Below are 53110 nucleotides of genomic sequence, written 5' to 3'. Positions count from 1 at the left end.
GGTGAGTGTGAAGCCTTCGACAAGCCACACCCCAACCGGAGGTTCTCCTCACGTCAACCCCAACTCACCTGCCACCAACGTCTTGTCCCGGTACACCTAGAGCATCAGCTTCGCTACGTCGAGGTTGCCGCCGCTGACCACGCTGGCGGTGACCCCGACCGGCTGGATGCTGCCCTCGATCATCGCGGCGAACGGCGCCGCGGCGGCGGGCTCCAGCGCGAGCTTGGTCCGCGACATGACGAGCCGGGTCGCCTCGAGCAGCGCGTCCTCGCTGACGCGGACGACCTCGTCGACGTACTGCTGGATGAGCGGGAAGTTGCGTGTGCCACAGACCGGCGCGGCGAGGCCGTCGGCGATCGAGCGCGCGGTCGGGAGCTTCTGGGGTTCACCGGCGGCGAGGCTGCGGCTGACCACGTCAGCCTGCTCGGGCTCGATGCCGATCACGCGGATCTCCGGCTTGACCAGCTTGACCGCCAGCGCGACACCCGAGATCAGGCCGCCGCCTCCCACCGGGACCAGGACCGCATCGAGGTCCGGGCGGTCGTCGAGGAGCTCGAGGCCGAGGCTGCCGTGGCCGGTGATCACGTCCTCGTCGTCGAACGGGTGTACGCCGGTGAGCTTCCGCTCGTCGCGGATCCGCTCGTACTGACCCATCAGGTCACCCTCGACAAGCTCGACCGTGGCACCGTACCCGCGGGCCGCGTCGATCTTGGCCTGTACGGCGGTGGTCGCCATCACCACGGTGGCCGGTACGCCGGCGTCCCGGGCGGCCCAGGCGAGCGCGCCGGCGGCGTTACCGGCCGAGACCGTGATGACGCCGCGCTCGCGCTCCTCGGGGCTCAGCCGCAGCAGCTTGGTGAGCAGTCCGCGGACCTTGAAGCTGCCCGTCTTCTGGAACAGCTCGGCCTTCAGCACCAGATCTGCGCCGAAGCGCTCGTTCAGCGCGGTCGAGGTGACCATCGGCGTGCGGTGAATGCGACCTCGCAGTTGCTGCGCGGCCACACGGATATCGTCGAGCGTCGGCATGGTCCCGACCTTATCCGCCTCGGATTTCTACAAGCGGGCGGCGACGGTGGCGGCGAGTTTGTGGGTTGCTTCGGGGGACTGGGTGAGGTACAGGTTGGGCTCGATGAGCTCGAGCTCCATCAGGAGGAAGCGGCCGTTGACGACGACGCCGTCGACGCGGGCGTAGGCCGGTCGGGGACCGGCGGTGGCGAGTGCTCGCTGCGCGTTCTCGAGGATGTCCGGCGACGGCTCGGTGACCGTCGCGTGGCCGCCGTACTCCTCCTGGACTCGGTAGTCGCGGGCCGCCGGGCGCTTCACGACGGCGTGAGTGAACTCGCCGTCGATGAACATCAGCGACCACTCGCCGTCGGTCTGGATCTCGGGCAGGAACGGCTGGACCAGGTACACGATGTCGGGGAGTTCGTCGATGGCCTGAGTGAGTTCAGGCGAGCCGGCCACGCCGCGGACGGTGAGGCGGGCGGTCTCGCTCACGGTCGGCTTGATCACGATCTCCTCGCCGTCGAGCCCGGCGACGACCTCGCGCAGGCACGCGCCGGCCGCGATCTGCGACGGCACGATCGCGACGCCGCGCTCGCGCAGTTCCAGCAGGTACCGCTTGTCGCCGTTCCAGCGGACCAGACCACTGTCGTTGAAGACCGGTACGCCGCCCTTGTCGACGAGCGCGAGCCATTCGGTGAACTCGTCGTACCGCAGGTGGTAGTCCCACACCGAGCGGAGCAGGACCCCGTCGTAGGCGGACCAGTCGACCGACGGGTCGGTCCAGACCTTGGCAACCGGGTCGAGGCCGGCGGCGCGGAGGGCGTCGACGAGCGGGAGGTCATGCGCGTGCAGCTCAGCGTGATCCGCCGAGGTTGCGAGGGCGATGCGTTTCGTCACGCCGATCAGTGTTGGTTGGTGGTCGCGATCGCGTCAAACCGCTTTGGCGTAACGGATCTGTGACGCAGCGTGAGTCCGGTGAGGATGACGACAGCCGCGGTGAGGTGGATCAGGCCCTGCCGGGTCTCGTGCCCGAAGCTCGCGTAGGCCAGGTACGACGCCAGCGGTACGGCGAGCCATTCAGGTCGGTGGGCGAGGGCCGCGAGGGCGATCAGGGGGAGGCCGTACCACGGGTACGTCGGGGTGGCGACGAGGAGTGCGGCGCCGTACAGCCAGCAGCAGGTGATCGCGATCGGTTCGTGGCGGGCGCGCTGGAAGGCCAGGGCGGCGAGGCCGATCGCGAGGGCGGCCGCGACGAGTTGCCGGGCCTCAGGAGGCAGCAGGAGCGCGAGAATCGCGGATCGGGAGCTGCCGTCGGAGAACCCTTCCTGGGTGAGGTAGCCGGGCAGGAATCCGAGGACCAAGGTGCCCGCGGCAATCAGGTGCGGGAGGTAGGAGGCGAGAAAGGTGCTGATGGCAACGAGGCCGGAGCGTCGGCGGAAGGCGGGGAGGAGGAGCAGCGGCAGGAGCTTGACGCTTGCGGCCGCGCCGAGGATCAAGCCGGCGAGTCTCGGGCGGCGGGCGGCGGTCATCACAGCTGCCGTGATCAGGAGTGCGGCGAGGACGTCGAGGTGTGCGGCGTTGCCGGCTTCGAGGGCGACGATCGGTGACCAACCCCACAACGCGGCCCAGCGAGGATCGCTTACCGCGAGTAGCCAGGTGAGCGCGATCGCGAGCAACGCGGCAGCGATCTGCAGGCCGAGGGTGCCCGCGGACCACGGGGTGAGGAAGGCGACCACGGTGAAGTACGCCTGCGCGACGGGCGGGTAGATGGTCGGCACCCGGGGGCGGTTGATCTTCGTTCTGGGGTCGTCGGTGGAGAGGGCGGCGAGTGCCGCCGGATCCTTCGGGAGGCGCGGGGGACCGGTCACTCCCGATCTCTCTGTGGGTGACAGCCCTGGAAACAGCACCGGATCCCTCAGCTGCGCCAGCGCGTCATCCAACGGCACATGCGAGTACGGCGAACTCCCCGACAACTGCACCCGCCCGTCCCATACGTACCGATAAGCATCCGTGCTGGTGATCGGCGCATGCACCACGCCCGGCACCTGACAAACCCCAGCAACCACCACAACCGCCACCACGCCCAGCCGTCGTCCGAACCGCAACACCACCCCCGCAACCACCAAGCTCCCCACCACCAACACCAAGTTCGGCCACCACTGCTTCTCAGCCGCCACCACCACACCGCTGGCAACCCCCACCGCCACGGCTCCAGCAATCACCCCGCTGCTTCGCGAGATCGCTCCACCAACGCCCGGTGTCATCCGCGACCTCACCCGTTCAGGCATCAGGCTGTGGGGCGGAAGGTCAGGAAGGCGCGGTGGCCGGCGCGCCAGTCTTCGGTGGGGTGGAGGTGGACGGCGTGCGCGTGCCGGAGCAGGGCGCGAGTCCCTACCCTTGCCCACGGCAACGGAGTCGACCGCCGCCCGGTGGAGCTCCGCAGGACGATCGGCGCCGTCTCGTCCAGATCGTCGTCGGGATCGACCTCGACCAGGACCAGCCCGTCGGGTCGGACCAATTCGGCACAGCGGCGCAGCAGATCGGCCGGGTCCCCGCCGATGCCGATGTTGCCGTCCATCAACAGCACGCTGCCCCAGCGCCCCTCACCCGGAAGCCGGTCCTGGACGGGTCGCCGGAGCGCAGCCGCGCCACGCGAGGTGGTGAGCGACACCGCCCGCGGCGAGATATCGACCCCAAGAGCGGGGATGCCGCGTTCCGCGAGCGCTGTCACAATCCGGCCAGGCCCGCACCCGACGTCCAGGACCGGACCCTCGCACCGGCTCAACGCCAGCCGATCCACCTCGTCAGCAGGAGACCGCCACCGATCCAGCTCCGACAACGACGGCACAGTCCGCCCGTCGACGCCAGTGACAACCACCCTCGTCGTACCGCCCAACGCCTGCTCGAACAGCAGCCCGGGATGCGCCGCGTGCTGCAACCGCCGGTACAACCGCGACACCCGCAACGACGGATGCGCCGCCGCGATCGCTGACGCGTCCCGAGGCGTGTCCATGTCCCGCAACGTCGGCAGCATCAACACCCGCAGCCCGAGATCCTGCAGCCGCCGCAGCTGATCCCGCCCGGTGTGATCCGTCGACATCGGTACGCCGATCAGCGCGCGAGCATCCGGCTCGCGCAACCCGAGACACCAGTAGCCGCCGTCCTCGGTCAGCCCGAGCATCGCGTCGTACCCGGACCATGGGACGCTCAGCAGGCCGGCCGTGAGTTGCGGCGTGTCCATCCCGACAAGCAGCATCGGCCTACCGTCGAAGGCGTCCTCGAAGGCCGCCGCCAACCGCTCGTCCAGCCCGTCGCCGCGCTGCCCGATCACCTCGAACCCGTCCGGGAGCCATGGCCCCGGATCGCCGTCGAGCGCAAGGACACGGCGGGACGCGCGCGCCGACCCGACCGCGTTCAGCGTGTCCACCAGCGACGCCCGCGCCAGCGCGGCGGCTTCGTGCGCGGTGAACTCGGTCTGCAGCCGCGTCTTGACCCGGCCCGCCACCGGTTCCTTCGCGATGACGATCAGAGTCCCGCGGTTCATCCGGCCAGCACCTTCGACATGTCGAGCACGGCCCGGGCAGCACCGAGCGGCGTACCGGTGACCTTGGAACGCCCGGATCGAGGCAGGTAGTCCACGTCGACCTCGCCGATCCGCCAGCCGGCTTCGGCGGCACGGACCACGGTCTCCAGCGGATAACCCGAGCGCCGGTCGCGGAGGTCCAGGTCCAGCAACGCCGACCGGCGCGCGGCCCGCATCGGTCCGAGATCGTGCAACGCAACGCCGGTACGGCGTCGGATCCGCCGGGACAGCTCGGCGTTGGCCAGCCGCAGATGCCACGGCCAGGAACTCCGGGTGAGCGCTCTGCGGCGTCCGACCATCAGGTCGACCGTGCCCGCAAGGACAGGCGCTGTCACCCGGTCCAGGTGCCGCGGATCGAGTGATGCGTCCGCGTCCATGAACGCCACCACCTCGGCCTCGGCCGCTTCCAGACCGGCATGACACGCAGCGCCGTACCCGCGGATCTCGCACCGGACCACCGACGCGCCGAGGCGCGCGGCGATCTCCGGCGACCCGTCGGTGGAACCGTTGTCGACGACAACGGCCCGGACGCCCACGGGCAGCCGTTCGAGCACCCAGGGCAGCGCCGCCGCCTCGTTCAGGCACGGCAGGATGAGATCGACTGACACTCTTCGACCGTAGGGACAATCGCCTGCCGCGGGGCGCCGGACCTGACTACGGCTCGCTTACGTCCGGTGTCACCCAGGGAGCCCCGGCCCCGGCCCCTGCCCGGAACAACTAGGCTCTGGTCGTGGCTACTCGTGTACTCGTGGTCGACGACGACCCGACCGTGTCCAATGTCGTCTCGGCGTACCTGACCAAGGCCGGGTACGACGCCCGGATGGTGGCCGACGGTGCCGCGGCTGTCGAGGTCTGGCAGCAGTGGAAGCCGTCGGTCGTCGTTCTGGACGTGATGCTGCCCGGACTGTCCGGGCTGGAGGTTCTGCGCCGGATGCGCGCGGCGGACGACGGGGCCGCGGTGATCATGCTGTCCGCCCGGGGCGAGGAAGAGGACCGCCTGGTCGGACTCGAGGTCGGCGCGGACGACTACGTGGTCAAGCCGTTCAGCCCGCGCGAGCTCACGCTGCGGGTGCAGGCGATGCTGCGCCGCGAGGAACGCCTGGCCGGCCTCGATCTGACACCGACGAAGCTGAGCTCAGGACCCGTCACGATCGACACGGGTGCCCGGCTCGCGTCTCTGGGCGGCAACGAGCTGTCCCTGACGCATCGCGAGTTCGACCTGCTGGCGTTCCTGGTGTCGCACGCCGGCAAGGCGTTCACGAAGGCCGAACTGCTCCGGCGCGTGTGGGGCTGGGACTTCGGCGACTCCTCGACGGTCACGGTCCACGTACGCCGGCTGCGGGAGAAGATCGAGGCGGATCCGTCCGATCCGCGGCTGGTGGTGACCGTGCCGCGGACGGGCTACCGGTTCGTCGGGGATACCGAATGAATCGAGACATGGTCACGATCCTCGCGCTCACCACGCTGTGGACGCTGGTGGTCGCGGCGATCGGCGGCGCGATCCTGTGGCAGTTCCGGCGCCGCTCGCTGCGCATCACGATGATCGTGGCGGCGCTTGCGCCGATGGCGGCCGCGCTCGCGGCGGTCCTGCAGAGCGTGCGAGCGATGTTCATCTCCGAGCACGACTCGTGGGTGGTGCTGTGGACGCTGGCGTTCGCGGCCCTGCTCGGGCTGGGGATGTCGGTGCTCCTCGGCCAATGGATCAGCACCGGATCGCGCGAGGTCGGTCGGCGGCTGCGCCACCTGGGTACGTCGTACGAGCCGTCGGAGGTGGTCGGCGGCGCGGTCCCGGCGGAGTTGGCGGCGCTGACGGAAGAGCTGGAGATGACGCGACGGAAGCTCGCCGCGTCCCACGAACGCGAGCGTGCGCTCGAGTCCAGCCGGCGGGAGCTGGTCGCGTTCATGTCGCACGATCTTCGTACGCCGCTCGCCGGGTTGCGGGCGGTGTCGGAGGGACTCGAGGACGGCGTGGTCGACGACGTACCGGGAGCGCTGCGGCAGATGCGGTCGACGGTCGATCGGATGACCGGGCTCGTCGACGACCTGTTCGAGCTGTCGCGGTTGTCCGCGGCGCCGGTGCCGCGGCGGCGGTCCGCGGTCAGTCTGCGCGAGCTGGCCGAGGATGTGGCGGGGGAGAACGGTGAGCACGCGCGAGCGTCCGGGGTGCGGCTGGCGGTCTCGACGCCGGGTGGTGACGATCGGCTCGCCGTTCAAGGGGATCCTGATGAGCTGACCCGCGCTGTGACGAACCTGGTCGGCAACGCGATCCGCCATACCGAACCGGGCGGGACCGTCACGCTGACAGTGGACCGTGAGCCCGACGGCCGCGTCCGCCTCGCCGTGACCGACGCCTGTGGCGGCATTGCAGCCGATGACCTGGAGCGAGTCTTCGACGTCGGCTGGCGCGGCGACGAACAACGCACCCCCGCCAACGCAACCAACTCCAGCGGCGGCGGTCTGGGCCTCGCCATCGCCCGCGGCGTCGTCGAATCCCACGACGGCACCATCGGTGTAGCCAACATCGCCGGCGGCTGCACCTTCCAGATAGACCTCCCCCCGGTCGCCGCCAGCAACTGAAGCCCTAGACCCGACGTCCTCCGGTTGCTCCAGGGGATCGGAGGAGGTCCTCGAGGCCGGTGGCCAGGTCGTAGGTCGGTTTCCAGCCGAGGTTGTGGCGGAGACGGTCTGAGGAGGCGGTGATGTGGCGGACGTCGCCTAAACGGTATTGGCCGGTGGTGACTGGGGCCGGGCCGTTGTAGGCGCGGGCGAGTTCGGCGGCTACGTCGCCGATCGTGTGGACGGTGCCGCTGCCGACGTTGTAGGCGGTGAACCGCTCGGAGAGCGCTCCGGCGGTGGCGCTCACGGCGGTGGCGATGTCGTGGACGTGGATGAAGTCACGGCGTTGCCGGCCGTCCTCGAAGATCGTCGGCGCCTCGCCCCGCTCCAGCGCGGACCGGAAGATCGCCGCGACCCCGGCGTACGGCGTGTTCCGTGGCATGCCGGGGCCGTAGACGTTGTGAAACCGGAGAGCGCTCACCCGGCCGTCTGTCTCGCGCGCCCACGAGGCTGCCAGGTGTTCCCCGTTGAGCTTGCTGGCCGCATACGCGTTCCGCGGATCGAGTACGGCGTCCTCCTCGACGAGACCGGGCTGGAGCTGGGCGCCGCACCGTGGGCAGGGCGGCTCGAACCGCCCGGCGTCGAGATCCTCGGTCCGGCGCGGGCCGGGTGCGACGTGGCCGTGTACGTCGCAGTCGTAGCGGCCCTCGCCGTACACGACCATCGAGCTGGCGTAGACGAAGCGCCGTATCTTCGCGTGTGCAAGTCCGCGGAGGAGGACCGCCGTACCGAGGCTGTTGCTGGAGACGTAGTCGTCCAGGTCGTCGAGGTCGACACCGAGACCGACCTTTGCGGCCAGGTGGACGACGGTGTCGATGCCGTGAAGCGCTCCACGCACGATCTCGGCATCGCGGACGTCGCCCACGATCAGCCCGGGTCGCGGCGTGGGCTTGTGTGCGTGGACGTCGGGGCGGAAGGAATCGAGAACGACGACCTCGTGGCCCTCGGCAATGAGCTGGGTGTGGACGTGCCGGCCGATGAAGCCCGCGCCGCCGGTCAGCAGAATCCTCACCAGAGGTCGTCCGCCGCCGTACCGTCGAGCACATGCCGGCAGCTGCAGTCCGCATCCGGCTTCGGCAGCTGACCGATGACATCGGTGACGAGACCCCTGAGTCGCCCGATGCTGTGCTCGAATGCCTGGAGGACCTCGGCCTGCGTGACGCCGGTGCCGGTCTCTACACCCGCATCGTGGTCGGTGACGACCGCGATCGAGGTGTAGCAGAGCGCGAGTTCCCGTGCGATGGACGCCTCGGGTACGCCGGTCATGCCGACGACCGACCACCCTTGTGCGGCGTGCCACCGAGACTCCGCGCGCGTGGAGAACCGCGGCCCGTTGATCACCACCATCGTGCCGTCCGGTACGACGTTGCCGGTAGCAATCACCGTGGCCCGGCCGACCGGGCAGTACGGGTCAGCGGCCGACGTGTGGACCACCGGAGTCTCGTCGTACACCGTGTGCGCGCGACCCCAGGTGCGGTCGACGTACTGATCGGGGACAACGAAGGTCCCGGGCGTGAGCTCGGGTTTCAGCGAGCCGACCGCGCACGGCCCGAGGACCTGGCGGACGCCGAGCGACCGCAGCGCCCACAGGTTGGCGCGATAGTTGACGCGATGCGGTGGGAAGCGGTGGTCCGCGCCGTGCCGGGGGATGAACGCCACCTCGCGACCGTCGAGATCACCCACGACCGGCGGCTCGCTGGGCGCGCCGAACGGGGTGTCGACCTCGACAGGTTTCGCGTCGGTCAGGAACGAGTAGAAGCCGGAACCGCCGATCACACCGATATCAGCCATGGTCTCGACGCTAGTGGCGGCCGGAGCGGTGCCTACCGGATTCGCCTCGTCCGTCAGCGCTCCGTAAGGGTGATCGAATAGGTTCGTGAAGGTGTCCTGGGCGCTGCTCGCGATCGGCGTGGTGCTGCTACTGTTCGGCGCCTACGCGAGCTGGACGGCCGGGCGGCTGGATCGCCTGCACCACCGGGTCGATCTCGCCCGCGCGTCACTGGAGACGGAGCTCGCCCGGCGTTCCGCGCTCGTCGGTGAGCTGGGCGGCAGTGGGATCCTCGATCCCGCGTCGTCCCTGTTGCTGCTCGACGCGGCGCATCGCGCGCGGACCGCGTCGCCGGAGGAGCGCGAGCAACGGGAGTCGGCACTGACCCGCGCGATCCATGCCACCGGCACCGATGTGGAGCCGTGGACCGCTGAGCTGAACCTGGCGATGCGGCGGGTCCAGTTGGCACGCCGCTTCCACAACGACATCGTGGTGTCGACGCGCGATCTGCGCCGGCGGCGGCTGGTGAGCTGGTTCCGGCTGGCCGGGCACGCGCCGATGCCGAGCACGATCGAGCTGGAGGACGGCAGGTGAGCATCGACTTCGACGTCGAGAAGTACCGCCATGAGCTGCGGGTGCACTGCTACCGGATGCTCGGCTCGTACGACGAGGCCGAGGACATGGTCCAGGAGACGTTCCTGCGGGCGTGGCGCCGGCGCGACGACTTCGAGGGCCGCTCCTCGCTGCGCGCCTGGCTCTACCGGATCGCGACCAACGCGTGCATCGACGACGTACGGCGTCCGCAGCGGGTCCTCCCGCATCAGCTCGAACCGGCGTCGTTCCCAGCCACCGCGTTGCCGCCTCGCGAGGATCTGCCGTGGCTGCAGCCGTTCCCCGACGTACTGCTGGATCGCGCCGAGGAGCCGGACGCCCAGGTGGTACGCCGGGAGACGATCGAGCTGGCGTTCTTGGTGGCGATCCAGCAGCTGCCACCGCGGCAACGCGCCGTACTCATCTTCCGCGACGTCCTCGGCTGGCCCGCTCGGGATACCGCCGACGCGACCGACCTGACCGTCGCGGCCGTCAACTCAGCCCTCCAACGCGCCCGCCCGGTCCTCCGCGACCACCTGCCCCCACACCGCTCCGAGTGGTCCGCCACCCCCTCATCCGCCGACGAACAAGCCCTCCTCCGCAAGTACGTCGCCGCCTGGGAAGCCGGCGATCCCGACGCCCTGGTCGCGCTGATGCACGAGGACGTCCGCATCACCATGCCGCCGTACCCCTTCTGGTTCGAAGGCCTAGCCGCCGCGCGTGGCTCCCTAGCCCCCAACCTCGACCCGACCTACCGCGGCCACTGGCGCTTCCTCCCCACCACCGTCAACCGCCAACCCACCCTCGCCGCCTACCTCAAACCCCCCGGCGCCCCCACCCACACCCCCTTCGGCCTGGACATCTTCCGCGTAGAGCAAGGCCTGATCGCCGAAATAACCGCCTACGAAACCACCAACTTCAGCCTGTATGGCCTGCCCGATCACTTGGCGTCGGCGTAGGTTTTGACGGTTGCGGTGGTGAAGGCGAAGTTCGTGGGGGTGGGGCCGAAGGTGAGGGTGCCGGCTAGGTTGCTGGCGGTTTGGATGGCTTCGGCGACGGTGGGGGCCTCTTCGGTGGGGCAGTGGACGATGACCTCGTCGTGCTGGAAGAAGACGAGTTCGGCTTTGAGGTCCGCCAAGGATTGGCGCAGGGCGGCGAGCATCAGGAGGGCCCAGTCGGCGGCGGATCCCTGGACGACGAAGTTGCGGGTGAAGCGGCCGCGGGCTCTTGCGTGGCGGGCGTCGGTCTGGGGCTCGTCGGCGGGTGGACCTTCGAGCATCGCGTCGTCGAGCGGTGCGCCCGCGGGTGGGCAGGTGCGGCCGAGCCAGGTGCGGACGAGGCGGCCTTCCTCGCCGGCGCGCGCGGCGTCGTCGACGTACGCGACTGCCAACGGGAAGCGTCTGCGCAGCATGGCCAGGTTCTTCAGGCCGTCGCCCGACGTCTGGCCGTAGATCGCGCCGAGTACGGCGAGCTTCGCCTTCGCGCGGTCACCGGAGAACGCCTGGTCCGAGACGGCCTTGTACAGGTCACCGGGATCGCTCGAGACCTCCATCAGCGCCGGGTCGCGGGAGATCGCGGCCAGGATGCGCGGCTCGAGCTGGGACGCGTCCGCGACCACGAGGCTCCAGCCGGGGTCGGCGACGACCGCGCGACGGATCACCTTGGGGATCTGCAGACCACCACCGCCATTGGTGATCCAGCGCCCGGAGACTGTCCCGCCAGGCACGAACCCGGGCCGGAAACGACCGTCGTGCACCCAGTCCTGCAGCCACGACCACCCGTTCGCCGTGTAGATCCGATAGAGCTTCTTGTACTCGACCAGCGGCACCACCGCCGGATGGTCGATCGTCTCCAGCTCCCATCGGCGCGTCGACTTCAGCTGGTACCCGGCCTGTTTGAAGGCCTTCAGCACATCCGCCGGCAGATCCGGCCGCACCCGGCGCCCGAACGCCGCCGACACCTCGTCCGCGAGCTCGGTCAGCCGCCGCGGCTCGCCCGTCCCGCCGAACCGATCCCCGAGCAGTTCGGCCAGCACGGCCCGGTGAACGTCCGCGCTCCATGGCAACCCCGCCCGGTCCATCTCAGCGGCGACCAGCATCCCCGACGATTCCGATGCCGTGAGCAACCGCATCCGATCCGGGTACTCCGCGGCGCCATGCCGCCGGAGCTGATCGGCGTACACCCGGAGGAGCGCCTCGAAGGCAACCGGCTCCTCCTGGATCTCGAACAAGGACGACTGCTCACCCGGTACGACGGCCCGCAGCGGCGGATCCGGTGGGACCGGCCCACCACTCAGGCGCCCCCAAGCCGCGGCCGCGGAACGAGGCTCGCCCAACCGGCCCGCATGCCCCAGCAACAACCCTTCGCTGTTCTCGATGTCGTAGCAGCGCTCCACCCGTACGCCGCCGGCCAGCAACCGTGGATAAATCTCGGCCGAAGACCGCCACACCCACCGAGACACCTGCGGACGCGAACCGACCGCGCCGGCCAGCGAAGGCTCGTGCAGCACCGGACCAGCAGGCTGCCCGTCCGGATGCAAGGCGACGAGCACAGCCCCGCCACCCTCCTCCGGCGCGATCGCCCACCGCTCGTCCATACCCGAATCCTCACACCCCGCACCGACAATCCGCGCCCGGCGCCCGACCACCGGCACCCGACCACCGGCGCCCGGCGCCCGACCACCGCGGTCGCTGGCGGGTTATGTCACCGCTGCCGGATAACAACGCGTCAGCGGCACAACAACCCGCCAGCCAGCGGCCGGAGCGACCGCCGTCAGGCCACTGGTGTCAGACTGGACTTATGTGGCGGGAGATGGATCTCGACCCGGCGGACGGGACGAAGACCGAGCAGGTCGAGGCGCTGGTCCTGCGCCGGATCGAGCGCGGCGACCTGTCCATCGGCTCGCGCCTCCCCTCGGAACGCGTGCTGGCCGATCGACTCGGTGTGAGCCGGGTGACCGTGGTGCGGGCGCTGGACCAACTGCGCACGGACGGCGTACTGGAGACCAAGCGCGGCTCCGGCACCCACGTACGACCACTGGACCGCCTGCTGGACCCGATCGCGCCGGCCTCGACCGTCACGGCGGGCGACGAGCCCGTCCTCGACCTCCGGTTCGCGACCACAGCGGCGCCGCACGACGTGGCGGAAGTAGCAGCCCAGGTCGTCGAGGACGCACTACCGCACGCCATGGGCGGAGACGGACCGCCGCCGGGCGGGTCGCTGGAACTGCGCCAAGCTCTAGCAGAGCGGCTCACGATCGAGGGCGTGCCGACCGAGCCGGACCAGCTCACGCTGACCGTGGGCGCAGCAGCCGGACTGAACGCTGCACTGGCCGGACTGGACCTCGGACCGGGCGTGGCGATCACCGAGACACCGACGTACCCCGCTGCCTTCGACCTGCTTCGCAAGCACCGACTCGACGTGGCCGGCTGGCCGGCAGGTGTCTGGGACACCGACCAGCTCGCCCACCTCTGCCGAAGGCACCGCCCCAAGGTCATCTATCTCCAGGCCGACAACCACAACCCAACCGGCCTCAGCATCCCGGCAGATCGCCGTACGACGATCATCGAGATCGCCCGCAGGTACGGCGCCGCACTGATCAGCGACGAGACCATGCGACCGCTCTGGCTGGCCACTGGGGAACAAGCCGAGCCACTGAGTCGCTACCCGCGCACTGTGAGTGTCGGCTCGCTCTCGAAGACGGTGTGGGGTGGACTCCGCGTCGGCTGGGTCCGGACCGGCAAGCAGCTCCGCAGACGCATCAACACAGCCGCACAGCTCAGTGTGGCGTCGCCCAGCGCTCTCGACGACCTTCTGGCCCAGGCGATCATCCAGAAGCTCGACAAGGTGATCGGCCGCCGCCGTACTCGGCTGAGGGCCAACCTGATGGCGTTGGAGGCCGGTCTCAAGACGCTCGACGGTGTGGCCTGGCCCACGCCGACCGGAGGTATGACGCTCTGGCTCGAGCTGACCGAAGTACGCGCACGACGGGTGCTGGATGCGGCCAGGGAGCACGGACTGCTGCTGGGGGCCGGGGACCTCTTCACACCAGAGGGCACGGACCGGCGTCACATCCGCATTCCGTTCACCGCGCCGCCCGCGACACTCCGGCTGGTGGTGGCCCGTCTGGGTGCGGCGCTGGCTCAGTCCACTTGATTCGAGGTGGACTGAGGATCGGTGCCTGCTGCCCCCTAATCTGGAGGCAGGAGCCCACGAGCAGGAGGATGCAGTGACCGAGAATCAGACCCCCCAGACCGGCCCTGAAACTGGCACCGCGAAGGTCAAGCGCGGGATGGCCGAAATGCTCAAGGGCGGCGTGATCATGGACGTCGTCACCGCCGAGCAGGCCAAGATCGCCGAGGACGCCGGTGCGGTCGCGGTGATGGCGCTGGAGCGGGTCCCGGCCGACATCCGCGCGCAGGGCGGCGTCTCCCGGATGAGTGACCCGGACATGATCGACAGCATCATCAACGCTGTCTCGATCCCGGTGATGGCCAAGGCCCGGATCGGTCACTTCGTCGAGGCGCAGGTGCTGCAGAGCCTCGGTGTGGACTACATCGACGAGTCCGAGGTGCTCACCCCGGCCGACTACGCCAACCACATCGACAAGTGGCAGTTCACCGTGCCGTTCGTCTGCGGTGCGACCAACCTGGGCGAGGCGCTGCGCCGGATCACCGAGGGTGCGGCGATGATCCGCTCCAAGGGCGAGGCCGGCACCGGTGACGTGTCCAACGCGACCACCCACATGCGTCAGATCCGGCAGGAGCTCCGCAAGCTGCAGGGCCTCCCGGAGGACGAGCTGTACGTCGCCGCCAAGGAGCTGCAGGCGCCGTACGAGCTGGTCAAGGAGGTCGCGCAGGCCGGCAAGCTCCCGGTGGTGCTGTTCACCGCCGGCGGTATCGCCACCCCGGCCGACGCCGCGATGATGATGCAGCTCGGCGCCGAGGGCGTGTTCGTCGGCTCCGGCATCTTCAAGTCCGGCAACCCGGCCCAGCGCGCCGAGGCGATCGTGAAGGCCACCACCTTCTACGACGACCCCGACGTGATCGCCAAGGTCTCCCGCGGCCTGGGCGAGGCCATGGTCGGGATCAACGTCGACGAGATCCCGCAGCCGCACCGGCTCGCCGAGCGCGGCTGGTGACCAACAGCCTGCAGTCTGTGGACGAGCGGACCGCGCGGGAGCTGCGCGGTCTCGCCCGTGTCCTGGTGCGGTCCGGGTACGCCGACCACGCGGTGATCACGGCTGCGTTGACAGAGGCGGTCCAGGAGGACGCGCCGTCGATGGACGCGGCCGCTCTGGTGCCGCTGCTGATCGGCGAGGCCGTGATGGATCTGAACGTCGAGTCGGCCGAGTGGCCGTCGGCGACGGATCCTGACCGGCTGGACGCCGTACTCTCCGAGCTCGAGAAGCTGGGACTCGTGGTGGTCCGGTACACCTCGGACCACCACGCCGCCCGGCGGGCACTCGAGGCCGCCGCGGATCCCAACGGGCTGGTGTTCTTCACCGACACCGACGTCTGGCATGCGGTCGACTTCGGCATGCTCGAGCTGAAGCTCTGGCACCCCGACACCGCGAACGTCGCCCCTGGCGAGCCGCTCCTGGAGGACGTCCTCGCGCTGCTGCACGAGTACGACCTCCCCGCCACGTTCGACGAGGGCCGCATCGAGGTCACGCTCGACTGGAAGCGAAGGGTGACGCTATGACCGTGATCGGTGTGTTCGCGTTGCAGGGAAATGTGCGGGAGCACCTGGCGATGCTGACCCAGGTGGGCGTCGAGGCGCGGCCGGTACGGCGCCCGTCCGAGCTGGAGCAGGTGGACGCGCTGGTTCTGCCGGGCGGCGAGTCGACCACGATGGACAAGCTGGCCCGCGCGTTCGAGCTGTTCGAGCCGCTGCAGAAGCGGATCGCCGACGGGATGCCGGTCTTCGGCACCTGCGCCGGGATGATCATGCTGGCCAACGAGATCACTGGCGGGATCGACGGTCAGGAGACGCTCGGCGGACTGGACGTGACGGTACGCCGGAACGCGTTCGGGCGGCAGGTGGACTCGTTCGAGGCGGACCTGACCTTCGCCGCGTTCGACACGCCGTACCACGCCGTGTTCATCCGGGCACCGTGGGTGGAGCGGGTCGGACGGGACGTCGAGGTACTGTCGACGGTGAGCTCGGGCCCGGCCGCGGGTAGGATCGTCGCTGTTCGCCACGATCGGCTGCTGGCCACGTCGTTCCATCCGGAGATGACCGGGGACGCCAGGCTGCACGGCTACTTCGCCGAGCTGGTCCGCGGCCTCTGAGTCGGTAGCAGCAGTAGAAGGGTTGGGTTCGCCATGTCAGGCCACTCCAAGTGGGCCACCACGAAGCACAAGAAGGCCGTCATCGACGCGAGGCGCGGCAAGCTCTTCGCGAAGCTGATCAAGAACATCGAGGTGGCCGCCCGGATGGGCGGTGGCGACCCTGGCGGGAACCCGACCCTGTACGACGCCATCCAGAAGGCAAAGAAGACCTCGGTCCCGAACGACAACATCGACCGCGCGGTCAAGCGTGGTTCCGGCGCCGAGGCCGGCGGCGCGGAGTACCAGACGATCATGTACGAGGGCTACGGCCCGAACGGCGTGGCGATGCTGGTCGAGTGCCTCACCGACAACCGCAACCGCGCGGCGGCGGATGTCCGTACGGCGATGACGCGGAACGGCGGCTCGCTGGCCGACCCGAACTCGGTCGCCTACATGTTCAACCGCAAGGGTGTCATCGTCGTGGCCAAGGACCAGGACGGGAAGTCGCTGTCCGAGGACGACGTGATGGAGGCCGTGCTCGAGGCCGGTGCCGAGGAGGTGAACGATCTCGGCGAGTCCTGGGAGGTCGTCACCGAGGCCACCGACATGGTGGCGGCCCGGACCGCGCTGCAGGACGCCGGCATCGACTACGACTCGGCCGATGTCCAGTTCGTCCCGTCGATGACGGTCGAGCTGGACGCCGACGGCGCCGCCAAGATCTTCCGCCTGATCGACGCGCTCGAGGACAGCGACGACGTCCAGAACGTCTACGCGAACTTCGACGTCTCCGACGAGATCATGGCCGAGGTCGGCTGACCCAAAGCTGACCACGGCTGACTGAGGGCGCGGGAGGTCCCGCGCCCTCCAGCTTTTACGGGTTGACGATCTGGTCGCCGACCAGCGCGAGCGTCTGGATGGCGGCCAGGCCGTAGAGGGCTGTGGTGTTGGTCGAGACCCACTTGGCGGCCTGCGTCGGGTTGAGCGTCGACTTCACCTCTTCGGAGGCCCATGGGAGGTTCGGGCCGTAGCCGTCGCCGGTGTAGAACTCCTTCCACGCCCGTGCGGCCAGGTCGTCCCGATCCAGGCGTACGGCGGCGTACGCGGTGAGCCGGGAGTGGCCCTGGCGGAGGATCAGGTTGCCGAAGTACGCACCGCACTCCGCCGTCTGCTCGTCCCGGGTGGCGTTGAAGAGGCGGCAGTACTGCAGCCAGGCCGCCTCGAACGCCGGCAGGTCCACCAGGTCGAGGATCTCGGCGCAGATCTCCACCTGGCCGAACATCGCGCTGAGGTGCGACACACTGACCGTCTTCTCGGTGACCGGCGCGAACCGTCCGGTGTCCAGATCGTACAGACCGCCACCGGTGACGAAGCCGTTCGGCATCGCACCGATCGTCTCCATCGTGCCGAGAAGCTTGCTGTGGGCAACGTCCGCCTTCGGTCCCTGCCGCTCCCACTCGGTGAGCCAGGCGGCAGCCAGGCCACTCCAGTCCGTGCCGAGACCGATCGCGAGAGCATGCGGGTCGGGCTCGTACGGCTCGGTCCTGATCTTCCGCAGCGGATCCAGCACCAGGAACGTCTGGTCGGAGTCGACCAGCTCGGACAGCAGGTCACCAGTGCGCTCGTCGGCCGTGAGGTAGTAGTAGAACCGCCGGTAGATCGCCGTACTGATGCGCTGCTGCTTCGCGCTGTCCGCCCAGTGCTGTACGCCGTGTCGCGTACCCAGACCGGCCCACTGCCCGAGGTGGTACACGTCGACCTCGCCGGTATGGCGGGTCATCGCCTCGGCGAACCGGAAGATGTCGGCCCGTCCCGAGCGCAGGAACGAGTACCAGAGCCACAGATCCGGTGACAGCTCCGAGTTGTCCCACGCGTACCCGCCGACGTCGTACCGCCAGACCAGCCGGTCCTCGTCGAACGTGTGCATGATGTCGCCGTAGTCCCAGAACCCGTACCAGTGCCGGGACTCGACCTGGCCGCGATAGAAGTCGAACAGGAAGTCCAGGTGGTCCTCGATGGCCTTCTTCGCCGGCACCGACCGGTCGACCGGCGAGACGAGCCCGCCGAAGACGCGCGTACCGATGAGCTGGTCCACCGGATTGATCAGCTGAGGGGGAGTCCGCACCTGATCGGCCAGGTCACCGAGCCGGGCAGCCGAAGGAGTCGCCGCGAGCGCCCAGAAGGTGAGCTCGGAGGTGCGCGCGATCCCGTACGGCGTACCGAACGTGGGCTCGTAGTCCTCGTAGGTGATCTCGAGGGCGTCCAACTGCTCCGGGTACGTGTCCTCGCCCATGCCGTCGTGGTAGAACCGCGTGTCCATCGCGCCGGCGTCCGGCGACCACAGCCACACCGTGACCTCGGCCTCCTCGGTGAACGCGCCCCGGATGTCCAGTTGCGTGGGGTGGCGCTGCCAGAAATCCCTGAGACCGAAGGCGAACCCGCCGCTCACGCCGCCGACGTACCCGAGTCCCGACGCGCGCCCACCTTGATCGACCGAGACCCAGCCGTACCCCTGCTTGGTCCGCTTCTTCACCGTGAAGCCATCGGCGTTCAGCTGGCTCAGCGTGTAGTCACCCCACTCGGGGATCCACTTCAGCCGCGTCGTCACCCGCTGGTCCCAGGTGGCCGGATCGGGCAGCTTGGTCCCGGCGATCTGCGCCGCGCGGACGGTCGCACCCGGGTCACGCCGCAACCCGGTGATCCCCTTCACCGCCTCCGAGACCATGCCATGACCCTCACCGACGAATCGCACGTGCCGGTCGTACGCCGCATCGCGCATCGGCACCCGGAAACGCACCCCGAGGCCCGCGATGTAGTCCTTCTGCCCGTCGCGGTCGTACACGAACGTGTGCACCATCCGGACGTTCTCGGCGCCGGCCACGAAGTACAGCCGGACCGAGAACGGCAGCCAGGTCTTGCCCTTCCTCGACTTGTGCCGGCCCTCGATCCGGACCACCGCGCGGACCGGGCCGGACTGCTCGACCGTGACGCGCGTGATGTCGCTCTCGTAGCGTTCCCGGACGCTGCCGCCTTCCTCGTCCTCGGCGATCTTGTCCTGCTTCAGGTTGACGAGCTGACCCTTGCGCGCGATCAGCACGTCACCACGCCAGATGTGACTGATCAGCTCCGGGCCGCTCTTGCGAATCCGGGTCTTGATCACCCCGGTGTCGACATCGACGTACGTCTTCTCGTTCTTGACCGTGACCGGTATCTGCGGTGCGGCCGCCGTGCCTGGGCCGAGGGTGTACGACTCGGCCGGTGCGTCGACTGCGATGGCGTGCGCGCTCCACTTCAGCGAGCCGTCAGGCCAGTAGGCAGTCGGCCAGCTCTGCAGGGGTACGGCGCTGCCGTCGGCGGCCTTGAGCGCGAACGACTGGTCCGCAGGTACGGCGCCCTTCGGCCACGGCGTACCCCAGGTCGTGACGGCAGCCGTGGTCGGCTTGCCCTCCAGCCAGCTGAGCTTCACTTCTGGTACGTCGGCCACCGCCGTGGAGCGGGTGTCGAGCAGGGACGCCGCGGGGACTGCGGCCATGCCTGCTAGGACTGTACGTCGGGAGACCTCCATGCCTTTCCACCTCTGTCGTTTCGGTGTTCAGGGATGTTTCGGTGTTCGGGGATCAGGGACAGGTTCTGGATCGCTGCGAGTGCGTACTGCGAGGCGCTGTTGGTGCTGACGAAGGCGGCCTCCTCGACGGGCATCAACGCACCGTCGACTTGAGTCGACTTCCAGTCGTTTTCGCGTTGCAGCGCGCTGCGGTGGAGCGTGTCGCCGTCGCCGACGAAGAACTTGCGCCAGGCCAGCCGGGCCAGCTCCGCGTCGCCGGTGCGGGCGGCGGCGTACGCGGCGAGTCGGCTGTGTGCCTGGACTAATGCGATGCTCTGCAGTGGGTGGCCGACCTCCGCGGTCTGCTGCTCCGGTGTCGCCAGGTAGAGCCGGCAGTAGTCCAGCCACGCCTTCTCGAACCCGGGTACGTCGAGGTCCAGGTCGATGAGCTCCGAACAGATCTCGGGGAGCCCGAAGAGCGAGGACAGGTGCGAGACCGCGACACCGCGTCGGCTGGTGTCGAAGCGCCCGGTGGACAGATCCAGCCGCCCGTTGCCGGTGAGGAAGCCGTAGTGCATTGCTGCGATGTCGGCCATCGTTCCGACCAGCCGTGCACGGGCCCGCTCGTCGCCATGCCGTTCCCACCGCGTGAGCCAAGCCGCAGCGAGTGCACCCCAGTCCACACCCAGCTCGACCGAGAGCGCATGCGGGTCGGGGGAGTAGACGTCGGGCCGCACCTTGCGCTGGGGATCGACGACGAGGAGGGTCTCCTCGACCGCCGCCAGCTCGTCCATCAGGTCACCGGTCCGCTCGTCCGCGGTCAGGTAGTAGTAGAAGCGCCGGTAGAGCGCGCTGGAGATGCGGACCTGCTTGCAGCTGCAGCCCCAGTGCTGCACGTTGTGCCGTGAGCCGAGGCCCTTCCACCGGCCGAGGTGGTAGACATCGACCTCACCGGTGTGCCGGGTCATCGCCTCCGCGAACCGGAATACGTCCGCCCGGCCGGTCCGCAGGTACTGATACCAGAGCCAGAGATCCGGCGACAGCTCCGAGTTGTCCCACGCATAGCCGCCGACGTCGTACCGCCAGGTGTGCCGGTCCCAGTCGTAGGTGTGCATGACGTCGCCGTAGTCCCAGAACCCGTACCAGCGCCGTTGCTCTCGCTGACCGACGTAGTACTGGAACAGGAAGTTCAGCCGCGCCTCGATGTCCTGGTCGTCGGCGGTCGGCAGACTCCAGCTGCCGAAGACACCTGCCTCCAGGAACCGTGCCGGCGCCGCCGCGAGCAGACCGGGGGAGTTGAGCAGCGCAACGTGCTCGGCGAGGTCGTCGGCCGACGGAGTGGTGTCATGCACTCGCAGCGTCAGCTCGTGGGTCCTGGCGACGCCGTGCGCGTTGCCGAAGCCTGGTTCGTAGTCCTCGTAGGTGATCTCGAGGCCTTCGAGCTGCTCGGCGTAGCTGTCTTGGTCCATGCCGTCGTGCCAGTAGCGCACGTCCATCGCGGGCGCGCTGGGCGACCACATCCACACCGTGGCGGTGGCGACGTCCGTGGCGGCGTTGCGGATGTCCAGGCGGGTCGGGTGCAGCTTCCAGAAATCGCGCAGGCCGAATCCGAGTCCGCCGCTGACACCACCGACGTACCCGTAGCCGGGCGACCTGGTGCCGGCCGGGATCGTGACCCAGGCGTGCTCCGATCCGGTGCGCTTGCGCAGGGTGAAGCCGTCGGCGCTGCTCTGGTCGAGCGTGTAGTCGTTCCACTGTGGGATCAGGTGCAGTCGGTCTGACACCTCGGGGTTCGGGATGTCCTCGATCGCGTGCCCGGCGACCTGTGCACGTCGTACCTCTTCACCTGGATCGCGGCGTAGACCGGTGAGGCCGCGGACTGCCTCGGTGAGGAAGCCGGATGGGCCGGCCAGGCGGATGTGCCGGTTGTGCGGCTCGTCGCGCATCACGACGTCCGCGCTGAGACCCAGCCCGGCCAGGAAGTCCCGGTCCGGCTCGCCGTCCCAGATGAAGCTGTGCACGATGCGTACGTCGGTCGCACCGGCGTAGAAGTAGAGGCGGACCGAGAACGGCAGCCAGTCGCCATGCTTGCCGTCCAGCTTGACCACGGCTCGCACCGGACCGTCCTGTTCGACGGTGATGCGGTCGACGCTCGCGGTGGTCTGCTCCCGGGTGCGGCCCAGGTCCTCGTCCGGCGCGTCCTGTCGCAGGCTGACCAGCCGTACGTCGCGCACGACCTCTTGGTCGTTGTCGACAATCGACGCGATCAGGTGCGGTTTGGTGAGCATCCACGTGACTTCGCCGGTCGTCACCCGTACGCCATCCGCAGTCTGCTCGACCTGGACCGGCGTACCTGGGGCTGTCGGCTCCTGACCGGGCACGAGCTCGTACGACGACTCCGGGTGCTCGGATGGCCCGATCGCGTGGGCCGACCACTTGACCGAGCCGTCGGGCCAGGTCGCGGTGGTCCAGCTCTGCACCGGCGTACCGTCGGCCAGGGCAAAGTGTGTGCCCTCGGCAACGGTGCCGCGCGGCCACGGGACACCCCAGGCAACGCCTTGCCGGCAAGGCGTTTCCAGCCATTGCAGTGTTGTCATTCTTTCACCGATCCGATCAGGACGCCTTTGGCGAAGTGCTTCTGCAGGAACGGGTAGAAGAACAGGATCGGCAGCGTCGCGACCACCACGACCGCGAACTTCAGGCCCTGTTCCGGGAACGTGACGGTCTCCAGTTGCTGCAGCACGTTCGCCGAGTCCGCGTTCGCCGCGGTCAACTGGCGGACGATCATCTGCAGCGTCCACTTCCTGCTGTCGTCGATGTAGAGCAAGGGCGACATGTAGTCGTTCCAGATGCCGACCGCGTAGAACAGCGAGAACGTCGCGATGATCGGCTTCGACAGCGGCAGCACGATCCGCAGGAACACGTTCAGCTCGTTGCACCCGTCGATCCGGGCTGCTTCCTCCAGCGCCTCGGGCAACTCCTGGAAGAAGCTCTTCACCACGATCAGGTAGAACGGGTTGATCGCCAGCGGCAGGATCAGCGCCCAGTAGCTGTCCAGCAGGCCGAGATCACGCACCACCAGGTACGTCGGGATCATGCCGCCGCTGAACACCAGCGTGAAGATCACCAGGTTCAGCACCAGTGCGCGGCCGGGCAGGAATCGCTTGGCCAGCGGATAGGCCATGGTCAACGTGAGCGCCAGCTGGATCACCGTGCCGACCGCGGTCACGGCGATCGTGGTCAGCAAGGCGCGGACGAAGGTGTCAGTGGAGAAGATGTAGTGGTACGTGTCGGTGACGAACCGGTGCGGCCACAGGAAGAACGGCCGCGAGCTGATCTCGGACTCGGTCGCGAACGACCCCGCCAGGACGTACAGCAGCGGCAGAACCGTGACGATTGCCAGACCGGTCAGCAATACGACATTCAGTACGTCGAACACCCGGCTGCCGGCCGAGTCGTAGTACCGGACCCGTTGTTTCATGTCGTCTCCTCAGAACAGCCCACGCTGGCCCAGCCGCTTGGCCAGCAGGTTGGAGCCGAAGATCAGGACAACCCCGACCACACCCTTGAAGAGGCCGACGGCAGTCGCGTAGCTGAACGAACCCTGGGTGATGCCGATGTAGTACACGAACGTGTCGAAGACGTCGGCGACATCGCGGTTCAGCGACGTGGTCATCAGCCAGATCTGCTCGAACCCGGAGTCCATCAGGTGACCGGACGTCAGGATCGCCATCACCACGATCGTCGGCCGGATCGCCGGCAGCGTGATGTGCCAGAACTGCCGCCAGCGCCCGGCACCATCCACCCTTGCCGCCTCGTACAGCTGTGAGTCGACTCCGGCCAGCGCGGCCAGGTAGATGATCGTGCCCCAGCCGGTCTGCTTCCACAGCAGTTGCAGCACGATCAGCGGGCGGAACCAGTCGGCCTGCGCGACGTAGTCGGTCTTCTCACCGCCGGTGAGGCCGTGGATCCAGTTCGCGATCACGCCGAAGTCCACGGAGAACAGCAGGTAGGTCAGCGACGCGACGATCGTCCAGGACAGGAAGTGCGGAATGTAGATCAGCGACTGCACAGATCGCTTCAGCACGCGGACCCGCAGCTCGTTCAGCATCAGCGCGACAACGATCGGCGCCGGGAAGACGAAGACTATTGTCAACAATGCGAGCAGCAGAGTGTTGAACATCAACCGGCCGAAGTCCGGTCCGGTGAACAACTCCTGGAAGTGCTTGAGGCCGACCCACTCACTGCCGGAGTACCCGAGGAACGGCACGTAGTCCTTGAACGCGATGGTCAGGCCGTACATCGGCAGGTACTTGAAGACGACGAAGTACACCAGACCGGGCAGCAGCAACAGGTAGAGCCAGCGGTAGCGCAGCAGGTCCCGCCACAGCGGTACCGGCCGGGGGCGCCGCTTGCGGCGCGGCGCCTCCGGGGTGGCCGCCGCCGACGGCGGCACCACCTGGCTCGGGACCAGATCGGTGGCCATCTGTCAGCCGCCGGCCTTGGCGGCCAGGTCGTTGACCTCCTGGGCGATCTGCGTGCCACCGCTGTCGTACCAGCGCTTGATCTGCGCCTTCAGTTGGTCCTCGGTGATCGCACCGGACAGGTACTTGATCCGGGCGTCCGGGACGATCGTGTCCAGCGTCTGGCCCTTGGACACGGAGGTCGGCGCGATCACGCTCAGGGCCGGGTTGAACACCGCGGTCTTGAGGTCCTCGTTCATCAGGATGTCGAAGCGCTCCCGCATCTCCCGGCTGGCCGCGTCGCTCGGCCGCGGCTGGTAGGCGCTGACACCGACGGCGGCTCGGGTCCCGAGCTGGATGAAGGCCTTGTCGACGTCGTTCTGGATCGCCTTGACCTTCGGGTCGTCCTGGTTGATCGGTACGGCGTACTTCCCGTCGGCCTTGAAGTTGCGGCCCTCGATGCCGTTCGCGAGCAGGATCGAGCCCTCCTTGGACTCGAGCTTGTCCAGCGTCTGCAGCACCTGGTCGAGCTGCTCCTCGGTCCGGATGTGCTGCTTGGAGATCGCCATCACCATGTTGTAGCCGGTGAACGGATAGGAGAACTTCTGGCCGTCGGAGCGCTTCAGGTTGCCGATCAGCGTGACCTTGTCGAAGTCCTTCGGGTTCTTCTCCTTGAACAGGTCGAGCAGCTGGGTGGCCCGGACGTTGACGTCGATGATCATGCCGCCCTTGCCCTGCACGAACGGGTCGTTCCAGTTCGCACTGTCCAGGGTGGCGAAGTCCTTGTTGACCAGACCTTCGGTGACCCACTTGCGCAGCCAGCGGTTCGCGGCCAGGAACTCCGGGGTGTCGAAGCCCGGCACGAGTTTGCCGTCGCGCTCACCCCAGCCGTTCGGGGCGCCGAACCACGTCTCGACCACGTCGTACGGGCTGGCGCTGGCGTAGTTGCCGGGCCACTTCGGGATGATCAGGCCGTAGGTGTCCTTCTTGCCGTTGCCGTCCGGGTCCCGCTCGGTGAACGCCTTCGCGATCGCGTAGAGGTCGTCGACGGTTTCCGGGTCCTTCAGGCCGAGCTTGGCCATCCAGTCCTTGCGGATCACGATGCCCGAACGCAGCAGCGGCCGGATCCGGTAGATGCCGTACGTCTTGCCGTTGGTCATCGAGTTCTTGGCGGTCTGAGCGTCGACCGGCTTGAGGTTCGGGTACTTGTCCAGCTTGCCGGTCAGGTCCCAGAACGCGCCCGCATCGGCCGCCTTCACGAACGACGGGCTCTTCTCGTTCGCCACCATCACGTCCGGGATCTTGTCCGAGGCCAGCGTGACGTTGGACTTGTCGCCGTACTCGGCATTCGGCACCCAGGTGATCTTGAGCTTCTTGCCGATCTGCTTCTCGACCGCCTGCTGCAGCTCGCCGCTGGGATCGGGTGCGGTGCCGAACAGCGGCGCCATCACCGTCAACTCGTCACTGGCCTGGCTTCCTTTGTCGTCGCCACCGCCGGAACAGGCCGAGGCGAGCAAGGCCGTTGTCAGTGCTGTTGTCAGGGCCGCGGCGAGACGCCGTCGGGAGAAGATGGTCATGAGTTCCCTTTCAGGTGCAGGCGCGCCTCGTTCTCGGCGAAGAAGCGCAGGCAGAGCCAGGTGTTGAGCTGGATCCAGCCGCCGCCGGCCAGCACGATCCCGAGGACGGGGAACCGGCCGGAGACGTAGGCGATGGACACCGCGACGAACAGCAGAAGCAGGGACGAGGCCGGCCGCGCGAGCGCGACCAACGATGCCTTGGGCAACAACTCGCGGACCTTGAGGTCGTAGTGCACGGCCATCGGGAGCAGGTAGGCGGCGATCACACCGAGCGCGACCAGGGCTACGAGGCTGGCCAGCCGGGGGAGTGACGCCTTGGTCCCGAGCGACGCGAAGTACAGGTAGTTGCCGATCAGGAGCACCGCGGCCACGACCAACGGGAGCACGACGAGGCAGCCGCGGCGGAACTCGCGGCGGAACGCCGTACGGAAGGCAGGCAATGCATGAAACGATTCACCGGACGACCTGCGTCTGGCCAGTGAATATGCTGCGAGCGTCGCCGGGCCGATACCCAGCGCGACACCGCCGACCAGGGTGAAGCCGATCCACAGCGCGTTCAACTTGATCGCCCAGACGACCTCGTCAGCGGCCTCGTACAGCCGGATCGACCAACCGGTCGCGCTCATCATGGACCGCCATCAGGCCGGCGGAAGGCCTTGTCACATGGGTGATTCATGCGGATCCCTGCCTTGTGGCGAAGGTGATTCGGGCGAAAAGTGATGTGACCATATGGTTGAATCGTCTCAATTGTCAACGGCTCGGAAAGCGTTTGTCAGAGAACGGTCAGGCGATGGCCTGCCGACTGCTTGAAGGCGCAGTCAGGAGCGGGAAATCCGCAGGTTCGCGTACTCGCCGACGAGCGGCGCCATCTGGCGGAAGCCGAGCCGGCCGCCGGCCAGCGGCTGGTCGTCGTACCACTGGAAACTGATCAGGTCGTTGATCGCGAAGGTGATCTCGCCGCGATGGACCGAAAGCCTCAGTTTGTAAGGACCTTGGGCGTCCAGGACGCCGGGGATCGGGTCCGCGCCCTGCGCGACGAGGTGGAAGCCGTAGCTCTTGCGCAGGTTGCACGTGTGGAACGCGCGCTCGGCCGGCCAGCGGCGCCGGAAGTACGAGACGTGGTACGTGTCCAGGTCGCCGTGGTGGTACTGCTCGTACGGGCCGGTCCTCGGGGCGAGGTCGAAGAGATCCTCGCCCTGGCGGCCCTTCGCGTGGAAGAACAGGATGCAGAGGCCGGGCTCGCGGATCGGCCAGAAGTCCCACTCGACGGTGATGTCCGGCGGGAAGTCCTCGGGACACCACAGCACGACGTTGGCGTCCTGTCCGTCCTCGGGTGGTCGCGTGCTCTCCAGCCGCAGCCGGCCGAGCGGGAACGAGACGGCGCCATCGCCCTCGAGCCGGAAGCCGTCGAGATCCGCCGCCGACGCGAGCGGGTTCTCGTACAGCACCTGGTCGCTCATACGCGGCGCCGGGTGTGGTCGCTGGATTCGCGGACGATCAGGTCGGGTTGGAAGATCACCTGCCGGTGCCGGTGCTGCTCGGCCGCCTCGACCTCTTCCTGCAGCAACTCCATCGCGGACCGCCCGAGCATCTCCGCCGGTTGCCGCACCGACGACAGCGGTACGGCGGCCGCCCGGGCGAAGTCGATGTCGTCGTACCCGACGATCGCCATCTCGCGGGGAACCTGCAGACCGGCGACCGACATCGCCTGCAGGAAGCCGAGCGCGAGCAGATCGTTGGCCAGGAAGGCGGCGGTCGGCCGGGACCGTGGTGGCAGTGCCGCGATCTTCTCGCCGATCGCGCGGCCCTCCACGACGCCCATCACACCGACCTCGTACCGCTGCAACTCGACGTCGCCGGCCCGCTCGACCGTCGCCGCGAACCCGGCCATCCGGTCGGACACCTGCTGCATGGTGAAGGGCCCACCGATAAAGGCGATCCGGCGATGCCCGGACTCGATCAGGTGATTCCCGGCGAGCCGTCCGCCGAGCTGGTCGTCGACCGACACCGAGCAGAACCCGCGATCCGCGGCGCGGTCCACGAGGACGACCGGCGTACCGCGCGAGACCAACGCCGTCAGCCGTGGATCATTGCTGTCGAACGGGGTGATCAGGATCCCCATCACGCGCTGCTGCTCGAGCTGGTCGAGGTGGTGGCCTTCGCGGACCGGATCGGTCTTGCTGTTGCAGAGCATCACCACGGTGTCGTGCTCGTAGGCGAGCGCTTCGGCGCCCTCGGCGAGGTCGGTGAAGAACGGGTTCGCCACGTCGAGCACGACCAGGCCCACGGTCCGGCTCTTGCCGGCGCGCAGGTGGCGGGCGGCCTCGTTACGCACGAACCCCAGCGCGCGGATGCTGTCCTGCACGCGCTGCCTCGTCGCGGGAGCCACGATCCACGGCCGATTCAGTACGTTGCTGACCGTCCCGACCGACACACCCGCGCGATGCGCGACCTCTTTGATGCTGGGCGTTGCCATCGTCCCCCGGTCGCGGCCGTAGATCCTCGTCACGCCCACTCTATCCACCCCGGATTGAATCGTCTAAATACAGGGACGGCTCGTGACTCGTGGGTAACATGTGGGGATGGCGAGTCGGGTGTTGGGGATGTGGGAGCGGTTGCGGGGGCTGCCTGGTGGGGAGCGGGTGTTTTCGCGGGCGTTCACGTGGCAGGCGCCGTACTTCCGGTCGATTCGGCCGAGGTTCGTTCAGGTGAGTCCCAACTACGCGGCGCTCGTCTTGCCGAAGCGGCGGGCGGTGCAGAACCACATCGGCACGGTGCATGCGATTGCCGTGTGCAACGGTCTCGAGGCGGCGATGGGGGCGTTGGCCGAGGCGACCGTTCCGGTGGGGAAACGCTGGCTGCCGAAGGGGATGGAGGTCGCGTATCTGGCCAAGTCGACGTCCGACCTGACGTGCTCTGCCGAGACGGATCCGGGTGCCTGGGCGGCGGGGCCGGATGTGCCGGTGCGGGTCCAGGCGACGCGGGACGACGGCACGGTTGTTGTCGAGGGCACCATCCATCTCTGGGTGACGGACCGGAAGTAATAGCGAGCAGCCCGGCGACGGCTCACGTAGGGTCTGCGGCGTGATGGATGCGCTGCGGGTGGTGGATGTCTCCGAGGCTGATCTGGACTCGGTGTGGGAGGTCCGGCTGAGGTCGTTCGGACCGGGTGGGGACAAGGACGAGTGGCGCAAGGATGCGCTGCGGTTCATCGAGGACGGCCGGTACGTCGGAGTGGCCGACGGGGACGTGGTCGTCGCCGCGGCCCGGATCTGGCCCTTCCAGCAGTGGTGGGGCGGTCGACGGGTCTCGATGGCCGGCATTGCGGGCGTCGTCGTGTCGCCGGAGTACCGCGGCCGCGGAGTCGGCAGCATGCTCATGCGCGGGGTGCTGCAGCGCAGTGTCGAGATGGGCTGTCCGCTGTCCGGCCTGTATCCGGCGACGACAGTGCTCTATCGGCACCTGGGGTACGAGTTCGCCGGCGGCCGCTACAAGTTCTCCTTCCAGTCGTCCGACCTGCGGTCACTGGGCGGCAAAGGCGTGACGCTGCGGAAGGCGGGCCGGGAGGATGCTCAGTTGGTCATCGACCTGGCGAGCAAGGTGCATGAGAGCCGCCGGTCCAACGGTCCGCTGATCTGGCCGCTCGCCCAGCTGGAGTCCTGGCTGGAGGACGAGGCAAACTTCGCGTACGTCGCCGACGACGGTTTCGTCGTCTACAACTGGTCCGAGCAGAACCTGTCCGTCGACGAACTGATCGCCGGATCCGAGGAGACGACGCGGGCGTTGTGGACGACGGTCGGATCAGGTGCGTCGATCGCGAGGACTGTGCACGCGTACACCCCGCCGACCGATCCGATCAACCTGATGGCCGAGCACGAGGCGGACTCCACCGCGAACGTCTCGCGCTGGATGCTCAGGCTGCTCGACGCCCCGGCCGCGATCGCGGCTCGCGGGTTCGCGCCCGGCGCCGTACTGGAGGTTGACCTGCGGATCGACGACCCCGACGTGCCGGCGAACACAGGCGACTGGCACCTGTCCGTCGCTGACGGCGACGGCAGTCTCACGTCCGCACAGCCGTCTGGTGACGCACTGCGCGTCGGCCCGCGCGGACTGGCAGCTCTGTACGCCGGTACGCCGCTCAACGCCCTGCGATCGTCGGGATTGGCCACGGGCCAAAGCGCTGCGGATCTCGCGATCGACACGGCCTTCGGCGGCCCCACGGCGTACATGCTCGACTTCTTCTGAGGCGGGGCGGCGCGTCGATTTCCGGGGCCTCGCGGGCGGCCGTTAGGGTTGTCGAACAAACGTTCGGAGGTGATCCATGCGAGTGCTCGGCGTCGACCCGGGATTGACCCGGTGCGGCCTCGGCGTCGTCGAGGGCACCCCGGGCAAGCCGCCGGCGCTGGTCGCCGTTGGCGTGATCCGGACGCCGGCCGATCTGGATGTGTCCCGGCGGCTGGTGCGGATCGAGGCCGAGCTGGACCAGTGGATCACCGAGCACCGGCCGGATGCGGTCGCGGTCGAGCGGGTGTTCGCGCAGCACAACGTCCGCACAGTGATGGGTACGGCGCAGGCCTCAGGGGTGGCCATGGTGGTGGCTGCTCGGCGCGGTCTACCGGTCTCGCTGCACACACCGAGTGAGGTGAAGGCGGCGGTGACGGGTTCGGGGCGGGCCGGCAAGGAGCAGGTGACCACGATGGTCACGCGGATCCTCAAGCTGGCCGAGCGTCCGACGCCCGCCGATGCCGCCGACGCGTTGGCGCTCGCGATCTGTCAGGTGTGGCGCGGCGGCGTGACCAGCAAGCTGCAGGAAGCAGCCGCCAGCCGGTCGAATCTGGAAGCCATGGCGCAGGCGCAATCGCGTCTGCAGGTGGCCAGACTGCGTGCGGCGGTAGCGGCGCAGGAGAGCAAGAGATGAGCACGGTCGTGCAAGGAGGTCGGGGATGATCGCGTTCGTGCGCGGCCCGGTGGCGGCAATCGGGGTGGACAGTGCCGTGATCGAGGTCGGGGGAGTGGGCCTGCAGGTGTTCTGTCACCCCGGCACGCTGGCGGGGTTGCGTCCGGGGCAGGAGGCGCGGGTGTCCACCTCGATGGTGGTGCGCGAGGACTCCCTGACGCTGTACGGGTTTGCCGACGACGACGAGAAGAGCCTGTTCGAGTTGCTGCAGACGGCGTCCGGTGTCGGGCCGAAGCTGGCGCAGGCCGCACTCGCCGTGCTCAGCCCGGACCAGTTGCGCCAGGCCGTCGCCTCCGAGGATCTCGCCGTACTGGTGAAGGTTCCGGGGATCGGCAAGAAGGGTGCGCAGCGGATCGTGCTGGAGCTGAAGGACAAGATCGGTGCGCCGTCGAAGACGGTGACCGGCCGCCCGCTGCAGTCCCAGGAAGCTTGGCGGGACCAGGTGCATGCCGGTCTGGTCGGCCTGGGGTGGTCGACCCGTGACGCCGAGGACGCCGTCACCGCGGTGTCGCCGCTGGCTGCCGACAACCCGAATCCGTCCGTCCCCGACCTGCTCCGCGCCGCGCTGCGCGTGCTTTCGAAGGCTTAGCCGATGGAGGACAAGGTCCGGCCGCTGGTGTCCGCGGACGCGGTGGACCTCGAGGAACGCAAGATCGAGTCCGCGCTGCGGCCGCGCACGCTGGCCGAGTTCGGCGGCCAGCGCCGGGTCAGTGAGCAACTCGAGCTGGTGCTGCACGCGGCGCGAGGGCGCAACCGGGCACCGGATCACGTTCTGTTGTCCGGACCGCCCGGGTTGGGCAAGACGACGCTGGCGATGATCATCGCCAGCGAGCTGTCCGCACCGCTGCGGATCACGAGCGGGCCGGCGATCCAGCATGCCGGTGACCTGGCCGCGATCCTGTCCGGACTGAGCGAAGGCGAGGTCCTGTTCCTGGATGAGATCCACCGGATGTCCCGCCCTGCTGAGGAATTGCTCTACATGGCGATGGAGGACTTCCGCGTTGACGTGATCGTCGGCAAGGGGCCGGGCGCGACCGCGATTCCGCTGGAAATCCCGCCGTTCACTTTGGTCGGCGCGACTACGCGAGCCGGGCTGCTGCCAGGGCCGCTGCGTGACCGGTTCGGGTTCACCGGTCACTTGGAGTTCTACGAGGCGGCCGAGCTGGAGAAGATCGTGAATCGGTCGGCCGCGCTTCTCGACGTGGACATCACACCGGAGGGTGCGGCGGAGATTGCGTCCAGGTCCCGCGGTACGCCGCGCATCGCGAACCGGCTGCTCCGTCGCGTCCGCGACTACGCAGAGGTCCGAGCGGACGGGATCATCACGCTCGCGCTGTCGAAAGCGGCCCTCGAGCTCTACGAAGTGGACAAGATGGGCCTGGATCGGCTGGACCGGTCGGTCCTGGACGCCTTGTGCCGCCGATTCGGCGGCGGACCGGTCGGACTTTCGACGCTGGCTGTTGCGGTCGGCGAAGAACGTGAGACTGTGGAGGAAGTGGCCGAACCATTCCTGGTCCGGTCGGGCTATCTGGCCCGTACGCCGCGTGGTCGCGTCGCCACGCCCGCGGCCTGGCGGCACATCGGCCTGAAAGTCCCGAAGGGCGCGACGTTCGCCGACACGCTTTTTGACGAAGACTGAATACTGTGTGTTGATCGGTCCGCCGGCCGAGTCGAGTAACGCAAACGTGACCCGGTGTCATGAGGTACTTGTTGCCGCCCACGGCTAGACTCCCCGGTGGCCTGACCTAAGGTCATTCCGCTGCGACCTGCGCGCTTGCAGAGCGTGCCGGACGCCCGTACTCCCGACGACGAAGGATTCTGAGTCCCGATGCAACTCATCGCCGTACCGCTCGCCTCTTCCGGGGGCGGTGGCTCCGCCTTCACCTTCCTGCTTCCGCTGATTCTGATCGTCGGAATGATCTGGTTCATGAGCCGCACCCAGCGTAAGCAGCGGGCGCGCCAGGCCGAGACCGTGGCCGCTCTCACCCCGGGCACGAAGGTGATCACGACCAGTGGCCTGGTCGGGATCGTCGAGGAGACCGACGACGAGTACGTGACCCTGGAGATCTCCGAGGGCGTGCTGGTGCAGGTGGTCAAGGCCGCGGTCGGCCGGGTGGTCCCGGACGAGGACCCCGCCGCGACGATCGAGGAGCCGGCCGGACAGGATCTGGCCGACGACGCCGAGAAGGACTCCGTCGACGTACCGGACGCAGGCAAGGACAAGGCCGCGGACAAGGTGCAGGACGCGCCGAAGCTCCCGCCGACGCACACCGAGAACTGATCCACCGCCCCTGACGGAGTGCGGCGCGGTCATCAGCGTCCACAAGATGGTGTGGCGCGCCCAGAAGCACAAAGGTTGAAACTGACGTGGCAACGACGACGACATCCCGCCCCGGGCGGCTACTGATCGTCTTGGGGGTCATTGTGGTCCTGCTGTTCGGGATCATGGGGCTCACCAAGACCTGGAAGCCCAAGCTCGGTCTGGACCTGCGCGGTGGCACCACCATCACCCTGACGGCGAATTCGCTCGCCGGTGGTGGTTCGGTGACCGCCGACCAGCTGAACGAGGCGAAGAACATCATCTCCCAGCGGGTCAACGGTGCGGGTGTCGCGGAAGCCGACATCACCACCTCCGGGGCGAACCACATCAACGTGGCCGTCCCGGGGGCCACGCAGGACGCCCTGGTGAAGCAGATCGGTCAGACCGCGCTGCTCTACTTCCGGATCGTGTACGACGCCCAGGCGGGCGCGCCGGCGCCGACTCCGGCGCCGACCCCCACGGGTACGCCGAAGCCGAGTGCGAAGCCGACCACGACGCCGAAGCCGAGCACCACGGTCAAGCCCAGTACGCCGGCGAACACGCCGAACGGGCGGGCCTGGAGCAGCGCCCTCGGCAACGCCACGCCGACGCCGACCCCGAAGCCGAGCACCCCGGCGACCGCCAAGCCGAGCACTCCGGCTGCGACGCCGGCCACGCCGGCTGCCACCGGTGACCCGCTGAAGTACACCCCGGACGCGGCCACCCAGGCGGCGTTCGCGGCGTTCCAGTGCACCGACAAGGACATCGCGGCGCAGACGGACGACCCGAACAAGCCGTTGTTCTCCTGCGACCGCCAGCGGACGACCAAGTACCTGCTCGGTCCCGCGATCATGAAGGGCACCGACCTGTCCGACGCCACCGCGGGCATCCCGCAGGGCGGCTTCCAGTGGCAGGTCAACCTGAAGTTCACCGGCGAGGGCGGCGACAACTTCCTCGACGCGACGACGGCCATCTCGCAGCGCGGCGAGGGCCAGAACCAGTTCGCGATCGTGCTGGACGGCGTGACCATCTCGGCCCCGAGCGTCGCGCAGCCGATCCCCGGCGGTCAGGCACAGATCACCGGCACGTTCACCGAGGCCGAGGCCCGCGACCTGGCGAACGTGCTGAAGTACGGCGCGCTGCCGGTGTCGTTCGACATCTCCTCGGTCGAGACGGTGTCGCCGCAGCTCGGTGGTGACCAACTGTCGGCCGGTATCTGGGCCGGTCTGATCGGTCTGGCGCTGGTCGTGATCTTCTCGTTCCTGTACTACCGCGGTCTGGGCATCGTGGTAGTGGCGTCGCTCGCGATCGCCGGCATCCTGACCGGCGCCACCGTGATCCTGCTCGGCAAGGCGATCGGGTTCACCCTGAGCCTGGCCGGCATCGCGGGTCTGATCGTCGCTGTCGGTATCACCGCGGACTCGTTCATCATCTACTTCGAACGCCTCCGCGACGAAGTACGCGAGGGCCGCAGCCTGCGCTCGTCGGTCGAGACCGGCTGGGCCCGGGCCAAGCACACCATCATCGCGGCCGACTCGATCTCGCTGCTGGCCGCGGTGGTCCTCTACGTCCTCGCCATCGGCAGCGTGAAGGGCTTCGCGTTCACGCTCGGCCTGACCACGCTGATCGACCTGCTGATCGTCTTCATGTTCACCAAGCCGCTGGTGACCCTGCTGGCCCGGACGGACTTCTTCGGCCACGGACACAAGCTGTCCGGCCTGGATCCGGAGCATCTCGGCGTGGAACGGCTGCCCGGGCAGATGAAACCGACGGCGCGGCCGCGCAAGACGCCGCCGACGCGCAAGCCGGTCGGAGGGGAGGTCTGATGTCGAAGCTCGGACAACTCGGTGCCAAGCTGCACCGCGGTGACGTCTCCTACGACTTCATCGGTCATCGCAAGCTCTGGTTCAGCGTCTCCGCGATCCTGGTGATCGTGTCGCTGGCCGGCCTGTTCGCCCGCGGCCTGGCGCTCGGAATCGAGTTCAAGGGCGGTGTCGAGTACCAGGCCAAGGTCAAGGTCACCGGCGACACGGTGCAGAACTTCACCGACGCGGTGAAGGCGACCAACGCCAAAGATCTCGGTGACCCGGTCGTCACGACGATCGGCGACGGCGCGGTGCGGGTGCAGACCAAGCCGCTCGGCCAGGACGACATCGCGAAGGTGCGAGCCGCGGTGGCCCAGGAGGCCGGCATACCGATCGACCAGGTGACCTCGCAGCAGATCGGCGCCTCCTGGGGGAAGCAGATCGCGAACAAGGCGATCCTGGCGCTGATCGTGTTCCTCGTCTTGGTGTTCGCGGTGATCTGGCTGTACTTCCGAGAACCCAAGGCCTCGATGGCCGCCATCATCGCGCTGATCCACGACGTGACGATCACGGTCGGGCTGTACGCGATCATCGGCTTCGACGTCACCCCGGCGACGGTGATCGGCGTGTTGACCATCCTCGGTTACTCGCTGTACGACACGGTCGTGGTGTTCGACAAGGTGCGGGAGAACACCCGGGGCATCACCGGGTCCAACCGGTTCACCTACTCCGACGCGACCAACCTGGCCGTCAACCAGACCGTCGTACGGTCGATCAACACCACGATCACCGCGCTGCTGCCGGTCGGCTCGATCCTGGTCGTCGGCACCGTCGTGCTGGGGACCGGACCGCTGAAGGACCTGTCGCTGGCGCTGTTCATCGGTATCGCGGTCGGTGCGTACTCGTCGATCTTCATCGCTCCGGCGCTGCTCGCGGTCTTCAAGGAGCGTGAGCCGGGTATGCAGGCGCTGCGCCGCCGGGTGATGGCCAAGCGGGCTCAGGCCGCGGCCGCCGGTACGCCGGCTCCTGCCGTGGCGACGGCCGGTGCTGGTGCGGTCGCCGCGCGGACCGCCGTACAGGACACGCCGCGCAAGCAGGACCGCCCGGCTGGTACGGCGCCGACGCCGGCGTCACGGCCGATGAAGGCCGCCGCGGCCGGACGCCCACAGCCGTCGCGCAAACCGCGCTCGAAGCGCGGCAAGTGACGATGCGGACGCTGGAGCAGGTCCTCGCCGACGGCATTCGCGACATCCCGGACTACCCGCAGCAGGGGGTGGTGTTCAAGGACATCACCCCGCTGCTGGCCGACCACGGCGGGTTCGCCCAGGTGGTCGACGCGCTGGCCGCGTTCGGGCGTGACGACGACGGGAACCCGGTGGTCGACAAGGTGGTCGGGATCGAGGCACGCGGGTTCATCCTGGCCGCCCCGGTCGCACTCGCCCTCGGCGCCGGGTTCGTGCCGGTGCGCAAGAAGGGGAAGCTGCCGGCCGCGACGTACGAGGAGTCGTACGCGCTGGAGTACGGCGAGGCGACCATCGAGGTGCACCAGGACGCGTTCACGCCGGGTGATCGAGTGCTCGTGATCGACGACGTACTCGCCACCGGTGGCACGGTCGAGGCCTGTCTGCGCCTGATCCGCCGCTGCGAGGCCGAGGTGGTCGATACGGCGGTCCTCCTCGAGCTTTCCTTCCTCCCGGGCCGCAAGCGCCTGGCGGGGGAGCAGCTGAGCGCCCTCGTGACCGTCTGACAGTTCCGATTCCGGGCAAACTCTCCGCGACCGGGAGTTGACCCGGCGTGTTGTCCACAGGGTGTTTCTGCCCCGTTGGCCGACGCCCCCTAGACTGGTGGTCTGTCGGCGGAGGGACACAACGTGGGCGAAGACCCGGCGATTGCATCAGCGGTGCCGAACGTTGCACCGCAGGAGCCTCCGCGCGCGCCGGTACCGGTGCGCCCGGCGCCGGAGCCGCCTGCCGCCCAACCGCCGAGGATCGCTCCAGCCCGCGTCCGGGCCCGCCTGGCCCGCCTCGGCGGCACCAGGCACCCGAACCGGGCGCCCATGCTCGAGCCGCTGTTCCGGGTCGTCCGGGCGACCCACCCGAAGGCCGATCTCGGCATGATCGAGCGCGCCTACCGGACCGCGGAGAAGTACCACACCGGCCAGATGCGCAAGAGCGGTGACGCGTACATCACCCACCCGCTCGCCGTCGCCACCATCCTGGCCGAGCTCGGTATGACCGCGCCGACCCTGTGCGCCGCGCTGCTCCACGACACCGTGGAGGACACGCCGTACACGGTGGACGAGCTGACCCGCGACTTCGGCGAAGAGATCGCCATGCTGGTCGACGGCGTCACCAAGCTGGACAAGGTCCGCTACGGCGAGTCGGCGCAGGCCGAGACCATCCGCAAGATGGTGGTCGCGATGTCCAAGGACATCCGGGTGCTGGTGATCAAGCTCGCCGACCGGCTGCACAACATGCGCACGCTCGGGTTCCTGCGGCAGGAGAAGCAGGAGCGGAAGGCCCGCGAGACGCTCGAGATCTACGCCCCGCTGGCCCACCGGCTCGGTATGAACACGATCAAGTGGGAGCTCGAGGACCTGTCCTTCTCGACCCTGCACCCGAAGGTGTACGACGAGATCGTCCGGCTGGTCGCCGAGCGCGCACCGTCGCGGGACGAGTACCTGGCGTCCGTGATCGACCAGGTGCACGAGGACCTGCGTGCGGCCAAGGTGAAGGCGACCGTCACCGGCCGGCCGAAGCACTACTACTCGATCTACCAGAAGATGATCGTCCGCGGCCGCGAGTTCGGCGACATCTACGACCTGGTCGGCATTCGCGTGCTGGTCGAGTCGGTCCGGGACTGTTACGCCGCGCTCGGCATCCTGCACGCGCGGTGGAACCCGGTGCCCGGCCGGTTCAAGGACTACATCGCGATGCCGAAGTTCAACATGTACCAGTCGCTGCACACCACGGTGATCGGCCCGCAGGGCAAGCCGGTGGAGCTGCAGATCCGGTCCTTCTCGATGCACCGGCGGGCCGAGTACGGCATCGCCGCGCACTGGAAGTACAAGGAGGACCCGACCTCGGGAGTGCCCGAGGCGGCCGGTCCGTCCAGCACCGAGATCGGCGGGCCCAACGAGATGCCGTGGGTCCGGCAGTTGGTCGACTGGCAGCGCGAGACCTCCGACCCGTCGGAGTTCCTCGACTCGCTGCGGTTCGAGATCAACAACTCCGAGGTGTACGTCTTCACCCCGCGCGGTGACGTGATGTCCCTGCCGACCGGGTCGTCGCCGGTCGACTTCGCGTACGCCATCCACACCGAGGTCGGGCACCGCTGCATCGGCGCCCGGGTGAACGGCCGCCTGGTGCCGCTGGAGAGCACGCTCGAGAACGGTGACGTCGTCGAGGTCTTCACCTCGAAGGCCCAGGGCGCGGGTCCGTCCCGCGACTGGCTGTCCTTCGTCAAGAGCCCGCGGGCGCGGAACAAGATCAAGCACTGGTTCTCCAAGGAGCGCCGGGACGAGGCGATCGAGCACGGCAAGGACGCGATCGCCAAGCAGCTGCGCAAGGAGGGCCTGCCGCTGCAGCGACTGCTGTCGCACGAGACCCTCACCGCGGTGGCGAACTCGCTGCGCTACCCGGACGTCACCGGCCTGTACGCCGCGGTCGGCGAGAGCCACGTGAGCGCACAGGCCGTCGTACGGCGTCTGATCGAGACGTACGGCGGTGAGGAGGGCGCGGCCGAGGACCTGGCCGAGGGCGTCCACCTGCCGGCCACCCGGGAGCGGCGCAAGCGGACGGCTCGTGGCGATGCTGGTGTCATCGTCAAGGGCGCGACCGACATCCTGTCCAAGCTGGCGCGCTGCTGTACGCCGGTTCCGGGCGACGAGATCATCGGCTGGATCACCCGCGGCGCCGGCGTCTCGGTGCACCGGGCCGACTGCGCCAACGTCGAGAACCTGCAGACCCAGCCGGAGCGGATCGTCGAGGTCGAGTGGGCCCCGACCGCCCAGTCCGTCTTCCTGGTCGCGATCCAGGTCGAGGCGCTGGACCGGGCGCGTCTGCTGTCGGACATCACCCGCGTGCTGTCCGACTACCACGTCAACATCCTGTCCGCGGCCCTGACCACGACCCGCGACCGGATCGCCAAGTCCCGCTTCACCTTCGAGATGGGCGACCCGACCCACCTCGGCCACGTCCTCAAGGCAGTCCGGTCCGTCGAGGGTGTCTTCGACGTCTACCGCGTCACTCAGTAGGGGCGGTGGGCAACGCCTTCGGCAGTTCGGTCGCCGGGCCGCGCGTGCGGCTGTCCAATGGTGGTTCGGACGTGTTCCTGGACGTGCTTGCGCTGGCGGCGTGCGAGCTGGCGGAGACCGGGTTCCAGCGCGGGTTCGCCTTGCTGCTGTGCAATTCGCGGATCGGGCTGGGTAACGAGAGCTTCGATCTGGACGAGTTGCCGTGGCCGTCGGTGGGCTGGGAGGCCGAGCGTGGGTTCCTGCTGCGGGTGATCGGGTTGGCGAAGGCGCGCTTCCGGTGGGAGATGCTGTCGTACGAGCCGCCGTACGCGGAGAAGTATCTGGCCGATTACGAGGAAGTGGTGCGGGACTACCGGCCGCCGGCTGAGCAGGTGGAGCTGCCGCGGATGTGGGATCCGGAGCCGGCCGCTACGGCGTTCACTCGTTGCCGTGAGCACGGCTTGTTCCTCGGCGACTACACGGACTGCCGAGTCTGTTCGTGAAACGCCGCAGTCTGCTGATCGTCGGGGCTGGGTTGCTGGCCGGATGCAGCAGTCCTGCGAGCCCGTCTCCAACGACCTCAGCTTCCTCGAGTACGCCGGCCTCAGCCGCACCTCCGACGGTCGTGACGACGCCACCTCCGACGGCCTCTGCGACTCCACGGCCCACGATCGCATTGCCGGCGGTGCGCCCGTGGGTGCCGGGTGCGGGAGAGATTCATCCGGAGGTCAAGCGGGCGGCGGTGGCGGCGGTGGTGGAGTTGCTGGGCCGGCCACGGGCCGCGGTCGACGTGATCGACGCGCAGTACGGCGGGATCCTGAGCGATTCGGCCAGCGTGCTGGTGCCTTGCCGTGTCTACACGATTGCGGGCGGACGCGTCGTGACCAGCGGCACCACGGTCGATGTACGGCTCAGCAGGTCGGGCGGGAGTTGGCGGGTGACCGCGACGCATCCGGCGCAACCCGGAGCGGCGACCTCACGGTTGTCCTCGGTGGCTCGGAAGGTGCTGGCCAGTGAGCGGATCGCTCTGCCGCCGGCCTCCGCGGCGGACATTCGCTCCGGGCAGGTCCACGACAGCGTGCTCACCACGATGCTCGAGCTCGCCAAGACCTACCGCATCGGCATCAGCGTGATCCGCTCCGGCCATCCGATCAACGTCTTCGGCACCAACCGCCCCAGCGACCATCCGCGCGGCCGAGCCTTCGACACCTGGCAGATCAACGGCCACGCGGTCGTCGCCCCAGGCACCTCACGCTCCCTGGTCACGTCGTACATGCGTGCGGCCGAATCCCTCGGCTCCTACAACGTCGGCGGCCCGTACCAACTCTCCGGCGCCGCCTTCTTCTCCGACCAGACCCACCACGACCACGTCCACGCCGGTTTCCAGACCTAGTCCCACTCCCACGCGATGCCGACCGTGCCAGGATCGGCGGAGGGTTCGACGACGTGCGCGCGGCCGTCGGCGGTGAGCATCAGCTCGCGCCGCAGGAGATCGGGACCGCTGGTGTGCCGGCGACGGAACTCGTGCACGCGAACCGGCAGGGCGGCCCGGTCGAACTGCACCTCGAGCACGTAGTGCGCACCGCCCCACTCGCTGAACCGTGGGTAGTCCACCGACGGCAGGCCGGTCCGGTCCTCGATCTCGTAGTGCACGACAGCCGTGTCGCCGACGGCGAGAAGCCGATCGAGCAGGAGCTCGGCCAGCATGGCGCCGGCCTCGGGAGCACGCGCGACCCGGCCGGTCCGGCAGCCGCTCACCGCGTGCAGGGCGAGCTGGTCGACATCGCATCCGGGTTCGCCTTGGTGCGCGATGATGAGCCGGTCCACCGGCTCCACGGCGACAACGCTCTGAGTCACGCGTCTCCGCTGGGCGCTCCGGTCCGGGCCGAGGTGGATCTCGTCGAGCACGGAGAGGGTGCGGAGCCGGCCGTGAGCGTCGCGACGAAGCCGATCGAGCAGGCGGGTGAGGGACACGGCATAGTCGACGACGGCGTACGGCGGCGTCGTCGCGGCCGGTTCGCTGCGGGCCGGCGGGATGCGAACCGTGAGCCAGCCGGGTGGCAGCCGCAGGAGCTCCTCGAGCGCACTGATGACGGCCAGCGAGTCCTCGCGCGGGATCCGGCGGCCGCTCTGCCAGGTACTGAGCGTCGCGACGCCGACGTGGAGCCCGCGGTCGGCCAGATGCGTGCGGATGCGGTTCAGGGCCAGGCCACGGCGCGCGATCGCCTGCCGCAGCGCCTCGGCGAACGACGTTTCCGGAGTCACAGGCCGCACCGACGATTCGATCATGGTGATGCTCCTTGGGTCCGCCGGTCAGTGTAAACATTCACAGCACTGTCCGGCAGTAGTTCGTCACGCGCTGTTCACGGCTGCGTCGCGTTCACAGTGGGCATCCGGCCGGTCCGCCGGTCCTTGCCGGGCGCGGACGTGCTCCTGACGATGGATCTCTCCCCATCCACCGAAGGAGGATCCATGCGCAGGCTCCGCCCCCGCCGTACCTGGTCATTGCTTCTGGCAATGATCATCGGCCTGGCCACGCTGGTACCGCTCGCTCCGCCCGCCTCGGCCGCGCCCGGCAGCTACTACCTGAACGTCACCGGGCAGGCGCAGCAGAAGTCGAACTGGTGCTGGGCCGCCACCGGCAACAGCATCGCCGCCTTCTACGGGAAGTCGTACTCGCAGAACCAGTTCTGCAACCTGGCCTTCGGCAACAGCACGAACGTGACATGTCCGAACAACCAGGCCACGCTGGCGAACGACCAGCGGGCGTTCCGGTCGATCGGGATCAGCGCCGGGAGCTACGTGTCGTCCACGCTCAGCTTCAGCACGCTCGTCGGCGAGATCGCGGCCGGGCGCCCGGTGATGACGCGCATCGGCTGGTCGTCGGGCGGCGGGCACATGATGGACATCATCGGGTACGACTCCTCCGATTCGACGATCGAGTACTACAACCCCTGGCCGGACGACCCGCGTTACAACTACTCGACGTACACCTGGTACCGGTCCAACTCCCAGTTCACCTGGACCCACTCCCTGTACCGGATCGGAGCCTGACATGCCCCGCCCGAAGAACATCCTGCTCCGTCTCAGCGCCGTACTGGCCGTCGGTCTCGGCCTCGTGCTGACCGTCGGCGGGACTGCCGGTGCGGCCGGTCCCGAGCCGGTCTCCAGCGATGAGTTGTCAAAGGCAACCACCGCGGCACACTCGGCGACGGCCCTCGGCCTGCTCGGCAAGGTCTCGACCGGATCTGCCAAGACCGCGGCCACGGTCTCGCAGGACACCCACGCGGTGTACGCGCTCAACCCGGCCTTCGTTCGCGACGCCTCGGCGCCAGTGGCGACCTTCTGGTACGCCGCCACGCCCGCCAGCAAGGGTGGTCAGGCGTTGACGGTCTACACCGCTCCAGACCAAGCCGGTGCTTGGCAGGCAGTCAACGTGGCAAGCGGTAACACCGAAGCCCGCATGTTCGCCGCAGCCCGCGGCGCGGTCGTCTTCACCGAGCCTCAGATCGGCGCCTGGTACGCCCTCACGGGCACCCGGATCCGCCCCCTCAACGCCTCCGCCACCAAGTCGATCGGCCCCAGCCCGATCACCATCGCTGCCTACAACGAGCTCGTCTCCACCCGCTACTCCGACAAACTCCCCGGCACCCACTACTCAGACCAGGGCGTAGCCGGCGGCTACGACACCGCCGCCGCAGCACCCACCGACACCTACAACGACCTCATCCTCGGTTCCACAGTCGGCGCCATCGCCCTGCTGGGCCTGGCGTGCCTCTATCACCGCCGCGCCAACCGGAGGTCCGCAGCCACCCTCCGCAGTGCGCGGTAGGTCCTAGAGGAATCGGCAGGTCAGACCGGGAGTCCCCACCGGCCTGACCTGCCGATCCACCGGCGGCGGTCACCAGCGGCGGGGGAGTCTGGGCTCCTGGCACAGGAATGCGCCAACAGCGAGCTCGAGCGCCGGCTACGAGCCCCACAGGTCGGTCCGCCGTACCGAGATCACGTGCCAGCCAAGAGCATCCAGCTCAGTACGCCGGGTCTCGTCGCGCAACTGCTGTTTCTGCGTCGAGTGCCACTGGTCGCTGTCGTACTCCAACCCCAGCCACTTCCCATCCACGGGCCGATCCGGATAAGCAAGATCAAGCCGGTAGACGCGGCTGGGCCCATCCACGCGAACCTGAAGGTCGGGCGTACCGAAACCAGCATCCAGAAGCCGGAGCCGAAGCCAGGAGTCTCCAGGCGAGGCGGCGCGTCGGTCCGCGTAGCGGAGGATCGTCTGGCCCTGGCGATAGCCGCGATGGCCTTCGTACGCGGCCGAGGCGGCCCGAAGGGCCCAGCGGTCGGCCTTGCCCGAGCGGAGGATGGCGTCCACAGCGGACAGGGCAAACGGCCGTGGCAGCTGCATCGCCAGCCCGAGTGCGGTGGCTGCCGGGCTGGTCACCCGAATGCCGTCGACCTCGACGACCTCGGTGATCGGTTGATGGGTCCACTCAGGCTGGATGAGATCCTCAGCCCCGAGTGCCGTCGTGTCGATCCCGTGGAGCCACGCGGCGGCTCGACCCCGCACGACAGCGTCCTGCGGAACGACCAGGCGGAGGGCGTCGCACCGAAGCTGGGGTGAGTCACGCACCCGGACATCGATGTAGACACCCTTCAGGAGCTGGCGAATCAGGCCACGGCCCAGCAGCCATGCGAGTTTGCGCGGCACCTGGCGGGCCGTGAAGGGAATGCCCGCGAAGTAGTAGGGCTCGTCGTACTGGAACATCCCAGCAGGATGACCGACAACCGCCTAGGCGTGATTCGAGTTATCCACAGGGTCAGCTGAAGTCGGTGAGGGCGTTTTGGGCTTGGGTGAGCCATTCTCGGCGGGCGGCTATGGCTTCTCGGGCTTCGGTGGCTTTGCGGGCGTTGCCTTGGGATTCGTGCTTGGCAGCCTGCTTCTCCAGGTCCGCGATGAGGGACTGGAGTTGCTTCACGGTGGCCTCGGCGCGGGCGCGGGCCTCGGGGTTGCTGCGGTTCCAGACCTCGTCCTCGGCGGACTTGACGGCCTGCTCGACGGCGCGCAGGCGGGAGTCGACCGAGCGCATCGCGTCGCGCGGGACCTTGCCGATCTGGTCCCAGCGGTCGAGGTACTCGCGCAGTTGCTCGCGCGCGGTCTTCGCGTCGTCCACCGGCACGATCGTCTCGATCTCCACCAGCAGGGCCTCCTTGGCGCGGAGGTTCTCGACCTGCTCGGCGTTCTCCTCGGCCTGGATGGCGTCCCGGGCACCGAAGAACATGTCCTGGGCGGCCCGGAAGCGCGCCCACAGCTTGTCGTCCACCTCGCGCGGCGCGGGGCCGGCGGCCTTCCACTGCCGCATCAGGTCGCGGAAGCGGCCCGACGTCGGACCCCACTCGGTCGATGCCGCGAGCGTCTCCGCCTCGGCCGCGAGCCGCTCCTTCACCACGGCCGCCTCCTCACGCTTGGAGGACAGCTCGGCGAAGTGCTGCTTGCGATGCCGGGTGTACGTCGTACGCGCGGAAGAGAACCGGTGCCACAGCTCGTCGTCGCTGGACTTGTCCAGCCGCGGCAGGGCCTTCCACTCGTCCAGCAGTTCGCGCAGGCGGGTGACGCCGTGGCGCCAGTCGGTGCCGGCCGCTATGGTCTCGGCCTCGGTGGCGATCTTGGTCTTGGCGGAGCGGGCTTCCTCGACCTTCGCGGCCCGTTCGGCCTTGCGCCGTTCGCGCTGCTGGGCGACGAGTGGGGTGAGCGCCTCGAGCCGGGTCCGCAGGCCGTCGAGATCGCCGACCGCCTGGGCCTCTTCGATCGAGCTGGTCACCTTCTTCACCGCGGCGCGCGCGTCGTCGGGCGACACGGTGCCGGCCTGGACCCGCTGTTCGAGCAGATCCACCTCGAACGCCAAGGCGTCGTACCGGCGGGTGTAGAAGGCGAGGGCCTCCTCTGGGTTGGCGTCCGGCCACTGGCCGACCGCGCGTTCACCGTCCTTGGTCCGTACGAAGACCGTTCCGTCCTCCGCTACCCGGCCCCAGCTCTCTCCGGCCACAACTCGCCCCTTCCGGCGGTATGTACTGCGCTCGTGCCCATTCTGGTCAGTCCCTGGTCCAACCGCGCGAACAAGGCCTGGCCGGGCGCGTCGAGGCGCTTTCCCGACGCTTATCCCTGAACAATCACAAACTCCCGTCGCGGACGCAACGGTGTTGCGTCACAATCCGGTTCGAACTCACCGCCTTCGCACCGGTAGCCTTGGGTGGTCCCGAACCGTTCCAGGAAGGTCAGTCGTGCTCATCGCCGGGTTCCCCGCGGGGTCGTGGGGTACGAACTGCTACGTCGTCGCCACCGGCCAGGGCGCGGAATGCATCGTCGTCGACCCGGGCCAGGACGCGGCCGCGGGCGTCGAGCAGGTGGTCCGGGAGAACAAGCTCAAACCGGTGGCCGTCCTGCTCACACACGGTCACATCGACCACATGTTCTCGGTCCTGCCGGTCTGCGGGACGTACGACGCGACCGCCTGGATCCACCCGGACGACCGGCACCTGCTGGCCGATCCGATGGCCGGCCTCAGCCCGGAGACGGCGCGGATGCTGCTGGGCGGCAACCACGAGTTCGCCGAGCCCGACGACGTCTCCGAACTCAAGGACGGCCTGAGTCTCGAGCTGGCCGGCCTCGGCTTCACCGTCGACCACACGCCGGGGCACACCCGGGGTTCGGTCACGTTCACCACGCCGTACGACGGGCCGGAAGACGTGCCCGCGGTTCTGTTCTCCGGTGACGTGTTGTTCGCCGGGTCGATCGGCCGGACGGATCTGCCTGGGGGCGACCATCCGGCGATGCTGCATACGTTGGCCACCAAGATCCTGCCGATGCGCGACGAGATCGTCGTCCTGCCGGGTCATGGTGGCCAGACCACGATCGGCCGGGAGAAGGCGACCAACCCCTACTTGCAGGACCTGGAGATACCGAAACCATGAGCAAGGTGACCCCATTGAGTGGGTTCCCCGAGTTTTTGCCGGCGGATCGCATTGTCGAGCAGCAGTTCCTCGACGTGATCCGGGAGACGTTCGAGCTGCACGGCTTCGCGTCGATCGAGACCCGCGCGGTCGAGCCGGTCGAGCGTTTGTCCAACCAGGGCGAGGATGCGGACAAGGAGATCTACGGCGTACGGCGCCTCGCCGCCGGAGCCGATGAGGACGCCGCGCTCGGTCTGCACTTCGACCTGACGGTGCCGTTCGCGCGGTACGTGCTGGAGCACAGCGGCAAGCTGGTCTTCCCGTTCCGCCGCTACCAGATCCAGAAGGTCTGGCGGGGTGAGCGCCCGCAGGAGGGCCGCTACCGCGAGTTCACCCAGGCGGACGTCGACATCATCGACTCCGGCGAGCTGCCGAACCACTACGAGGTCGAGCTCCCGCTGGTGATCGCGGACGCGCTGCGCCGGCTGCCGGTGCCGGAGTTCGTGATCAAGGTCAACAACCGCAAGATCCCCGAGGGTTTCTACCGCGGGCTCGGCCTGGACGACGTGACCTCGGTGCTGCGGATCGTCGACAAGATCGACAAGATCGGCCCGGACAAGGTCGTCGAGCGGCTGATCGAGGCGGGTGCGACCGACAAGCAGGCCCGGCTCGCGGTGCAGCTGGCCGACATCTCCAGCACGGACACGTCCTTCGTGGATCAGGTTCGTGCGCTCGGCGTCGAGCACCCGACGCTGGACGAGGGGCTCGAGCAGCTGAGCCAGGTGATGGCCGCGGCCGCCGAGCACGCACCCGGCCTGCTGATGGCCGACCTGCGGATCGCCCGCGGCCTGGACTACTACACCGGCGCGGTCTACGAGCTGTACCTGGTCGGCCAGGAGTCGTTCGGGTCGGTCGGTGGCGGTGGCCGGTACGACGCCCTCGCGTCCGACGGCAAGACGACGTACCCAGGTGTGGGGATCTCGATCGGCGTGTCCCGGTTGGTGCACCGGCTGGTCAGCCAGGGGTTGCTCAAGGGCACCCGCAGTACGCCGACCGCCGTACTCGTGGCCCTCACCGCGGAAGAGGACCGGGCCGAGGCCATGCGGACCGCGGCGACGTTGCGCGGCCGGGGGATCCCGGTCGAGGTGGCACCGGCCGCGGCGAAGTTCGGGAAGCAGATCCGGTTCGCGGACCGGCGGGGCATCCCGTTCGTCTGGTTCAAAGGCACAGCGGACGGTCCCGCTGAGGACTCCGTGAAGGACATCCGTAGCGGTGAGCAGGTGCCCGCCGACGCCGCGACCTGGACGCCGCCCGAGGCCGACATCCGACCCCGTATCGATACCACTACTCAGGAGAACTCGTGATCCGTACCCATTCCGCAGGCTCGTTGCGCGCCGAGCACACCGGGCAGACCGTGATCCTGGCGGGCTGGGTGGCGCGGCGACGCGATCACGGTGGCGTGGCCTTCATCGACCTGCGCGACTCGACCGGCACCGTGCAGGTGGTCATCCGCGACGAGGACGCCGCGCACGGCCTGCGCTCGGAGTACTGCCTGAAGATCGTCGGCGAGGTCGCCCTGCGACCGGAGGGCAACGCGAACCCGAACCTCCCGACCGGCGAGATCGAGATCATCGCGACCGAGGTCGAGGTGCTGAACGAGGCCGCGCCGCTGCCGTTCCCGGTCGAGGAGCACCACGCGACGCCGGTGAACGAAGAGGTCCGGCTGAAGTACCGCTACCTCGACCTGCGCCGCCAGGGCCCGGGTACGGCGATCCGCCTGCGCAGCGAGGTCAACAAGGCGGCCCGTGAGGTCTTGGCCAAGCACGACTTCGTCGAGATCGAGACGCCGACGCTCACCCGCTCCACGCCCGAGGGCGCCCGCGACTTCCTGGTGCCCGCTCGCCTGCAGCCGGGCAGCTGGTACGCACTGCCGCAGTCGCCGCAGCTGTTCAAGCAGTTGCTGATGGTGGCCGGGATGGAGCGGTACTTCCAGATCGCCCGCTGCTACCGCGACGAGGACTTCCGGGCCGACCGGCAGCCGGAGTTCACCCAGCTCGACATCGAGATGAGCTTCGTCGACCAGGACGACATCATCGCGCTGTCCGAGGAGGTCCTGACCGCGCTCTGGAAGCTCGTCGGGTACGACGTCCAGACGCCGATCCCGCGGATGACGTACGCCGAGGCGATGGCGCGGTTCGGTAGCGACAAGCCGGATCTGCGGATGGGCCTGGAGCTGGTGGAGTGCACGGAGTACTTCAAGAACACGCCGTTCCGGGTGTTCCAGGCGCCGTACGTCGGTGCCGTCGTGATGCCCGGGGGAGCGGACCAGCCGCGCAAGCAGCTGGACGCGTGGCAGGACTGGGCCAAGCAGCGTGGAGCTCGCGGTCTGGCGTACGTGCTCGTTGGTCAGGACGGCGAGCTCGGCGGCCCGGTGGCCAAGAACCTGTCCGACGAGGAGCGCGCGGGCATCGCCGACCACGTTGGCGCGAAGCCGGGGGACTGCATCTTCTTCGCCGCCGGTCCGGTGAAGTCGTCGCGGGCGCTGCTCGGCGCGGCCCGGCTGGAGATCGGCCGCCGCGGTGGCCTGATCGACGAGTCGACGTGGTCGTTCGTGTGGGTCGTCGACGCGCCGCTGTTCGAGCCGGCAGATGAGGCGACCGCCGCCGGTGACGTCGCCGTCGGTTCGGGTGCGTGGACCGCGGTCCACCACGCCTTCACCTCGCCGAAGCCGGACTCGCTGGAGACCTTCGACACCGACCCGGGCTCGGCGCTGGCGTACGCGTACGACATCGTCTGCAACGGCAACGAGATCGGCGGCGGGTCGATCCGTATCCACCGCGAGGACGTGCAGAAGCGGGTCTTCAAGGTGATGGGCCTGACCGACGAGGAGGCTTCGGAGAAGTTCGGCTTCCTGCTCGACGCGTTCAAGTTCGGCGCGCCGCCGCACGGCGGGATCGCGTTCGGCTGGGACCGGATCACCGCGCTGCTGGCCGGCACCGAGTCGATCCGCGACGTGATCGCGTTCCCGAAGTCCGGCGGTGGGTACGACCCGCTGACCGCCGCGCCGGCGCCGATCACCGCCGCCCAGCGCAAGGAGGCCGGCGTCGACGCCACGCCGGGCAAGTCCGACGCTCCGGGCAGTGTCGGCGGCGGTAACGGCTGAACCGGTTTGGCGGTTCGTATACAGTCGACCTGGTGACCTCCAACCCGGTTCTTGTCGGAGACGGCCATCTGCCCCTGCGCGACGTGGTCGCGGCGGAACTGCGCCGGCTGATCCTGGACGGTTCGCTGCAACCGGGCGAACGGCTCGTCGAGGATCGGCTGGCCCAGCAGCTCGGCGTCTCGCGCAACCCGATCCGGGAGGCGATGCGGGTGCTGGAGGCCGAGGGCTTTCTCGACGTGGTCGCCCGGCGCGGGGCGTTCGTGGCGAAGCTGTCGGCCCGCCAGGCCGACGACCTGTTCTATGTCCGGCTCGCACTGGAGCCGTTGGGAGCCCGCCTGGCCGCCTCGGTCGAGGAGCCGCCAACCGCTTTGCTGCAACGGGCCTGGGAGATCCTGGCCATGGTCCGCGACTCCGGGCCGGACCAGGATCTCGACACCCTGTCGACCCTGCACACCGAGCTGCACTCGCTGGTATTCGAGATGACCCGCAACAGCTACCTGATCGCCATCGCGATCCCGATGGTGAAGCGCGGCCAGTGGCTGCTCAGGCAGAGTGCGCCGCTGCAGAACCCGGCCGCGTGGACCGAGCATTACGGCCTGATCGAAGCCATCGAGGCCGGTGACGCCGACCTCGCCGAGGCGGCCGCCCGCCACCACGTGCTGAGCGTGCGCAGTTCACTGCGGCCCCGGCTCGATCGCGCCTGAGCCCACCACAGGCCACCGCGACACCCGCAATCTGTATACGACGGCGATCTCGACGGCCTCCACTCGCGAGGACCGATTCCTCTGTCGGCCCCGGGCCATGGCCGGAAGTTCTGCTGCCCTCCCTGCCGTGGAGCCCTGTGTTTCAAGGAAACAAGCGCAGGGTGGCCACCGCTCCACAGTCGGAGACGAAACTGTCACGTGGCGGATCGGAAATATGCCCGTAGCACAGGCCGTATACAACATACGGAAGAGCTTGGCCTGTCACCTCGAGGAGCACCTCTCATGGACCACCACCCCCATCGCTCCACCACCGCGGTCTCCACCGCCGGGGCCTCCACCACCGCGGCCTTCGGCACCGCCGTCCGCCGTCCGATCTCCCGCCGCCGGCTGCTGGGGCTGGGCGGCGGCCTCGCCGCCGGGGTCGGCCTTGCCTCGGTGCTGTCCGCCTGCAGCGCCGACGACGCCACCACGACCGCCGCGGTCTCGTCCAGTGGCGGGACGCTGACGATGGGCATCAACGCCACGCCCGACACGCTCGACCCCGGAGCCACCGGTCTGGCGCTGACCCTGCTGATCTCGTTCGCGCTGTTCGACCCGCTGGTCTACTGGCTGCCCGACGGCAACGGCGGCAGCGTTTTCCACCCGGGCCTGGCCGAGTCCTGGACGATCTCGCCCGACGCCTCGGTCTACACCTTCAAGCTGCGCAAGGGCGTGACGTTCCACGACGGCACCCCGTTCAACGCCGCCGCGGTGAAGGCGACGTACGACCACGTGGTCGACCCGCGGACGAAGTCCAAGAGCGGGCTGGGGGCGCTCGGGCCGTACCGCGAGACGAAGGTACTCGACGACTACACCGTGCAGATCGTCTTCACCGAGCCGAACGCGTCATTCCTGCACCAGCAGGCGGCCGGCAACTTCGGTATCTCGTCGCCGGCCGCGCTGACCAAGTACGGACCGACCGGCTTCGGCAACCACCCGGTCGGCACCGGGCCGTTCACATTCGACAGCTACCAAACCGGCAGCCAGCTCACACTGCTGAAGAACCCGAAATACACCTGGGGGCCGAAGGCGCTCGGCGACGGGCCGGCCAAGCTCGACAAGCTGGTCTTCCGGATCGTCACCGACGACAGCGGCCGCTACAACGCGCTGCAGAGCGGTCAGCTGCAGATCGCCATGAACCTGCCGCCGAACAACATCTCCGCCGCCCAGAAGTCCGGCAGGTACCAGCAACTGGTGGTGCCCTCGATCGGTACTCCGCTCGGGATGCCGATCAACGTGGCCAAGCCGCCGACTGACGACCCGCTGGTCCGGCAGGCGATCCTGTCCGCGGTCGACCAGGACGCGATGGTCAAGAGCATCCTGTACGACGTCTACAAGCCGGCCCACAACGTGCTGACCCCGATCACCCCCGGGTACAGCGAGGCGGCGAGCAAGACCTACTCCTACGACCCGGACAAGGCGGCAGCGCTGCTCGACCGGGCCGGCTGGTCCGTCGATGACGGCGGCACCCGGACAAAGAACGGCCAGAAGCTCAACCTGGACATCATCTTGTTCAGCGGGGCAGGCCTGGAGCTGCCGACCCAGTTCATCGTCTCGGAGCTGCAGAAGGTCGGCTTCAGCGCGACCACGTCGGTCCAGCCGTTCGCCACCGCGCAGGCCAGCTTCAACTCCGGCGTGCACAACCTCGGCTCGTTCGGTTACTACGGCGCCGACCCGTACCTGCTCAACATCTGGGTCAACTCCAACGCGATCGAGTCGGGCTTCAACTGGTCCCACTACAACAACCCGGCGATCGACAAGATGATCGCCCGGGCCAACGCCACCGCAGCCGAGGCCGCCCGAAACAACTTGTACCAGCAGATCGGGACGAAGCTGATGCAGGACTCGATGTTCCTGCCTCTGTGGGATGTCGCGGGTGCGTTCACGCTCTCGCCGAAGGTGAAGAACCTGCACCAGACCCTCAACGGCTACCTGGCGTTCCACAGCGCCACCGTCGGCTGATGGCGCTGTTCGTCCTGCGCCGGCTCGGCGCGGCGGTCCCGGTCGTGCTGGGCATCACAGTGATCGCGTTCATCTTGGTGCACGTCGTTCCGGGCGACCCGGCCAAGGTGATCCTGTACGGCGCGAACGCCTCCCCCGAGCAGATCGCCGCGCTGCGCCAGCAGCTCGGGCTCGACCTCCCGCTGTGGCGCCAGTACGCCGCCTTCGCCGGCCAGCTGCTGCGCGGCGACCTCGGCACGTCGTTCCTGACCCAGAACTCGGTGGCCTTCGAGCTGCTCTCCCGGGCTCCGAGCACGCTGGTCCTGACGCTGGCGTCGATGCTCGTGGCGGTGGCGATCGGAGTTCCGCTCGGTCTGGTCGCGGGGATGCGGCCCGGCTCGGCGCTCGACACGCTGGCTCGCTGGATCTCGTTCGCCGGCGTGGCGGTGCCCTACTTCTTCCTGGCCCTGCTGCTGGTGCTGGTGTTCAGCGTCAAGCTGCAGTGGTTCTCCGCGATCGACGACGGAACGGCGAAGGCCCTGGTGCTGCCGGCAGTCTCGCTCGGTTGGGGCTATGCCGCGATCCTGACCCGGCTGGTCCGCGGCCGGGTGATCGAGGAGCTGCGCAGCGACTACGTGAAGGCGGCCCGGGCCAGGGGCAGCGGTGACCTGCGCGTGCTGCTGCGGCAGGTGCTGCGCAACTCGTCGGTGCCGGCGGTCACCACCATCGGCCTGCAGTTCGGCAACATCCTGACCGGTGCCGCGATCACCGAGGTGATCTTCGGCCGCGCCGGGCTCGGCAGCTTCCTGGCCACCTCGATCACCAGCAAGAACATCCCGGTCGTGCAGGGCGCCGTCGTGGTGATCGGCGTCTCCTACGTCCTGATCAACCTCGGCGTTGACCTGCTCGTCGGCGCTATCGACCCCCGGACCCGGCAGGAGGCCCGAGGATGACGACCGACCCCCTGAGCCTGAGCCCGGCCGTCGTGCCGGGGCGGACGGCGATGCCCGCCACCGGCTCCGTCAAGGGGCTGAAGGCAACCATCGGACGTACCGGGCTGCTGCTGGCGGTGCTTCTCGTCGGCATCCTCCTGGCCGCACCCGGCCTGCTCGCGCATGTCAGCCCGGTTGCCACCAGCGACGCGAATCTGCAAGGCCCCAGCGGGAGTCACCTGTTCGGCACCGACCTGCTCGGCCGCGACGTCTTCAGCCGCACCGTGTACGGCGCTCGCCCGGTGCTGCTGGCCAGCCTGCTCGGGGTTCTGCTTGCCACGGCGGCCGGTGTCGCCATCGGGGTTCTGGGCGGAGTCGCTCCGAGGCTGGTCAACGCAGTGGTGATGCGTCTGGTCGATGTGTTCCTGGCCCTCCCGGTGCTGCTGATCGCACTGATCCTGATCGCGACCGCCGGATCCGGCGTCCGCAGCATCGTGCTCGCCATCGGCATTGCCTTCACTCCCGGCTTCGCCCGCGTGGTGGAGTCCTCGGTCCGCCGCCTACGCAAGGCGGAGTACGTCGAGGCGGCGCGTGTCTTCGGGTCGACCACCATCCGCACGTCCTGGCGGCACCTGATCCCCAACCTGCTCACCGAGGTGGTCGTGCTCG

At 68.6% G+C, this 53110-nt stretch carries 49 protein-coding genes (1 of these 49 cut by a window edge); 30 read left to right on the top strand and 19 right to left on the bottom strand.

Annotation, left to right across the window (positions count from 1 at the left end; translation table 11 throughout):
* Nucleotides 1-96: 96 nt before the first annotated feature.
* The 5 genes from AB0I34_RS12885 to AB0I34_RS12865 all read right to left on the bottom strand — a co-directional run bounded on the left by AB0I34_RS12885 (nucleotide 97) and on the right by AB0I34_RS12865 (nucleotide 5196).
* Nucleotides 97-1026 carry a threonine/serine dehydratase gene (locus tag AB0I34_RS12885; RefSeq protein ID WP_360444088.1) on the bottom strand — a complete coding sequence of 310 codons (930 nt, stop codon included), beginning with the start codon at nucleotides 1024-1026 and terminating at the stop codon, nucleotides 97-99.
* Nucleotides 1027-1053: 27 nt separating this feature from the next.
* Entirely contained in the window at nucleotides 1054-1902 is an 849-nt protein-coding gene (locus AB0I34_RS12880; protein WP_360444085.1) for a hypothetical protein, read from the bottom strand.
* A gap of 5 nt (nucleotides 1903-1907) precedes the next feature.
* A complete protein-coding gene (locus tag AB0I34_RS12875) occupies nucleotides 1908-3140 on the bottom strand; it encodes a hypothetical protein (protein WP_360444082.1) in 1233 nt (410 codons plus the stop codon).
* 152 nt (nucleotides 3141-3292) lie between these two features.
* Nucleotides 3293-4549: a DUF2064 domain-containing protein gene (locus AB0I34_RS12870; RefSeq protein WP_360444079.1), complete on the bottom strand. Its 1257-nt coding sequence runs from the start codon at nucleotides 4547-4549 to the stop codon at nucleotides 3293-3295.
* The gene (locus AB0I34_RS12865; RefSeq protein ID WP_360444076.1) at nucleotides 4546-5196 is read right to left on the bottom strand and encodes a glycosyltransferase family 2 protein; all 651 of its coding nucleotides are present in this window, start codon (nucleotides 5194-5196) and stop codon (nucleotides 4546-4548) included. Before AB0I34_RS12865 ends, AB0I34_RS12870 begins: the two co-directional genes overlap by 4 nt.
* 122 nt (nucleotides 5197-5318) lie before the next feature.
* Between AB0I34_RS12865 and AB0I34_RS12860 the strand changes: the two genes are divergently transcribed.
* Nucleotides 5319-6017: a response regulator transcription factor gene (locus AB0I34_RS12860; protein ID WP_360444073.1), complete on the top strand. Its 699-nt coding sequence runs from the start codon at nucleotides 5319-5321 to the stop codon at nucleotides 6015-6017.
* Nucleotides 6014-7165: a HAMP domain-containing sensor histidine kinase gene (locus AB0I34_RS12855; RefSeq protein WP_360444070.1), complete on the top strand. Its 1152-nt coding sequence runs from the start codon at nucleotides 6014-6016 to the stop codon at nucleotides 7163-7165. Before AB0I34_RS12860 ends, AB0I34_RS12855 begins: the two co-directional genes overlap by 4 nt.
* A gap of 4 nt (nucleotides 7166-7169) precedes the next feature.
* Here the strand turns inward: AB0I34_RS12855 and AB0I34_RS12850 are convergent, their stop codons facing one another.
* Nucleotides 7170-8216, bottom strand: a complete 1047-nt coding sequence (locus AB0I34_RS12850) for an NAD-dependent epimerase/dehydratase family protein (RefSeq protein WP_360444067.1) — start codon at nucleotides 8214-8216, stop codon at nucleotides 7170-7172.
* Nucleotides 8213-8995, bottom strand: coding sequence for an S-methyl-5'-thioadenosine phosphorylase (locus AB0I34_RS12845; RefSeq protein WP_360444064.1), 783 nt, complete (start codon nucleotides 8993-8995; stop codon nucleotides 8213-8215). The genes AB0I34_RS12850 and AB0I34_RS12845 overlap by 4 nt, the downstream gene beginning before the upstream one ends.
* A gap of 85 nt (nucleotides 8996-9080) precedes the next feature.
* Here AB0I34_RS12845 and AB0I34_RS12840 point away from each other — a divergent pair, with 85 nt between their 5' ends.
* Together AB0I34_RS12840 and AB0I34_RS12835 are read left to right on the top strand one after the other, a co-directional pair.
* Nucleotides 9081-9566, top strand: coding sequence for a hypothetical protein (locus tag AB0I34_RS12840; RefSeq protein WP_360444061.1), 486 nt, complete (start codon nucleotides 9081-9083; stop codon nucleotides 9564-9566).
* Complete coding sequence (locus AB0I34_RS12835) at nucleotides 9563-10522, top strand: RNA polymerase subunit sigma-70 (RefSeq protein ID WP_360444058.1); 960 nt, start codon at nucleotides 9563-9565, stop codon at nucleotides 10520-10522. The genes AB0I34_RS12840 and AB0I34_RS12835 overlap by 4 nt, the downstream gene beginning before the upstream one ends.
* Here AB0I34_RS12835 and AB0I34_RS12830 read toward each other — a convergent pair.
* The gene (locus tag AB0I34_RS12830; RefSeq protein ID WP_360444055.1) at nucleotides 10504-12159 is read right to left on the bottom strand and encodes a bifunctional 3'-5' exonuclease/DNA polymerase; all 1656 of its coding nucleotides are present in this window, start codon (nucleotides 12157-12159) and stop codon (nucleotides 10504-10506) included. The two genes, AB0I34_RS12835 and AB0I34_RS12830, sit on opposite strands and share 19 nt — an antisense overlap.
* A gap of 203 nt (nucleotides 12160-12362) precedes the next feature.
* On the opposite strand from AB0I34_RS12830, the gene AB0I34_RS12825 reads away from it, so the two are divergent.
* From AB0I34_RS12825 to AB0I34_RS12805, 5 genes are all read left to right on the top strand, one after another.
* Nucleotides 12363-13718 carry a PLP-dependent aminotransferase family protein gene (locus AB0I34_RS12825; protein WP_360444052.1) on the top strand — a complete coding sequence of 452 codons (1356 nt, stop codon included), beginning with the start codon at nucleotides 12363-12365 and terminating at the stop codon, nucleotides 13716-13718.
* 73 nt (nucleotides 13719-13791) lie between these two features.
* The gene (pdxS, locus tag AB0I34_RS12820; RefSeq protein ID WP_360444050.1) at nucleotides 13792-14703 is read left to right on the top strand and encodes a pyridoxal 5'-phosphate synthase lyase subunit PdxS; all 912 of its coding nucleotides are present in this window, start codon (nucleotides 13792-13794) and stop codon (nucleotides 14701-14703) included.
* A 17-nt stretch (nucleotides 14704-14720) separates the two neighbouring features.
* Nucleotides 14721-15266, top strand: a complete 546-nt coding sequence (locus tag AB0I34_RS12815; RefSeq protein ID WP_360444047.1) for a hypothetical protein — start codon at nucleotides 14721-14723, stop codon at nucleotides 15264-15266.
* On the top strand, nucleotides 15263-15856 hold the full coding sequence (pdxT, locus tag AB0I34_RS12810; protein ID WP_360444044.1) for a pyridoxal 5'-phosphate synthase glutaminase subunit PdxT: 594 nt from the start codon (nucleotides 15263-15265) through the stop codon (nucleotides 15854-15856). The genes AB0I34_RS12815 and pdxT overlap by 4 nt, the downstream gene beginning before the upstream one ends.
* A 33-nt stretch (nucleotides 15857-15889) precedes the next feature.
* Nucleotides 15890-16651 carry a YebC/PmpR family DNA-binding transcriptional regulator gene (locus AB0I34_RS12805; RefSeq protein WP_360444042.1) on the top strand — a complete coding sequence of 254 codons (762 nt, stop codon included), beginning with the start codon at nucleotides 15890-15892 and terminating at the stop codon, nucleotides 16649-16651.
* A 55-nt stretch (nucleotides 16652-16706) separates the two neighbouring features.
* On the opposite strand, the gene AB0I34_RS12800 is transcribed toward AB0I34_RS12805, so the two are convergent.
* From AB0I34_RS12800 to AB0I34_RS12765, 8 genes are all read right to left on the bottom strand, one after another.
* A complete protein-coding gene (locus AB0I34_RS12800; protein ID WP_360444039.1) occupies nucleotides 16707-19364 on the bottom strand; it encodes a Tat pathway signal sequence domain protein in 2658 nt (885 codons plus the stop codon).
* A gap of 5 nt (nucleotides 19365-19369) precedes the next feature.
* Nucleotides 19370-21973 (bottom strand): Tat pathway signal sequence domain protein, encoded by a 2604-nt coding sequence (locus AB0I34_RS12795; protein ID WP_360444036.1) that lies wholly within the window; start codon nucleotides 21971-21973, stop codon nucleotides 19370-19372.
* Complete coding sequence (locus AB0I34_RS12790) at nucleotides 21970-22857, bottom strand: carbohydrate ABC transporter permease (RefSeq protein WP_360444033.1); 888 nt, start codon at nucleotides 22855-22857, stop codon at nucleotides 21970-21972. The genes AB0I34_RS12795 and AB0I34_RS12790 overlap by 4 nt, the downstream gene beginning before the upstream one ends.
* Nucleotides 22858-22866: 9 nt before the next feature.
* Complete coding sequence (locus AB0I34_RS12785; protein WP_360444031.1) at nucleotides 22867-23862, bottom strand: ABC transporter permease subunit; 996 nt, start codon at nucleotides 23860-23862, stop codon at nucleotides 22867-22869.
* Nucleotides 23863-23865: 3 nt separating this feature from the next.
* On the bottom strand, nucleotides 23866-25416 hold the full coding sequence (locus AB0I34_RS12780) for an extracellular solute-binding protein (protein ID WP_360444028.1): 1551 nt from the start codon (nucleotides 25414-25416) through the stop codon (nucleotides 23866-23868).
* Entirely contained in the window at nucleotides 25413-26042 is a 630-nt protein-coding gene (locus tag AB0I34_RS12775) for a DUF624 domain-containing protein (protein ID WP_360444025.1), read from the bottom strand. The genes AB0I34_RS12780 and AB0I34_RS12775 overlap by 4 nt, the downstream gene beginning before the upstream one ends.
* A 192-nt stretch (nucleotides 26043-26234) precedes the next feature.
* Nucleotides 26235-26876: a DUF1961 family protein gene (locus AB0I34_RS12770; RefSeq protein WP_360444022.1), complete on the bottom strand. Its 642-nt coding sequence runs from the start codon at nucleotides 26874-26876 to the stop codon at nucleotides 26235-26237.
* The gene (locus tag AB0I34_RS12765; RefSeq protein WP_360444019.1) at nucleotides 26873-27925 is read right to left on the bottom strand and encodes a LacI family DNA-binding transcriptional regulator; all 1053 of its coding nucleotides are present in this window, start codon (nucleotides 27923-27925) and stop codon (nucleotides 26873-26875) included. Before AB0I34_RS12765 ends, AB0I34_RS12770 begins: the two co-directional genes overlap by 4 nt.
* Nucleotides 27926-27998: 73 nt before the next feature.
* Between AB0I34_RS12765 and AB0I34_RS12760 the strand changes: the two genes are divergently transcribed.
* From AB0I34_RS12760 to AB0I34_RS12705, 12 genes are all read left to right on the top strand, one after another.
* A complete protein-coding gene (locus AB0I34_RS12760; protein WP_360444016.1) occupies nucleotides 27999-28460 on the top strand; it encodes a hotdog fold domain-containing protein in 462 nt (153 codons plus the stop codon).
* A 43-nt stretch (nucleotides 28461-28503) separates the two neighbouring features.
* Nucleotides 28504-29661, top strand: a complete 1158-nt coding sequence (locus tag AB0I34_RS12755) for a GNAT family N-acetyltransferase (RefSeq protein WP_360444099.1) — start codon at nucleotides 28504-28506, stop codon at nucleotides 29659-29661.
* Between the two features lie 76 nt (nucleotides 29662-29737).
* Nucleotides 29738-30334 (top strand): crossover junction endodeoxyribonuclease RuvC, encoded by a 597-nt coding sequence (gene ruvC / locus AB0I34_RS12750; protein ID WP_360444013.1) that lies wholly within the window; start codon nucleotides 29738-29740, stop codon nucleotides 30332-30334.
* A 25-nt stretch (nucleotides 30335-30359) separates the two neighbouring features.
* The gene (gene ruvA, locus AB0I34_RS12745) at nucleotides 30360-30962 is read left to right on the top strand and encodes a Holliday junction branch migration protein RuvA (RefSeq protein WP_360444010.1); all 603 of its coding nucleotides are present in this window, start codon (nucleotides 30360-30362) and stop codon (nucleotides 30960-30962) included.
* A 3-nt stretch (nucleotides 30963-30965) separates the two neighbouring features.
* A complete protein-coding gene (ruvB, locus tag AB0I34_RS12740; protein ID WP_360444008.1) occupies nucleotides 30966-32012 on the top strand; it encodes a Holliday junction branch migration DNA helicase RuvB in 1047 nt (348 codons plus the stop codon).
* Nucleotides 32013-32201: 189 nt separating this feature from the next.
* Entirely contained in the window at nucleotides 32202-32654 is a 453-nt protein-coding gene (gene yajC / locus AB0I34_RS12735; protein WP_360444006.1) for a preprotein translocase subunit YajC, read from the top strand.
* A gap of 86 nt (nucleotides 32655-32740) precedes the next feature.
* Nucleotides 32741-34498, top strand: coding sequence for a protein translocase subunit SecD (gene secD / locus AB0I34_RS12730; protein WP_360444003.1), 1758 nt, complete (start codon nucleotides 32741-32743; stop codon nucleotides 34496-34498).
* Nucleotides 34498-35682 carry a protein translocase subunit SecF gene (secF, locus tag AB0I34_RS12725; protein ID WP_360444000.1) on the top strand — a complete coding sequence of 395 codons (1185 nt, stop codon included), beginning with the start codon at nucleotides 34498-34500 and terminating at the stop codon, nucleotides 35680-35682. Before secD ends, secF begins: the two co-directional genes overlap by 1 nt.
* A gap of 2 nt (nucleotides 35683-35684) precedes the next feature.
* Nucleotides 35685-36224, top strand: a complete 540-nt coding sequence (locus AB0I34_RS12720; protein WP_360444096.1) for an adenine phosphoribosyltransferase — start codon at nucleotides 35685-35687, stop codon at nucleotides 36222-36224.
* Nucleotides 36225-36533: 309 nt separating this feature from the next.
* A complete protein-coding gene (locus AB0I34_RS12715; protein ID WP_360443997.1) occupies nucleotides 36534-38732 on the top strand; it encodes a bifunctional (p)ppGpp synthetase/guanosine-3',5'-bis(diphosphate) 3'-pyrophosphohydrolase in 2199 nt (732 codons plus the stop codon).
* A gap of 5 nt (nucleotides 38733-38737) precedes the next feature.
* The gene (locus AB0I34_RS12710; RefSeq protein ID WP_360443994.1) at nucleotides 38738-39214 is read left to right on the top strand and encodes a hypothetical protein; all 477 of its coding nucleotides are present in this window, start codon (nucleotides 38738-38740) and stop codon (nucleotides 39212-39214) included.
* Between the two features lie 182 nt (nucleotides 39215-39396).
* Nucleotides 39397-40104: a hypothetical protein gene (locus AB0I34_RS12705; RefSeq protein ID WP_360443991.1), complete on the top strand. Its 708-nt coding sequence runs from the start codon at nucleotides 39397-39399 to the stop codon at nucleotides 40102-40104.
* Here AB0I34_RS12705 and AB0I34_RS12700 read toward each other — a convergent pair.
* Nucleotides 40101-41000 (bottom strand): hypothetical protein, encoded by a 900-nt coding sequence (locus tag AB0I34_RS12700; RefSeq protein WP_360443988.1) that lies wholly within the window; start codon nucleotides 40998-41000, stop codon nucleotides 40101-40103. The two genes, AB0I34_RS12705 and AB0I34_RS12700, sit on opposite strands and share 4 nt — an antisense overlap.
* Nucleotides 41001-41183: 183 nt before the next feature.
* Here AB0I34_RS12700 and AB0I34_RS12695 point away from each other — a divergent pair, with 183 nt between their 5' ends.
* Both AB0I34_RS12695 and AB0I34_RS12690 read left to right on the top strand, forming a co-directional pair.
* Nucleotides 41184-41765 (top strand): papain-like cysteine protease family protein, encoded by a 582-nt coding sequence (locus AB0I34_RS12695; protein ID WP_360443985.1) that lies wholly within the window; start codon nucleotides 41184-41186, stop codon nucleotides 41763-41765.
* A gap of 1 nt (nucleotide 41766) precedes the next feature.
* Nucleotides 41767-42543, top strand: coding sequence for a hypothetical protein (locus AB0I34_RS12690; protein WP_360443982.1), 777 nt, complete (start codon nucleotides 41767-41769; stop codon nucleotides 42541-42543).
* 135 nt (nucleotides 42544-42678) lie between these two features.
* Here the strand turns inward: AB0I34_RS12690 and AB0I34_RS12685 are convergent, their stop codons facing one another.
* On the bottom strand, nucleotides 42679-43479 hold the full coding sequence (locus AB0I34_RS12685; protein WP_360443979.1) for a hypothetical protein: 801 nt from the start codon (nucleotides 43477-43479) through the stop codon (nucleotides 42679-42681).
* 52 nt (nucleotides 43480-43531) lie between these two features.
* A complete protein-coding gene (locus AB0I34_RS12680) occupies nucleotides 43532-44758 on the bottom strand; it encodes a DUF349 domain-containing protein (RefSeq protein ID WP_360443976.1) in 1227 nt (408 codons plus the stop codon).
* Nucleotides 44759-44993: 235 nt separating this feature from the next.
* On the opposite strand from AB0I34_RS12680, the gene AB0I34_RS12675 reads away from it, so the two are divergent.
* The 7 genes from AB0I34_RS12675 to AB0I34_RS12645 form a co-directional block, all read left to right on the top strand.
* Nucleotides 44994-45683 (top strand): MBL fold metallo-hydrolase, encoded by a 690-nt coding sequence (locus AB0I34_RS12675; protein WP_360443973.1) that lies wholly within the window; start codon nucleotides 44994-44996, stop codon nucleotides 45681-45683.
* The gene (gene hisS, locus AB0I34_RS12670) at nucleotides 45680-47026 is read left to right on the top strand and encodes a histidine--tRNA ligase (protein WP_360443970.1); all 1347 of its coding nucleotides are present in this window, start codon (nucleotides 45680-45682) and stop codon (nucleotides 47024-47026) included. The genes AB0I34_RS12675 and hisS overlap by 4 nt, the downstream gene beginning before the upstream one ends.
* Nucleotides 47023-48825 carry an aspartate--tRNA ligase gene (gene aspS / locus AB0I34_RS12665; protein ID WP_360443967.1) on the top strand — a complete coding sequence of 601 codons (1803 nt, stop codon included), beginning with the start codon at nucleotides 47023-47025 and terminating at the stop codon, nucleotides 48823-48825. Before hisS ends, aspS begins: the two co-directional genes overlap by 4 nt.
* A gap of 32 nt (nucleotides 48826-48857) precedes the next feature.
* Nucleotides 48858-49529 carry a GntR family transcriptional regulator gene (locus AB0I34_RS12660; protein ID WP_360443964.1) on the top strand — a complete coding sequence of 224 codons (672 nt, stop codon included), beginning with the start codon at nucleotides 48858-48860 and terminating at the stop codon, nucleotides 49527-49529.
* Between the two features lie 282 nt (nucleotides 49530-49811).
* Nucleotides 49812-51530, top strand: a complete 1719-nt coding sequence (locus AB0I34_RS12655) for an ABC transporter substrate-binding protein (protein ID WP_360443961.1) — start codon at nucleotides 49812-49814, stop codon at nucleotides 51528-51530.
* On the top strand, nucleotides 51530-52462 hold the full coding sequence (locus AB0I34_RS12650; RefSeq protein WP_360443958.1) for an ABC transporter permease: 933 nt from the start codon (nucleotides 51530-51532) through the stop codon (nucleotides 52460-52462). The genes AB0I34_RS12655 and AB0I34_RS12650 overlap by 1 nt, the downstream gene beginning before the upstream one ends.
* On the top strand, nucleotides 52459-53110 hold the 5' portion of the coding sequence (locus AB0I34_RS12645; protein ID WP_360443955.1) for an ABC transporter permease. It continues 305 nt past the right edge of the window; the window shows 652 of its 957 coding nt (coding positions 1-652); the start codon lies at nucleotides 52459-52461; its stop codon lies beyond the right edge, outside the window. Before AB0I34_RS12650 ends, AB0I34_RS12645 begins: the two co-directional genes overlap by 4 nt.

Origin of the sequence: Kribbella sp. NPDC050281 (assembly GCF_040655855.1) — a bacterium.
Lineage (GTDB): Bacteria > Actinomycetota > Actinomycetes > Propionibacteriales > Kribbellaceae > Kribbella.
The sequence above is the reverse complement of the archived record's forward strand: the minus strand, read 5'-3'. Positions and strand labels throughout refer to the sequence as shown.

Bases quoted from the DNA above. Each gene is read 5' to 3' on its own strand.
- AB0I34_RS12885 (WP_360444088.1), bottom strand. From the start codon at position 1,026: ATGCCGACGCTCGACGATATCCGTGTGGCCGCGCAGCAACTGCGAGGT.
- AB0I34_RS12870 (WP_360444079.1), bottom strand. From the start codon at position 4,549: ATGAACCGCGGGACTCTGATCGTCATCGCGAAGGAACCGGTGGCGGGC.
- AB0I34_RS12855 (WP_360444070.1), top strand. From the start codon at position 6,014: ATGAATCGAGACATGGTCACGATCCTCGCGCTCACCACGCTGTGGACG.
- AB0I34_RS12845 (WP_360444064.1), bottom strand. From the start codon at position 8,995: ATGGCTGATATCGGTGTGATCGGCGGTTCCGGCTTCTACTCGTTCCTG.
- AB0I34_RS12830 (WP_360444055.1), bottom strand. From the start codon at position 12,159: ATGGACGAGCGGTGGGCGATCGCGCCGGAGGAGGGTGGCGGGGCTGTG.
- AB0I34_RS12825 (WP_360444052.1), top strand. From the start codon at position 12,363: ATGTGGCGGGAGATGGATCTCGACCCGGCGGACGGGACGAAGACCGAG.
- pdxT (WP_360444044.1), top strand. From the start codon at position 15,263: ATGACCGTGATCGGTGTGTTCGCGTTGCAGGGAAATGTGCGGGAGCAC.
- AB0I34_RS12805 (WP_360444042.1), top strand. From the start codon at position 15,890: ATGTCAGGCCACTCCAAGTGGGCCACCACGAAGCACAAGAAGGCCGTC.
- AB0I34_RS12800 (WP_360444039.1), bottom strand. From the start codon at position 19,364: ATGGCCGCAGTCCCCGCGGCGTCCCTGCTCGACACCCGCTCCACGGCG.
- AB0I34_RS12795 (WP_360444036.1), bottom strand. From the start codon at position 21,973: ATGACAACACTGCAATGGCTGGAAACGCCTTGCCGGCAAGGCGTTGCC.
- AB0I34_RS12790 (WP_360444033.1), bottom strand. From the start codon at position 22,857: ATGAAACAACGGGTCCGGTACTACGACTCGGCCGGCAGCCGGGTGTTC.
- AB0I34_RS12785 (WP_360444031.1), bottom strand. From the start codon at position 23,862: ATGGCCACCGATCTGGTCCCGAGCCAGGTGGTGCCGCCGTCGGCGGCG.
- AB0I34_RS12780 (WP_360444028.1), bottom strand. From the start codon at position 25,416: ATGACCATCTTCTCCCGACGGCGTCTCGCCGCGGCCCTGACAACAGCA.
- AB0I34_RS12775 (WP_360444025.1), bottom strand. From the start codon at position 26,042: ATGAGCGCGACCGGTTGGTCGATCCGGCTGTACGAGGCCGCTGACGAG.
- AB0I34_RS12770 (WP_360444022.1), bottom strand. From the start codon at position 26,876: ATGAGCGACCAGGTGCTGTACGAGAACCCGCTCGCGTCGGCGGCGGAT.
- AB0I34_RS12760 (WP_360444016.1), top strand. From the start codon at position 27,999: ATGGCGAGTCGGGTGTTGGGGATGTGGGAGCGGTTGCGGGGGCTGCCT.
- AB0I34_RS12755 (WP_360444099.1), top strand. From the start codon at position 28,504: ATGGATGCGCTGCGGGTGGTGGATGTCTCCGAGGCTGATCTGGACTCG.
- ruvC (WP_360444013.1), top strand. From the start codon at position 29,738: ATGCGAGTGCTCGGCGTCGACCCGGGATTGACCCGGTGCGGCCTCGGC.
- ruvA (WP_360444010.1), top strand. From the start codon at position 30,360: ATGATCGCGTTCGTGCGCGGCCCGGTGGCGGCAATCGGGGTGGACAGT.
- ruvB (WP_360444008.1), top strand. From the start codon at position 30,966: ATGGAGGACAAGGTCCGGCCGCTGGTGTCCGCGGACGCGGTGGACCTC.
- yajC (WP_360444006.1), top strand. From the start codon at position 32,202: ATGCAACTCATCGCCGTACCGCTCGCCTCTTCCGGGGGCGGTGGCTCC.
- secF (WP_360444000.1), top strand. From the start codon at position 34,498: ATGTCGAAGCTCGGACAACTCGGTGCCAAGCTGCACCGCGGTGACGTC.
- AB0I34_RS12720 (WP_360444096.1), top strand. From the start codon at position 35,685: ATGCGGACGCTGGAGCAGGTCCTCGCCGACGGCATTCGCGACATCCCG.
- AB0I34_RS12715 (WP_360443997.1), top strand. From the start codon at position 36,534: ATGCTCGAGCCGCTGTTCCGGGTCGTCCGGGCGACCCACCCGAAGGCC.
- AB0I34_RS12700 (WP_360443988.1), bottom strand. From the start codon at position 41,000: ATGATCGAATCGTCGGTGCGGCCTGTGACTCCGGAAACGTCGTTCGCC.
- AB0I34_RS12695 (WP_360443985.1), top strand. From the start codon at position 41,184: ATGCGCAGGCTCCGCCCCCGCCGTACCTGGTCATTGCTTCTGGCAATG.
- AB0I34_RS12690 (WP_360443982.1), top strand. From the start codon at position 41,767: ATGCCCCGCCCGAAGAACATCCTGCTCCGTCTCAGCGCCGTACTGGCC.
- AB0I34_RS12685 (WP_360443979.1), bottom strand. From the start codon at position 43,479: ATGTTCCAGTACGACGAGCCCTACTACTTCGCGGGCATTCCCTTCACG.
- hisS (WP_360443970.1), top strand. From the start codon at position 45,680: ATGAGCAAGGTGACCCCATTGAGTGGGTTCCCCGAGTTTTTGCCGGCG.
- AB0I34_RS12655 (WP_360443961.1), top strand. From the start codon at position 49,812: ATGGACCACCACCCCCATCGCTCCACCACCGCGGTCTCCACCGCCGGG.
- AB0I34_RS12650 (WP_360443958.1), top strand. From the start codon at position 51,530: ATGGCGCTGTTCGTCCTGCGCCGGCTCGGCGCGGCGGTCCCGGTCGTG.